The 55,512-nt window shown below is 39.7% G+C and carries 63 protein-coding genes and 2 tRNA genes (1 of these 65 only partly in view); 22 read left to right on the forward strand and 43 right to left on the reverse strand.

The window, feature by feature from the left end; translation table 11 throughout:
- Positions 1-102: 102 nt before the first annotated feature.
- Positions 103-1,734 carry a hypothetical protein gene (locus HZC31_02430; protein ID MBI5002216.1) on the reverse strand — a complete coding sequence of 544 codons (1,632 nt, stop codon included), beginning with the start codon at positions 1,732-1,734 and terminating at the stop codon, positions 103-105.
- Between the two features lie 360 nt (positions 1,735-2,094).
- Between HZC31_02430 and HZC31_02435 the strand changes: the two genes are divergently transcribed.
- Positions 2,095-3,855, forward strand: a complete 1,761-nt coding sequence (locus HZC31_02435; protein MBI5002217.1) for a tRNA uridine(34) 5-carboxymethylaminomethyl modification radical SAM/GNAT enzyme Elp3 — start codon at positions 2,095-2,097, stop codon at positions 3,853-3,855.
- Positions 3,856-3,861: 6 nt separating this feature from the next.
- On the opposite strand, the gene HZC31_02440 is transcribed toward HZC31_02435, so the two are convergent.
- The gene (locus HZC31_02440; GenBank protein MBI5002218.1) at positions 3,862-5,016 is read right to left on the reverse strand and encodes a hypothetical protein; all 1,155 of its coding nucleotides are present in this window, start codon (positions 5,014-5,016) and stop codon (positions 3,862-3,864) included.
- Positions 5,017-5,162: 146 nt separating this feature from the next.
- On the opposite strand from HZC31_02440, the gene HZC31_02445 reads away from it, so the two are divergent.
- Together HZC31_02445 and HZC31_02450 are read left to right on the forward strand one after the other, a co-directional pair.
- Positions 5,163-5,747: a DUF1016 domain-containing protein gene (locus tag HZC31_02445; protein ID MBI5002219.1), complete on the forward strand. Its 585-nt coding sequence runs from the start codon at positions 5,163-5,165 to the stop codon at positions 5,745-5,747.
- 12 nt (positions 5,748-5,759) lie between these two features.
- The gene (locus tag HZC31_02450) at positions 5,760-6,767 is read left to right on the forward strand and encodes an NOL1/NOP2/sun family putative RNA methylase (GenBank protein MBI5002220.1); all 1,008 of its coding nucleotides are present in this window, start codon (positions 5,760-5,762) and stop codon (positions 6,765-6,767) included.
- A gap of 1 nt (position 6,768) precedes the next feature.
- Here HZC31_02450 and HZC31_02455 read toward each other — a convergent pair whose 3' ends face one another.
- The 9 genes from HZC31_02455 to HZC31_02495 all read right to left on the reverse strand — a co-directional run bounded on the left by HZC31_02455 (position 6,769) and on the right by HZC31_02495 (position 13,802).
- Positions 6,769-7,449, reverse strand: a complete 681-nt coding sequence (locus tag HZC31_02455) for a hypothetical protein (GenBank protein ID MBI5002221.1) — start codon at positions 7,447-7,449, stop codon at positions 6,769-6,771.
- 12 nt (positions 7,450-7,461) lie between these two features.
- Positions 7,462-8,205, reverse strand: a complete 744-nt coding sequence (locus tag HZC31_02460; protein ID MBI5002222.1) for a hypothetical protein — start codon at positions 8,203-8,205, stop codon at positions 7,462-7,464.
- A gap of 2 nt (positions 8,206-8,207) precedes the next feature.
- A complete protein-coding gene (locus HZC31_02465; protein MBI5002223.1) occupies positions 8,208-8,774 on the reverse strand; it encodes a M23 family metallopeptidase in 567 nt (188 codons plus the stop codon).
- Positions 8,774-9,904, reverse strand: coding sequence for a hypothetical protein (locus HZC31_02470; GenBank protein MBI5002224.1), 1,131 nt, complete (start codon positions 9,902-9,904; stop codon positions 8,774-8,776). The genes HZC31_02465 and HZC31_02470 overlap by 1 nt, the downstream gene beginning before the upstream one ends.
- A 48-nt stretch (positions 9,905-9,952) precedes the next feature.
- Positions 9,953-10,837 carry a hypothetical protein gene (locus tag HZC31_02475; protein ID MBI5002225.1) on the reverse strand — a complete coding sequence of 295 codons (885 nt, stop codon included), beginning with the start codon at positions 10,835-10,837 and terminating at the stop codon, positions 9,953-9,955.
- A gap of 3 nt (positions 10,838-10,840) precedes the next feature.
- A complete protein-coding gene (locus HZC31_02480; protein ID MBI5002226.1) occupies positions 10,841-11,620 on the reverse strand; it encodes a methyltransferase domain-containing protein in 780 nt (259 codons plus the stop codon).
- 39 nt (positions 11,621-11,659) lie between these two features.
- Positions 11,660-12,244, reverse strand: coding sequence for a hypothetical protein (locus HZC31_02485; protein MBI5002227.1), 585 nt, complete (start codon positions 12,242-12,244; stop codon positions 11,660-11,662).
- A 271-nt stretch (positions 12,245-12,515) separates the two neighbouring features.
- Entirely contained in the window at positions 12,516-13,118 is a 603-nt protein-coding gene (locus HZC31_02490; GenBank protein MBI5002228.1) for a hypothetical protein, read from the reverse strand.
- A gap of 33 nt (positions 13,119-13,151) precedes the next feature.
- The gene (locus tag HZC31_02495) at positions 13,152-13,802 is read right to left on the reverse strand and encodes a hypothetical protein (protein ID MBI5002229.1); all 651 of its coding nucleotides are present in this window, start codon (positions 13,800-13,802) and stop codon (positions 13,152-13,154) included.
- Between the two features lie 329 nt (positions 13,803-14,131).
- On the opposite strand from HZC31_02495, the gene HZC31_02500 reads away from it, so the two are divergent.
- Complete coding sequence (locus HZC31_02500; GenBank protein ID MBI5002230.1) at positions 14,132-14,368, forward strand: antitoxin VapB family protein; 237 nt, start codon at positions 14,132-14,134, stop codon at positions 14,366-14,368.
- Positions 14,365-14,757, forward strand: a complete 393-nt coding sequence (locus HZC31_02505) for a PIN domain-containing protein (GenBank protein MBI5002231.1) — start codon at positions 14,365-14,367, stop codon at positions 14,755-14,757. The genes HZC31_02500 and HZC31_02505 overlap by 4 nt, the downstream gene beginning before the upstream one ends.
- A 56-nt stretch (positions 14,758-14,813) precedes the next feature.
- On the opposite strand, the gene HZC31_02510 is transcribed toward HZC31_02505, so the two are convergent.
- A complete protein-coding gene (locus HZC31_02510) occupies positions 14,814-15,464 on the reverse strand; it encodes a hypothetical protein (GenBank protein ID MBI5002232.1) in 651 nt (216 codons plus the stop codon).
- A 56-nt stretch (positions 15,465-15,520) separates the two neighbouring features.
- Positions 15,521-15,952 carry a hypothetical protein gene (locus HZC31_02515; protein ID MBI5002233.1) on the reverse strand — a complete coding sequence of 144 codons (432 nt, stop codon included), beginning with the start codon at positions 15,950-15,952 and terminating at the stop codon, positions 15,521-15,523.
- A gap of 144 nt (positions 15,953-16,096) precedes the next feature.
- Between HZC31_02515 and HZC31_02520 the strand changes: the two genes are divergently transcribed.
- Entirely contained in the window at positions 16,097-16,831 is a 735-nt protein-coding gene (locus HZC31_02520; GenBank protein MBI5002234.1) for a hypothetical protein, read from the forward strand.
- A gap of 27 nt (positions 16,832-16,858) precedes the next feature.
- Here the strand turns inward: HZC31_02520 and HZC31_02525 are convergent, their stop codons facing one another.
- From HZC31_02525 to HZC31_02550, 6 genes are all read right to left on the reverse strand, one after another.
- On the reverse strand, positions 16,859-17,107 hold the full coding sequence (locus HZC31_02525; GenBank protein ID MBI5002235.1) for a UPF0147 family protein: 249 nt from the start codon (positions 17,105-17,107) through the stop codon (positions 16,859-16,861).
- Between the two features lie 15 nt (positions 17,108-17,122).
- On the reverse strand, positions 17,123-17,455 hold the full coding sequence (locus HZC31_02530) for a prefoldin subunit beta (GenBank protein ID MBI5002236.1): 333 nt from the start codon (positions 17,453-17,455) through the stop codon (positions 17,123-17,125).
- Positions 17,452-17,688, reverse strand: a complete 237-nt coding sequence (locus tag HZC31_02535; protein MBI5002237.1) for a hypothetical protein — start codon at positions 17,686-17,688, stop codon at positions 17,452-17,454. The genes HZC31_02530 and HZC31_02535 overlap by 4 nt, the downstream gene beginning before the upstream one ends.
- Entirely contained in the window at positions 17,685-17,822 is a 138-nt protein-coding gene (locus HZC31_02540) for a DNA-directed RNA polymerase subunit P (protein MBI5002238.1), read from the reverse strand. The genes HZC31_02535 and HZC31_02540 overlap by 4 nt, the downstream gene beginning before the upstream one ends.
- Before the next feature lie 41 nt (positions 17,823-17,863).
- Positions 17,864-18,196 carry a 50S ribosomal protein L37ae gene (locus HZC31_02545; protein ID MBI5002239.1) on the reverse strand — a complete coding sequence of 111 codons (333 nt, stop codon included), beginning with the start codon at positions 18,194-18,196 and terminating at the stop codon, positions 17,864-17,866.
- 127 nt (positions 18,197-18,323) lie between these two features.
- Positions 18,324-18,397 (reverse strand) — tRNA-Pro (locus HZC31_02550).
- A gap of 91 nt (positions 18,398-18,488) precedes the next feature.
- Between HZC31_02550 and HZC31_02555 the strand changes: the two genes are divergently transcribed.
- Entirely contained in the window at positions 18,489-18,731 is a 243-nt protein-coding gene (locus tag HZC31_02555; GenBank protein ID MBI5002240.1) for a hypothetical protein, read from the forward strand.
- Here the strand turns inward: HZC31_02555 and HZC31_02560 are convergent.
- Positions 18,728-19,534 (reverse strand): hypothetical protein, encoded by an 807-nt coding sequence (locus HZC31_02560; protein ID MBI5002241.1) that lies wholly within the window; start codon positions 19,532-19,534, stop codon positions 18,728-18,730. The two genes, HZC31_02555 and HZC31_02560, sit on opposite strands and share 4 nt — an antisense overlap.
- A gap of 347 nt (positions 19,535-19,881) precedes the next feature.
- Between HZC31_02560 and ftsZ the strand changes: the two genes are divergently transcribed.
- Positions 19,882-20,958: a cell division protein FtsZ gene (ftsZ, locus tag HZC31_02565; protein ID MBI5002242.1), complete on the forward strand. Its 1,077-nt coding sequence runs from the start codon at positions 19,882-19,884 to the stop codon at positions 20,956-20,958.
- Between the two features lie 221 nt (positions 20,959-21,179).
- Positions 21,180-21,509 carry a hypothetical protein gene (locus HZC31_02570; GenBank protein ID MBI5002243.1) on the forward strand — a complete coding sequence of 110 codons (330 nt, stop codon included), beginning with the start codon at positions 21,180-21,182 and terminating at the stop codon, positions 21,507-21,509.
- Between the two features lie 4 nt (positions 21,510-21,513).
- Here the strand turns inward: HZC31_02570 and HZC31_02575 are convergent, their stop codons facing one another.
- Positions 21,514-22,569, reverse strand: coding sequence for a hypothetical protein (locus HZC31_02575; GenBank protein ID MBI5002244.1), 1,056 nt, complete (start codon positions 22,567-22,569; stop codon positions 21,514-21,516).
- 81 nt (positions 22,570-22,650) lie between these two features.
- Here HZC31_02575 and truD point away from each other — a divergent pair, with 81 nt between their 5' ends.
- The gene (truD, locus tag HZC31_02580) at positions 22,651-23,688 is read left to right on the forward strand and encodes a tRNA pseudouridine(13) synthase TruD (GenBank protein ID MBI5002245.1); all 1,038 of its coding nucleotides are present in this window, start codon (positions 22,651-22,653) and stop codon (positions 23,686-23,688) included.
- A 2-nt stretch (positions 23,689-23,690) separates the two neighbouring features.
- Here the strand turns inward: truD and HZC31_02585 are convergent, their stop codons facing one another.
- On the reverse strand, positions 23,691-24,935 hold the full coding sequence (locus HZC31_02585; GenBank protein ID MBI5002246.1) for a DEAD/DEAH box helicase: 1,245 nt from the start codon (positions 24,933-24,935) through the stop codon (positions 23,691-23,693).
- Positions 24,936-25,053: 118 nt separating this feature from the next.
- Here HZC31_02585 and HZC31_02590 point away from each other — a divergent pair, with 118 nt between their 5' ends.
- Complete coding sequence (locus HZC31_02590; protein ID MBI5002247.1) at positions 25,054-25,524, forward strand: TIGR00270 family protein; 471 nt, start codon at positions 25,054-25,056, stop codon at positions 25,522-25,524.
- On the opposite strand, the gene HZC31_02595 is transcribed toward HZC31_02590, so the two are convergent.
- Positions 25,525-25,881, reverse strand: coding sequence for a hypothetical protein (locus HZC31_02595; GenBank protein MBI5002248.1), 357 nt, complete (start codon positions 25,879-25,881; stop codon positions 25,525-25,527).
- A gap of 35 nt (positions 25,882-25,916) precedes the next feature.
- Positions 25,917-26,321 (reverse strand): hypothetical protein, encoded by a 405-nt coding sequence (locus HZC31_02600; GenBank protein MBI5002249.1) that lies wholly within the window; start codon positions 26,319-26,321, stop codon positions 25,917-25,919.
- A 314-nt stretch (positions 26,322-26,635) separates the two neighbouring features.
- Between HZC31_02600 and HZC31_02605 the strand changes: the two genes are divergently transcribed.
- Positions 26,636-26,848 carry a hypothetical protein gene (locus HZC31_02605; GenBank protein MBI5002250.1) on the forward strand — a complete coding sequence of 71 codons (213 nt, stop codon included), beginning with the start codon at positions 26,636-26,638 and terminating at the stop codon, positions 26,846-26,848.
- 33 nt (positions 26,849-26,881) lie between these two features.
- On the opposite strand, the gene HZC31_02610 is transcribed toward HZC31_02605, so the two are convergent.
- Positions 26,882-27,385: a hypothetical protein gene (locus HZC31_02610; GenBank protein MBI5002251.1), complete on the reverse strand. Its 504-nt coding sequence runs from the start codon at positions 27,383-27,385 to the stop codon at positions 26,882-26,884.
- A 238-nt stretch (positions 27,386-27,623) separates the two neighbouring features.
- Positions 27,624-28,046 carry a hypothetical protein gene (locus HZC31_02615; GenBank protein ID MBI5002252.1) on the reverse strand — a complete coding sequence of 141 codons (423 nt, stop codon included), beginning with the start codon at positions 28,044-28,046 and terminating at the stop codon, positions 27,624-27,626.
- A gap of 63 nt (positions 28,047-28,109) precedes the next feature.
- On the opposite strand from HZC31_02615, the gene HZC31_02620 reads away from it, so the two are divergent.
- Positions 28,110-29,018 carry a hypothetical protein gene (locus HZC31_02620; protein MBI5002253.1) on the forward strand — a complete coding sequence of 303 codons (909 nt, stop codon included), beginning with the start codon at positions 28,110-28,112 and terminating at the stop codon, positions 29,016-29,018.
- Positions 29,019-29,057: 39 nt separating this feature from the next.
- Here HZC31_02620 and HZC31_02625 read toward each other — a convergent pair whose 3' ends face one another.
- Positions 29,058-29,504, reverse strand: a complete 447-nt coding sequence (locus HZC31_02625) for a hypothetical protein (protein MBI5002254.1) — start codon at positions 29,502-29,504, stop codon at positions 29,058-29,060.
- Between the two features lie 84 nt (positions 29,505-29,588).
- Between HZC31_02625 and HZC31_02630 the strand changes: the two genes are divergently transcribed.
- Entirely contained in the window at positions 29,589-30,497 is a 909-nt protein-coding gene (locus tag HZC31_02630; protein MBI5002255.1) for a DUF1385 domain-containing protein, read from the forward strand.
- Here HZC31_02630 and HZC31_02635 read toward each other — a convergent pair.
- The gene (locus HZC31_02635) at positions 30,494-31,114 is read right to left on the reverse strand and encodes a hypothetical protein (protein ID MBI5002256.1); all 621 of its coding nucleotides are present in this window, start codon (positions 31,112-31,114) and stop codon (positions 30,494-30,496) included. The two genes, HZC31_02630 and HZC31_02635, sit on opposite strands and share 4 nt — an antisense overlap.
- 214 nt (positions 31,115-31,328) lie before the next feature.
- Here HZC31_02635 and HZC31_02640 point away from each other — a divergent pair, with 214 nt between their 5' ends.
- Positions 31,329-32,339, forward strand: a complete 1,011-nt coding sequence (locus HZC31_02640) for a hypothetical protein (protein MBI5002257.1) — start codon at positions 31,329-31,331, stop codon at positions 32,337-32,339.
- On the opposite strand, the gene HZC31_02645 is transcribed toward HZC31_02640, so the two are convergent.
- Positions 32,340-33,725 carry an adenylosuccinate lyase gene (locus HZC31_02645; GenBank protein ID MBI5002258.1) on the reverse strand — a complete coding sequence of 462 codons (1,386 nt, stop codon included), beginning with the start codon at positions 33,723-33,725 and terminating at the stop codon, positions 32,340-32,342.
- 110 nt (positions 33,726-33,835) lie between these two features.
- Positions 33,836-34,768: a hypothetical protein gene (locus tag HZC31_02650; protein ID MBI5002259.1), complete on the reverse strand. Its 933-nt coding sequence runs from the start codon at positions 34,766-34,768 to the stop codon at positions 33,836-33,838.
- 245 nt (positions 34,769-35,013) lie between these two features.
- On the opposite strand from HZC31_02650, the gene HZC31_02655 reads away from it, so the two are divergent.
- Both HZC31_02655 and HZC31_02660 read left to right on the forward strand, forming a co-directional pair.
- Positions 35,014-36,009 (forward strand): hypothetical protein, encoded by a 996-nt coding sequence (locus HZC31_02655; GenBank protein MBI5002260.1) that lies wholly within the window; start codon positions 35,014-35,016, stop codon positions 36,007-36,009.
- Between the two features lie 113 nt (positions 36,010-36,122).
- Positions 36,123-37,043 carry a Fic family protein gene (locus HZC31_02660; GenBank protein ID MBI5002261.1) on the forward strand — a complete coding sequence of 307 codons (921 nt, stop codon included), beginning with the start codon at positions 36,123-36,125 and terminating at the stop codon, positions 37,041-37,043.
- 24 nt (positions 37,044-37,067) lie between these two features.
- Here the strand turns inward: HZC31_02660 and HZC31_02665 are convergent, their stop codons facing one another.
- Positions 37,068-38,315, reverse strand: a complete 1,248-nt coding sequence (locus HZC31_02665; protein MBI5002262.1) for an Nramp family divalent metal transporter — start codon at positions 38,313-38,315, stop codon at positions 37,068-37,070.
- On the reverse strand, positions 38,315-39,667 hold the full coding sequence (locus HZC31_02670; protein ID MBI5002263.1) for a magnesium transporter: 1,353 nt from the start codon (positions 39,665-39,667) through the stop codon (positions 38,315-38,317). The genes HZC31_02665 and HZC31_02670 overlap by 1 nt, the downstream gene beginning before the upstream one ends.
- A 206-nt stretch (positions 39,668-39,873) precedes the next feature.
- Between HZC31_02670 and HZC31_02675 the strand changes: the two genes are divergently transcribed.
- Positions 39,874-40,542 (forward strand): hypothetical protein, encoded by a 669-nt coding sequence (locus HZC31_02675; protein MBI5002264.1) that lies wholly within the window; start codon positions 39,874-39,876, stop codon positions 40,540-40,542.
- A gap of 91 nt (positions 40,543-40,633) precedes the next feature.
- Positions 40,634-41,032: a response regulator gene (locus HZC31_02680; GenBank protein ID MBI5002265.1), complete on the forward strand. Its 399-nt coding sequence runs from the start codon at positions 40,634-40,636 to the stop codon at positions 41,030-41,032.
- 171 nt (positions 41,033-41,203) lie between these two features.
- Here the strand turns inward: HZC31_02680 and HZC31_02685 are convergent, their stop codons facing one another.
- Both HZC31_02685 and HZC31_02690 read right to left on the reverse strand, forming a co-directional pair.
- Positions 41,204-41,953 (reverse strand): ParA family protein, encoded by a 750-nt coding sequence (locus HZC31_02685; GenBank protein ID MBI5002266.1) that lies wholly within the window; start codon positions 41,951-41,953, stop codon positions 41,204-41,206.
- 163 nt (positions 41,954-42,116) lie between these two features.
- Positions 42,117-42,230: transfer RNA gene (locus HZC31_02690), tRNA-Ile, on the reverse strand.
- Between the two features lie 224 nt (positions 42,231-42,454).
- Between HZC31_02690 and HZC31_02695 the strand changes: the two genes are divergently transcribed.
- Positions 42,455-44,158: a glutamate--tRNA ligase gene (locus HZC31_02695; protein MBI5002267.1), complete on the forward strand. Its 1,704-nt coding sequence runs from the start codon at positions 42,455-42,457 to the stop codon at positions 44,156-44,158.
- 4 nt (positions 44,159-44,162) lie between these two features.
- On the opposite strand, the gene HZC31_02700 is transcribed toward HZC31_02695, so the two are convergent.
- The 3 genes from HZC31_02700 to HZC31_02710 form a co-directional block, all read right to left on the reverse strand.
- The gene (locus tag HZC31_02700) at positions 44,163-44,930 is read right to left on the reverse strand and encodes a hypothetical protein (protein ID MBI5002268.1); all 768 of its coding nucleotides are present in this window, start codon (positions 44,928-44,930) and stop codon (positions 44,163-44,165) included.
- 11 nt (positions 44,931-44,941) lie between these two features.
- A complete protein-coding gene (locus tag HZC31_02705) occupies positions 44,942-46,327 on the reverse strand; it encodes a hypothetical protein (GenBank protein ID MBI5002269.1) in 1,386 nt (461 codons plus the stop codon).
- A gap of 259 nt (positions 46,328-46,586) precedes the next feature.
- Positions 46,587-48,344, reverse strand: a complete 1,758-nt coding sequence (locus tag HZC31_02710) for a hypothetical protein (GenBank protein MBI5002270.1) — start codon at positions 48,342-48,344, stop codon at positions 46,587-46,589.
- Between the two features lie 920 nt (positions 48,345-49,264).
- On the opposite strand from HZC31_02710, the gene HZC31_02715 reads away from it, so the two are divergent.
- Complete coding sequence (locus tag HZC31_02715) at positions 49,265-49,837, forward strand: methyltransferase domain-containing protein (protein MBI5002271.1); 573 nt, start codon at positions 49,265-49,267, stop codon at positions 49,835-49,837.
- A gap of 37 nt (positions 49,838-49,874) precedes the next feature.
- Here HZC31_02715 and HZC31_02720 read toward each other — a convergent pair whose 3' ends face one another.
- Positions 49,875-50,870, reverse strand: coding sequence for a hypothetical protein (locus tag HZC31_02720; protein MBI5002272.1), 996 nt, complete (start codon positions 50,868-50,870; stop codon positions 49,875-49,877).
- A 549-nt stretch (positions 50,871-51,419) separates the two neighbouring features.
- On the opposite strand from HZC31_02720, the gene HZC31_02725 reads away from it, so the two are divergent.
- Positions 51,420-52,691, forward strand: coding sequence for a hypothetical protein (locus HZC31_02725; protein ID MBI5002273.1), 1,272 nt, complete (start codon positions 51,420-51,422; stop codon positions 52,689-52,691).
- A gap of 37 nt (positions 52,692-52,728) precedes the next feature.
- Here the strand turns inward: HZC31_02725 and HZC31_02730 are convergent, their stop codons facing one another.
- The 5 genes from HZC31_02730 to HZC31_02750 form a co-directional block, all read right to left on the reverse strand.
- Positions 52,729-53,040: a (2Fe-2S) ferredoxin domain-containing protein gene (locus HZC31_02730; protein MBI5002274.1), complete on the reverse strand. Its 312-nt coding sequence runs from the start codon at positions 53,038-53,040 to the stop codon at positions 52,729-52,731.
- A 49-nt stretch (positions 53,041-53,089) separates the two neighbouring features.
- On the reverse strand, positions 53,090-53,353 hold the full coding sequence (locus HZC31_02735; GenBank protein MBI5002275.1) for a type II toxin-antitoxin system RelE/ParE family toxin: 264 nt from the start codon (positions 53,351-53,353) through the stop codon (positions 53,090-53,092).
- Entirely contained in the window at positions 53,334-53,516 is a 183-nt protein-coding gene (locus tag HZC31_02740; protein MBI5002276.1) for a hypothetical protein, read from the reverse strand. Before HZC31_02740 ends, HZC31_02735 begins: the two co-directional genes overlap by 20 nt.
- A gap of 97 nt (positions 53,517-53,613) precedes the next feature.
- On the reverse strand, positions 53,614-53,958 hold the full coding sequence (locus HZC31_02745) for a (2Fe-2S) ferredoxin domain-containing protein (GenBank protein MBI5002277.1): 345 nt from the start codon (positions 53,956-53,958) through the stop codon (positions 53,614-53,616).
- Positions 53,924-55,512: the 3' portion of a thioredoxin domain-containing protein gene (locus HZC31_02750; GenBank protein ID MBI5002278.1), read on the reverse strand. The gene runs 244 nt beyond the window's last position; the window shows 1,589 of its 1,833 coding nt (coding positions 245-1,833); the start codon falls outside the window, past its right edge; it ends in the stop codon at positions 53,924-53,926. The genes HZC31_02745 and HZC31_02750 overlap by 35 nt, the downstream gene beginning before the upstream one ends.

Consider the following 55,512-nt stretch of genomic DNA (forward strand, 5'->3'; position numbering starts at 1 on the left):
AACGTACACATAGTTGGTTCAACCGATTTAGAGGGTTATTGATTCGTTGGTCTAAAAGACCAGATGCTTACATAGGATTATTGCATCTCGCATGTGGAATAATTACATGGAGGTCAATCTAATGGGATAGGCTCTAAGTCTTTCTCTTTTGATTCCAATGTATCTTGTTCCATCAGCTTCTGTTATTTGTACTCCCTTTGAGCTCTCTACTTCTCTTCCTGTCTTTGTGAATAATCCAGAATACACTCTGACATCAATGGGAATTCTTTCTTCCAACAAAGCGGCATTAATTTCATCAACTCTGGTTAGCATTTGCTGTTCATCTTCAGTTAAATCACTCCTTTCTATCCAGTGATATTCGTGTTCTTTGCGTATTGTATCTGCTGTTTGAACCCCATTCTCTTTTAAATAAGTTGCTATACATCTATTTAATTTTACCGGCGTATATTCCATTAACAGTGCATCTTGGTTTGTATTTACGTCATCTGAGGCGAGAACTGCATTTTCCCCATACATTTTTTTAAACGTCGTTACCCAAAGGTTTTTTTGTATCTTCAAATAATTTTTAATACTCAAATTTTCTTTGAACATCTTAATTGTTCTTAGCATGGATATATCATCGTTAATCTCCCCATAGAGTCCATTCTTCGATGGTCCTCTTTTTGCAAACGCATAACATTCATAATACCATTTCTCTGGATCATCATGTGTTCTTTGCAATATTTTCTCGATAACTTCAGTGTTGGTACAATCTTTTAACAGCTCCTCAAGATCATCTAGTGCTTTATCTCTGTGTACGAACATTCTGTCAGGAGAGATATCATCAAGTCCTAAGTCATAACTAAAAATTCCCTCAATCTCTTCTACTCGAACTCCCTTCACAAATAGTGACGTAGTATCATCTTGCATTTGAATAATTCTTGAATTGTATTTTCTTTTAGGGGAACTACCATAATGTGCTTTATTTCGAAATTGGGTCAAATGCCCCACAGCTTGCTGTGACCCAATTTCATAATCCAGCAAACTCGCCGTATTCCGAGTGGGTAATACCTCGCAGCTTGCTGCGATTGGGATACTAGTGAGCGGCGAGTTCTTGTTATTTTCTAGAGTGTATACTGCAAATCCAAAAGGATCATCCTCTCTTTCTTTTTCATCATAAAGTACCGTATAGTCTTTATTAAGAGCTAATACCTTTTTGTCTATTTGAAATACTTCATCAAGAAGCTGTACGCTGGGATTGGTAAACACTGTACGAGAACCTTCTAAGCGATCTCCATTTTCAGTAACTCTAAAACAAAGTCTGTTGATATTGTGTCCACCAATATGTTCGGACTTTCTAAAGGGTTTCGCTCTCCAATTTTTTGAACGATATTCAACTTCTAACCCCTCTTTCAATGCAGCAGATGCAACTCTTTTTAAACCTTCACCAAACTGACCAACACTGAATGGATCTCCTGCTTTTGGTGAAAATAATACTGATAATAATCCCGCATCATATCCTGAACCATTATCCTCAAAAACTAGTTCTGTTGTTTTTTTTGTTCTGTCTGCTTCTCTCCAGTCAACATACACCCCATCTTGTTCTAATTTCACAGAGGTTGTTGTTCCATTACTATCTGCTGGCAGATGATTAGAAATACTGTCAAGAACAATCCTTTCAATTCCCCACGATAATTGTCTAAAATCTTCTAGTACAAGGGATGTTTCAATCTCATACGTTCGTGTTTCTGCCACGTTAATCACCCTCAAGCATTTTTTGGGTTGCTAACTCTATAAAGTGACTTTTGTTTCGAAAGATACCTTCGCCCATCTTTTTCTCGACAGCCTTAATGGTTTCTTCGTCCATTGATACAGATACTTTAATTTTCATGGTAATAAGTAGTAAGAATTCCTCCTTATTTATAAATGTTTTGTAGATTTATCACTATTAAGTAGTATTATTGTGCTTTATGGTCGCTAAACTTTTATAAATCCACTTCTTTTTGTTGCATCTGTGAAAAATTCATATGAAACAGGAAACACTGTCTCCTGAATCATAATGAAAGATAAAAAAGAAAAAGCCAGTCACTGACTGGCCTTTTGTTGAGTGTGTTAATGCCTATGCAAAAAATAAAAGCAAACCTTCAGGGAGATAATACTTTCTACAAAGACATAATCAGCTCTCTCATAGAAAAAACACACAGCAAAAAACAAATCAATCAGTTGAAAACAAAACTCTGCGGAAAATATCATCTTAAAAAAATCCCAACAGACATTGACATCATGCTAAACGCGTCTGAAAAAGAGCTCAAAACAATAAAAAAATACCTGCTCACCAAACCAATGCGCAGTAGAAGTGGCGTTACCCCAATCGCGGTGATGTCTGCTCCATATAGTTGTCCGCACGGAAAATGTACTTTCTGTCCTGGAGGTCCAGGAAGCGAGTTTGGTGATGTTCCGCAAAGTTATACTGGTCACGAACCGAGTACGATGCGCGCGATCAGAGCAAACTACGACAGTTACATCATTGTTTTCAACAGACTGGAGCAATTTGTCGTCTCGGGCCATATTCCGCACAAAGCAGAAGTCATCATCCAAGGGGGCACGTTGCCAGGAACACCGCGAGAGTATCAAATCAATTTTGTGAAAGATATTTATCAAGCGCTCAACGATTTCGGAGCAATGTTTTTCAAGAAAACAAAAGAAGGAGATATTATCATAAATCTCGAAAAGGTAAAAACATTCTTTGAGCTACCAGGAGATATCGGACGAGAAGGCAGACAAGAAAGAATGAACAAAAAAATCCTAAAAGTAAAAAACGAAAAAGCAACAACACTGGAAAAAGAAGAAAAGAAAAATGAGACAGCGGTTATTCGCTGTGTTGGTCTCACAATTGAAACAAAGCCAGATTGGGGATTTGCGGAACATGGGAATCTCATGCTTGAGCTTGGCGCGACGAGAGTGGAATTAGGCATTCAGAGTGTGTACGAAGATGCGCTGAAAATCACGCATAGGGGTCACACGCGTGCGGATTCGATTCGTTCGATTAAAGAATTAAAAGATCTTGGATTTAAATTAAATTTTCATTACATGTTGGGATTACCAAGCACGACAAAAGAAATGGACATCGTTGGTTTGCGAACATTGTTTGACAGTGTCGCGTACAAGCCAGACATGCTCAAAATCTATCCATGCATGGTCATGAAAGGAACCCCTCTCTATCATGTCTGGAAAGCAGGAAAATATCAGCCAATGACCACAGCAACAGCAGCGGAAATAACAGCGGACTTCATGCGTTATGTTCCGCCGTATTGTCGAATTATGCGCGTGCAGCGGGATATCCCGACAAATGTCACAGAAGCGGGAGTGGATAAAACAAATCTCAGACAGTATATTGAAAAAATTATGCAAGAGAAAAATATCACCACAAAAGAAATCCGCGCGAGGGAAGTAGGCACAGTCTTAGAAAAAAATCCAGACATAAAATTCAACACTCCAGAAATTGTCGTTCAGGAATACGAAGCATCCAATGGAAAAGAATTTTTCGTCTCACTCGAAGACATTAAGAATGACACGTTGTTTGGGTTTGTTCGTTTACGATTTCCAAGTCAATGTATAAGAAAAGAGATCACAGAAACAAGCGCATTGATTAGAGAGCTTCATGTCTATGGAGAAGCGACTGCGCTTGGGAAACAAGGAACAGTGCAGCACAGAGGCATGGGAAAACAATTAATGAAAAAAGCAGAAGAGATTGCTTTGCAACATGGGAAGGATAAGATTGTGGTGATTTCCGCTGTTGGAACGCGGGAATATTACAAAAAGTTAGGTTATGAAAGAGAAGGCGTGTATATGGTGAAAAGAATTTTGAAATACTGAGGGGAGCTATGCGCTTTGGTTTTTGAGGTGTTCTTTCAATTCTGCTGTCACATACGGAACAGTATGTTCTGGCGCATCATACATCACTTGCAACGCTCTTATTATTTTTGGTTCTATTTCACTTCTTCTTTTTAGAATACTGTCGTATGCTTTTTCCGGAAGTTCTGTCAGTTGAAGTATTTCTTCTCGAGTAAAGCCAGCGTCCATTGCTTCATACACTTGTGATCCATGTCTGTACCCTAAACATATCATGTCATGCCTAGTTCCGATTTGTTGCATCAGAAATCTATCTTGTTTTTCTCTTCCATAACATTTCATATTCTGCAACGCAACATATCCAGGAACACCCACAAAATACGCGATATCCGTGCTGTTCATTTCCAGGTCAATCGCTCTGTGTACTGCTTCTTTTTTATACATAGGCACTACTTTTCTCTCTCTTGTTCCATAAAGGGGTTCCAAACCGACATCTCGAAATATGCGTGATATTGTCGTGAAGAATATACCACTCTGCTGAGAGAGCTCTTCTAAAGAAAGTTTTTCTCCTGCGTTTTGCGCTTGTCCATATATCTGAAATAAATTCTCCAATTTTTCAAGGGATATTTTTCGAGATTTGTCTCGATTAGTTTTATCATGTCCATAATAATACGCAGCGGCGAGCGCTTGCGCTTTTTCCTCAGGAGCAGCATGCGCAGCATAATGGACAAGATAGGTATTCTTTAACCAATCAATAATATATGTAAGTCTGTTTCTTTTCTGCTCTTCATGTTGTTTTGCAGTATTTTTCTTTTCTGCTTTTTGATTCTCCTGTTCTGTTCTTCTTGCTTTCCAAGCGTCATAAAATCCATGAGTTCTCATATAATTGCTTATTGTCGATGTTGCAATTTTCTCCCCTGTTATTTCTGTTACTTTTACGGCAATCTCTTTAAGGGTAAGAACAGGATCGTTATGAATAAGCGCATTACACTCTCCAGTTATTCTCCCTTTCCTTCCTCTTTTTCCAAATCCTTTTGGCAATTCCCGGGATGTTACTTTGAAGGCATAGTAAAAAGTATGTAAACTTTTCTGATAATGACCTCCCGCAGTGAGCCTTCTATACAAATCTGAGACTGACGCTGCTCCTGCCTTCAACTCTTCTCTTATGACATCTTCTAAATCCATTATAACTACTAGAGAATAACAAAACAGTTATAAAGTTTGCGTTGAAAGACAGAGCAAAAGAATATAAACAATTGTGTATTTTAGACGATTAAAAGAGCTCTCTAAGAGGCAAACAAAATGACAAAATCAAAAGATAAGGTGAAGAAATGGTAAACTTTCCTGAGTCGAAAGAAGATGATTATTTTACTTTACTGTCACGTTTAAAGAAGAGGATTCAAGAGGCACAGGTTAAAGCTGTTATATCGGTAAATAGGGAATTAGTATTCTTGTATTGGGAGATTGGGAGAAATATTTTAGAGAGACAGACAAAAGAAGGATGGGGCTCAAAAGTAATTGACAGATTATCATGTGATTTGACAAAAAGCTTTCCAGAGATGAAAGGGTTTTCACCCAGAAATTTGAAGTATATGCGTCGATTTGCAGAAGAATATGCAAACAAGGAAATTGTGCAAGAGGTTCTTGCACAATTGACATGGTATCACAATATTACGCTCCTTGAGAAGATAAATAATTCTGTGGAACGACAATGGTATGCTCAAGAAGCAATCAAGCAGGGTTGGTCCAGAAATGTTTTGGTACATCATATTGAATCAAATTTGTATCTCAGACAAGGGAAAGTTACGCATAATTTTAGTACCCCATTACCCGCGCCACAGTCCGATTTAGCGCGGCAAACACTTAAAGATCCGTACATTTTTGATTTTCTTTCTTTGGGAGAAGAGGCTATCTAAAAGATGAACAAAATGACAACAAAGACAACAGGCATCCACGAAGATGAATTGAACGCAAAGCTTGAACCATTCCACAACAAAGACAAAGTGGAGTTCAAACCAAAGTTCATCGAACATTACAGTAAACTCACTGATTTCGAAGTATTCAAAAAATATTCTCTCGCATTTCTCAGAAGATCCATACGAGTCAACACGTTAAAGACAACAGTTGAAGAAATGAAAGCTGCTCTAAACAAAGACTGGCATCTCACCCCAATTCCGTGGTGCAAAGAAGGATTCTGGATAGAGCATAAAGGCATTGGTGAAGAAAAAAGAAGAGACGTGGGAAACCTCATCGAACACGCGTTGGGATATATCTATGTGCAGGAAGCGGCGTCGATGATCCCGCCTGTTGTCCTTAATCCACAGCCAGGAGAAATAATTCTTGATATGTGCGCGGCGCCAGGAAGCAAAACAACACAAATCGCGCAATACATGCAAAACAAAGGTCTATTAATCGCGAATGATTTCACCTATCAACGCTTGCAAGCGTTAGGATTAAATGTCCAGCGTTGTGGAATCACAAATATTGTGCTAACAGAAATGCGTGGTCATACATTCAAGGATTTTCAGTTTGACAGAATTTTAATTGACGCGCCGTGTTCAGGAACAGGAACAATTAGAAAATCACTGAAAACATTGTTGATGTGGAACATGGCGGGAATAAGACAACTCGCAGGTCAGCAACGGCAATTAATAGAAGTCGCGTTCAACAATCTCAAGCCAGAGGGAACAATGGTATACTCAACCTGTTCTAATGAGCCAGATGAAGATGAAGCAGTGGTCAGCTTCTTGCTCGAAAAATATCCAAACGCAGTCTGCGAAGAAATCAAACTCAATATCAAGCATGGTCCACCAATCATGGAGTTTGAAGGAAGAAAATACCATGAAGGCGTTAAACATACGTTACGATTATGGCCGCAGGATAATGATACTGAAGGCTTTTTTATTGCGAAGATTCGGAAGAAAGAGTTTAAATAAGTTACGAAAATGCAACAAGTTTCTCCAAAGTACGTTTATCTTCTTCACAAAAATGGAATGATGCTTGAGAATAATTATCTGCGTTCATGATACACTCCCCTTCCTTTAAATGATCCTGTGCTGGAAGATGATGCCCATATCCAAATATTCCATGACCTATCTCATGCGCGAGAAGTGAAGGATATGTTCTTGGTAAAACAATAGTCTCAGCGTGCATATCGATAAGTCCGCGTGCATGGTAGCGACCACTTGGTCCAACAGTAACTGGACCAAAAAGAGTATTATCTTCTCCTCTATAAGGCTGATAAAAAGGAATAATCCGAACAGTAAACCCTACGGGAGAATGGTGTTCGTCAGTTGCAATGGAATCAAGAGGCATGTATTCTGGAAAATTTTCTTCATCGTAGTACGCAAGACCGCGGAGTTGAAATTGAAGTTTTCCATGCGTCGGTTCTCCATATTGTTTGTTCAAATTGTGAAGAAGCGTATCAATTCTTTGTACTGAAATCACTTCTTCGGGAGATCCTTCTAACGGAAGTGGATATTTTGGAGAACTAATGACTGCAATATCAACAGGAACAGGGAGTTTTCGATGAACAAGATCCATAACGACATGAAACATATCCCCACGAGTGTCGTGCCAATATTGCGCTTGGTATTTTGCTGTTATGAGTTGTCGCATGAAATCACTTCTTTACTGAATCACGTCATCATACGGTTTTGTCGCGGCGATTTTCTTTGAACTAAAATGCCACCATTCTGCGGTATTTTCTCTTGATGAAGAGTATGGAGTAAAAGAGGTACTCATCACTGTTCGGAGAAGCTCTCGCAAATCCAATATACTCTTTGTTGGATGTACAAAGTATCCTCTTTGCGCGAAAGCCATTGTATCCTCTTCTGTTTTTTTGTCTCGCGCATTATAAAATTCAGAATAAAGCGAAAATTCATCAAATTGCGAACCCATCCAAACTTCTTGACCATTCAGTGTTGCAAGGGTCACATCAAGTGTTCTTCCATAATTGTGCCCTGAATATTTCCCTTCTGTTCTGTTAATATAAGCAACCCATTTACCTACATGTTTTCCTTTTCCTGCTTGTTCTTGTTCTCTGCCCCACTGCATCATTGCTTCTGATGCTTGTATAGGTCTGTACGCGTCTTTGACAAGAAGTTGGAGCCCATATTGTTTGAGTGTAGCATTTGCTTGAATGAGATCCTCAACAATTTCTGGATATGTCCATGCTTTTGCTGCTTCGTAGCCAGGCAATACTTTTCCCATAAAATTTCTTGTTGTCGCGTAGACAGGATCAACGAGAACAGAGGCGTTTCTGTTTGCGGAATATCGTTCAATACTTACAAATGGATTTGCTGCTGCGAAAGCAGTGTTCGGTACAAGAAGACGAGCAATAATCATTTCTAGAAAATTTCTTCTGGTTGTCATCGTTATTTTCCCTCATGCAATTCTGGAAACAGAATTCTATCATCTAAAGGTGTTCGATAATCTTTGAAGCGAATAGGCACTGATTCTGCGGGGGTTCTTTTACAGACAACAAGATGAAGATGTGGACCTGTGGAAAGTCCAGTATTCCCGCTCCATCCAATCGGTTGTCCTTGTTCTACTCTTGTCATTTTTCCTGTCTTTTTCCAACGTTCTTTTAATTCATAATCAACGCCTTGGAAGTAAAGGTGCGCGTAAATAGCGAATGTCCCATCATTATGACGGATGGTCACATAATTTGTTTCTTTTGTTGCTTTTCTTCGTAACAGAGGGTCTGCGTCTTCATCCAGAAAATGTGTATAATTAAATCTTCCAGAGTCTCGCCAGTCCGCAAGAAAGCCTGCTCGTGCGGCGCGAAGTTGCGTTCCTTCTTCTAATCCAAAGTCTATTGCGTATGTGCTATCATGGAAAGCTCTTGATTTTTTATGTGTTCCAGGAGCTCGTTTTCTATACCCTCCAAAGAAACCTTGAGTGATTTCTGGAACTGTTGAAAAAGGAAGAATGTAGGTCATTAAACTTGCCACCCATATCTCTGAGCAATTCTATTAAAGAAAGGGTGAACTAAAATGGGAATTCCTGTTTGCTGATATGCTTGTTCGTAGAATGCTCTTGGAACAACTTGTGTTTGAGGAACTTCCACACGTTCACAGCCCACAATCTTTGACCATGCGTATGGCTGTTCTCGTTTTGCTTTATAGATTATTCGTAAGGGATGATTTTTATCTTGAGCAACGTCAACGAGCGTATCAAAAACAGGATGTGCTGCTCCATTGAGAAATGCAGTAATTCCAGAATCTTTTCCAGGAGGAGTGTTTACAAAAATATCCCAATACTCTAAGACCAGTTCTGCCACAACCCCTCGTAGTCTGGAAATTTCAGAAGAACTGGTTAAGGATCTATCAACAGCATATCCTATTGCCTCTTCTCCTTTTCGTTGAAGCGCAACTCTATACACTTTTTGGTGAAGTCGCTTTATTGTTTTTCCAATCTTAACAGGAGCGTATGCGTAATCATCTTCGTCATCAAGAGTTACTCCAATTTCTCTGCAGAATTGTCTTGTCCCTTTAACTCTTAATGCTCTGAAACTCAATCCAGAATATTTTGCAGCTTCTTTTGTATCTCCTGCGTCTGCTGCTTTCATTGCTTTTTCTATAAAATGAGCAGAAGGTGTTTTTTCCACTGCTTTGTTTACGATCTCCTCAAGCTTTCCGTTTTCAATAGCAGGTTCTAAAGTAACTTCAGAAAAATCAATTCGTACAGTATAACTACTACACGCATTTTTGATGTGCGTATCTGTTTCTTCAAAATCTCCTTGCCCTGCAAAAATATCCGCAACCTGTTGTTGTGTCGTTCCGTAAAGAGCAAATGCTTCTCGTAAAACTCGTGTCGCTTCTCCATGTACTGATGGACTTCTTTTGAGAATAGCGGAGTAGACATCAAGAACTCTTCTGAAATCATCTTCTTCAACTGCTACTCTTTTCATTCGTTGATACTCTGCTTCTTCAGAACGAGGGAGAGGAGCATTGTAGCGAGGAGTAGGAAAATTACTCTCCTTTAAAGGAGAGTTCTCATTCAATAAAAATTTATCACTTAAATTACCCCATAACGGAGTAATTATTTTTTGGTCATCAAATTTAGCCATGTTATCATTACCTTGTTTTCATTATTCATTCATAAATATTTTTGTGCTTTATGGGCATGCAATAATCCTCACTTTTCGTTCTATTCCCTGCACAGTATCTATCATTTTATATGAAACTCCTTGAATTTGTATAGTTTTTTCATCTTTTTGTGGTTCTGCCTGACCGTACAACGCGTCAAAGACTTCCCAGGGAAAATGTGCTTTATCAGAAAATAATGTGTCTGTCAATCGAGAAACCAAATCCCAATCACCTGCTCGAACAGAGCGTGAAACAACGATCAACGGAGTTTCAGGATCAGATGTTACCGTTGTTTCATCACCATAATCTCCAACCATAACAGTCCGCAGTGTTTCATATCCAACTGGCGCGATCAATCTTCGCGCGAGATAAAGGTCTTTTCCATGCGACACTGGTGTTTTTGTGTGTGGATTAACGTATCGTGTAGTTTCATCAAATGGTTCTCGCGTTTGTTTATGAACGACAGAAAATAAATGAATTGTTTCTTGACGTCTTTCTTGCTGAAGGCGCTGATATTCTTCACTTTGGTCTTGACCCGTTTCAAGAAGTTCTTCTATTCTTGCGCTTCTCTCTTGGGCTCGATGTCTTCCTGTACTAGTTTCTTCATCACTAAGAAAAGCAATTCTTGCTTGATAATCGTCATCCACCTTTCTAAATGTTCCATCTGGCAGCACATACAGTTCTCCTCTTTTTTCTCCAATGCTTTCTCTTCCAAAATATCCATCAAGGAGGGTATTAACTGAAGCAAGGCATTCTTCTCTGTGATTCAGCGCGGTTGTTGCGATGTACAGTCTTCGTCCTTTCTCTTTCTGGTTCTTTAAAAAATCTGAAACACCAGGATAGAGCCCCAACCATTCTTCTCTCCAATTTCCAAGCGTCTCGTCTTTATCCAAAAAAAGAATGTCAAGCGTCATTTCTTACACCCCAACATACGAAGGAATTGCAGTACCAACCTTTTGAAATCCCTTAACCTCAATTCCCGCTTTTTGTATTCTTCTTTCAGTCTCCACATCAAGAAGTACTACTCCTTCTGTGCTCAGAACTCCTCTCAAATTGTACATCACTTTCTCTATATTTTGATCAGGAAAGTATTTTAAGATGTTTCTACAGGTAATAACATCAAAAGGAAGATCTGCTATTGTAGTAAGAGCGTCAGTATCAAGAACACTGCATTCCTCAAATCGTACTGCGTCTCGTAGTTCTGGAGCGACAGTGTATATTTCTCCGCTTTGGGGAAGATATTTTTCTTGCATCGCTATTGGCAGTATCTCATCTGTAATATTCAGGCTGTAATATGCTCCTTTTCTTGCGATGCGAAGTGCTGCAGGATTGACGTCAATGCCAACGATTGTTGTTTCAGCGAGTCTTCCCCCTTCTGCAAAATACATTGCGATAGAATATGCTTCAGCGCCTGTTGAACAACCTGCGGACAAAACTCGAGGTGCTCTATTTCTCTGGCATAATGCATACACAATTTCTCCTATCATATTTCTATTAAAAAATGTTGTCGAAGGACAAATAGAGGCAAGATTTGTTTCTCGCGATTCAGGATTTTCTGCTATTTGTTCTAATGTTGTACAGATGCTTGTAACACAAGCAGAATCAGAAAGATCAAAGAGAATTGCTGCATCCATGCCTGTAAATCTCGAGACGAGTTCAATGGTTCGAGAACGAGTGTCTTCGTGTTGTTTTGTCATCGCTGTTACCTTGTTCCTTTTATTTCTAAATAGTTTTATTTATTCACTCACATACCCATACCCTTCATAATAACTTTCATCAACTAAACGAATGTCAAAATCTTTTTCTGCGACAACAACATTCCACGAATCACAGCCGTATTTCTTTCCCCAGGAAATTTCTTTAGCAGGATCATAGTCATAATCATCGCAGGTAATAGTAACAAGGTGACATTCCCATTCTGTTTCGCAGGTATATTCAAAATCATAACATGCTTCAAAGCCATAGTCTGAACAATATTCCTCAATACGATCTTCTTCAGATTCCGCGAATGTCTGATCATCATCGCTAGATGCAATATCACGCGCTTCGTCATATTCCGCTTCAAAAGTCTTTAACTCATTATATTCCTCAAAGATCGCCTGCTTTTCTTCGTCAGTTAAACCATAATCTGTGCTTTCGTATTGTGCGCCTTCATAGCCTTTCACCACATGCTCAATTTCATACGAAGTATAAGTTCCTTCAGAAGGATACGTATATGCAATTTCTTGAGAAGTCTCAGTACCATCCATAAACAAGAGTACAGTAAGTGCAAAGAATGCGAGTACTCCAATGCCGAAAATAAATTGTAGTGTTTTTTTCATTTTTTCCTTCTTCTCTCTTTTTTTCAATAGACAAACACATTCCACAAATCGCCTTGCAAGTCCTTGAACACAATTCATCCTTTTATTATTTTATTAAATAAAAATAATACTGAATATGATCAAGCGACTCTAGTACGCGGTAAATGGAACTATACGACAATAAAAAGAAAGGAGCCAGCATTCCAAAGGAATGCCCCCAACCTTTCCAAAACACCTAAGAAACCCGCTTATATTTAAAGGTTTCGCTATTTTATCACTATTGAGTGGTTAATTAATGAAGAGAAAAGACTTTCCCCATCAATCTGCCTGTGCCATCTCTGTATGTCTCAACATGGAAGAGCTCGCTATGAGCTGCAACTCCATCACTTTGCATAAGAAGCATATATGTTCCTTGCCTTGTGTGCTGTCTCATAAATCGCGCGACTGCAAGCTCATTATCTCCTCCATTAAAGACCGTGTCAATTATGGAAGGGCGTAATCGAAGTTGAACATACGTTCTCATGTCAAGGAAATCTCCATACGCAAGAATAGGATATGGTGATTCGTTCACAACAGGTAAAAGTCCTTCTTCTCGAAGTTTTCCAATTCGTTTTTCAGCAAGTGCATGAATGCGTCTGTCTCCTTCTACGGAGTACGTTCGCATATTATATGCTGCGCCGAGTGCTGCGACACGGCCATCGCCGCCTCCTGCGTCAAGAAACACATCCCCATACTGTAAAAATCCTTCTTCTGATAAGACATGGAAAAGATCCTTCAAATAATCAATTCTCGTTGGTCGATAGCAGCCAATCGAAGTTGCTCTGTGCCGTCTTTCTTCATCGGAAAATCTATTATAAAATCGAACAATGTCATCGATACGTCGTTGATCTATCATAGAAGAAAGAATCGTATTTGAAAATATAAAGGTTTATAGCGATGCAAACGGGTTATACCGCGGATCGAGGAACTGCGGAAACGAACTCTTTCTCAATGCTTCTTCATGCATCTGTATAAGTGCGGGTAAAGGACATGCTTCTCTGAACGCGGTAAGATAGATTTCAGCTCGTCGAGCGCGCTCAGGATTCGTGTATGGTTCGCAGGGTGTTGGATCAATAATTCGTCCGATACATCCTCCTAAAGCAAAGAACAATTCATTGCAAATCCCTCTGTCTCTTTGTCGTTCATCCTCAATCTTTTGTCCAAAATATTTCTCCAAATATGCGTCATCCACGAGGATAAATTCATCAGGTACTGCAAGAACAGGTTCTTCTCCCTCAAAAGCAAAATAAGGTCCATCCATTTTTCTTTTAATGGAATCATAAGGCCATTGTTCTTGTAATCTTCTGAGAACAACGCCGTGCGCGTGCGTCTTGCCAATCAATCGAATCACTGCGTCTCCTGCTGCTGTTGGTTCCGATGTAGGATAAAAAGAAGTTGCGGTCTCTCTTTGTTCAGTCGACAGATATGGAATTCCTGCAAGAGTAAGATATGCAAGAAATGGGTTTTCTTGTTTCAAAGTTTCTGTTCGAGAATAAGATCCCCCTGCAACACGTTCCAAAATATACGCATCAAGGGTCATTAAAAATGATTTTCTGTATCTCCTTCTTTTTATAGTTTTTTATTTTAATCTAAATCACTACTTTCAAGAGTTCCATAGGAAATGAAGGGGTTCCTACAGTAGTATACACATCAGTATACTTAAACATTGTAATCACCACGACCAAAGAGTTCCATAGGAAATGAAGGGGTTGCCATAGCAGTATACAAAAGGCTATACTCAGCTTTACCGAGAATAAGTGACAGTGATTGTGTGTTACTATAAAGGAGTTCCACAGGAAACAGGGGGGTTGTTACGGAGTTGGGGTAAAAGAGAAAGTATTAAATACATGTACATACATTTACTTTGCTATGGCAACAAAATGTATTACTATAACTGTTGAAGCGTATGGGAGACTTGCATCACAGAAGCAGGAAAGAGAAAGTTTTAGTGATGTGATTAATAGGATAACTCCAAGAAAAAGTTCTTTATTGGATTTGGTAGGTTTACTTTCATCAAAAGAAGCTGAGGATATGAAGAAGCATATAGCTGAGGGACGTAAAAGAACAGAAGAAAGAATGAATAAAATTGCGGAGTTGATGAGATGATATTCGATACAACATTCCTTATTGATGTTATGCAAAAAGATGAAAAAGCCTTATCTCTATTGCATCTATTTGGAGAGAAGAGCGAATATGGTCTTGTATCTGCGGTTTCTATTTTTGAATTACATAGTGGGCTTGCACATTCTGGAAAATCTCTCTCCGAACAAAATAAAGTGAAAGAAGTTTTGGATAAACAGCGCATTATTCCAATAGATGCTCTTCTTGCAGAGAATGCAGGAGATATTCATGGAACGCTTATAACGCGAGGTCAGATGATTGGTTCTATGGATTGTCTTATTGCGGCAACAGCACTTCGTTTTGGAGAAACTGTTTTGACAAGAAATGTGAAAGATTTTCAAAGAATTTCTGGATTAAAAGTAGAGACGTACTAAGGCTTCGCTGCCTTCCACGCTTTCTCAAAATAATCTCTGTAATGTTGTCGCTTAAATTATAATTTAACCCCAATCGTGCTTGGTCCTCTTCTCCACAGTTGCGGACCATCAATCACAGTAAAACCTACTGCTTTCAAATTATCACGAACAACTCGCGCGCAGCTGTACGTTGCGAGTCTGCCATTCTGCACGAGTCGTTTGTAGATTTCTGCAAAAAATGGCGCTGTCCAGAGTTGCGGACATTTTTTCGGAGAAAAAGGATCTAAAAAAACAACATCAAACTCTTGATGTATTGTCTTGATAGTCTCTGTTGCGTCGCCCAAAATAATTTTGATCTTCACATTTCCTTTCTCATAAGTGTAGTGATTCTTCACTGCTTCCTGCATCATAAAAAAGTTTGTAAACGGCGCTTCAATTTCAGTAATTGCCTGTAAAATGTCAGGATCTATTTCCAAACCAACTGCCTCAATCGCGCAATCTGGATTTTCCTCGAGCGCGGCGTCAATTGCTGCGACAGTGTTGTAGCTTAATCCAAAACAGACATCGAGAATTCGTACTTTTCCTTTTTTCGCGAGTTCTTTGATTTTACATGGCTCGACGAATTTCTTCACTGCTTCTTCTTTTGCGCCAGATCGTGAGTGATAGGATTCATCAAACTGCTCGTTGTGAAAAGTAATTGAGCCGTCTGGGGTGATAATCTTCTTCATAATAGAAAAAAACAAGAAGTACTTTATAAGAATTTAGTACAAAAAAGAGAGAGCGCCTAGTCATCATCAGCAACATCATCTTCAGCGCTGCCTTTTTTCTTTTTCTTCTCTTTCATTTTCTTAGTTACGTCAATGTTTGCTTTGCATTTGCTGCATGGAAATCTAAACGTCAGTGCGCCTTCAATATTTTTTCGCTTGAACAAACCAGTATATTCTCCTTTTGCAGAACAAGCAGGACAAGTATAAATTGCGCATGCGGTTAATCCTTCCTCATACGCGGTCTTCTCAACGGTATATTTGCATGCTGGGCAGACGTATTCTTTTGCGCGGATTTTAACGTGACCATCTTCAGCGGGTTTTCCCATTAATGCTTTTTTGCATTTTGGGCACGGTTGTTTTGAAACCCAGACAATAGCTTTGCCGACGCCAATTGTTCTATTCGTAAAATAAAGAAGATTGTCCATTGATTCAGGAAGTTCTAATGCCATAAAATATCACCAAGAATTTTGAGTTTGAGGAGATTTATAAAATTTTGGTTCAGCACCCTGTTTCCCTACTCCTACAGAAAATAGATGCATAAAATATATAAATTATATAAAATTAATAGTTCTGCTTGAATTAAAGGTTTGAAAATGGTAAAAAGTTGTATAGGGGTAAAGAAAGCGGAATACATTGGTAATGGTTTGCCAGAATCAGTAAATGATTTAGTTGGGGTAATTACTCAGTTGAATCATAATCAAGTGGCTGTTCGGCAGCGGATGGTAAGAGATGTAACCAAAATGGATTTTTATTTCTCTTTAAATCCTGTAACAGTTCCAGTTAATTGTGTAAAATTTGGAAAAGTACAGCTTGGTTCTCGCGGTTGCACTTATGAAGGCTTATTTCCAATTCCTGCAGTAGAAAATCATTTTTATCGCGTTAGAATCTATTTTGATAATCAAGGAAGAAGAGAGTCATCTGCAGTTTTCACAGATTTTGAAGAGGACTTAGATGCGCTCGTTAAATACGATACGCGAATTACTGACGATCTTAAAAAAAGCCTTAACGGAACCTTTCATGCTCTTTCTGTAAAATATCATGGACAGCAGACCAAATATATGGGGCCAGTAGATAAACTTGGTCTGTACGCAAGCGGAATTCAAATTGGTCATTTGTATGTTGGAGAACAGCGTTCTGTAGGAAGTTATGTGGGAATTACATGGCAACCACGATGCCTGATGACCGACGCAAGCAAGCCTGCAGATGTCCAGGGTAATGATCGTTTCAGAGTTACAGCGGAAGCAGAGAAATTTAGGTTGCATCAAGCGGGATTTGGAGAATATCTCGTTCCTGAGAGAAAAGGACTTGCATATAGGGGGTTGGTTTGAATCCTATTCAATAATTCTTTCTTAGAATTACATCATCTCAAGCGCGCTAACGACATTCCAGATTTGTGTTCGTGTGTACGCCTGTAAATTAGTATCTTCAACAACTTCATCAAGTTCGCTTAATGCTTTATCTTTTCGTAAGAGAAAATCTTCTTTTTCTTGTTTGAGCACTTCAACTATTTTTGTTAATTTTTCTTTGACATTTCGAGGAACAGTATTGTCTACTGCAATCTCCTCTAAAGCTTCTACAATGCTCACTATTCGTTGATCTTCCATGGTCGTCACTTCTATTTATTTTGCTGCCTGCATTGCTTTCATGATTTCTTCGCGCAGTGCTTTTGCCTGATCTTTCAATAAGGTTTCTTGTTTTTCAAAACTTTTTACTCTGATTCCAATACGATCTTTTTTTTCTGTCAATTCTTTTTCAAGATCTGATTTTTCAGAAGCAACCATGATGTTGCCAATAATTCTGTACGCTTTATCTGTTTTTTTTAATTCTTCAAGTGCGGATTCGACTTCAAGAAGTTGCATCTGAAATTGTTGTCGCTGTTTGAGAAGATGTTGCATATTTTGTTCAATTGCCTGAAGCTGCTGGATTTTTTCTTGTGTTTGTGTGTTTGTCATGGTGTTTCCTCTGCGGCTTTTTCAAAAACGCTGAGCAATTTAGTGATCGTGTTTAATGTTGCGCGCAACGCGGTTGCGTCTGTCGCGGTGATCGCGAATTGCATGTTTTCTTTTGTCGTGTGAATAGCCACAGTGCTTCGTGGTGTTTGCATGCTTGCGAGTTCTGCGTCAAAGCAGTGCCGTAATGCAGAAACACGAGGAGATGTGACGATGATTTCAGCAGTGAGTTTCATCGTGCTTTTACTTTTGTCACAGTAGCGCGTGCTTTATAGAGCATTTTAGAGCCACAGTATGGGCACCGCACTTTTTTTCGTAAAAATTCTACGCCAACAACTTTGTTGCAATCAAAACATTTGTATTCAACCATTTTGAACCTCAGCTCTTAAAATATTTGTAAAAATAAAAAAATTAAGCAGATTGTTGTTCATCTGCTTGGACTTCTTCTTGTTCTTCCTCGAGGAATTCTTCTCCTTCTTCAGGAGTTTCAAGAGTAAGTTCTTGTTTTGTTTCCGCTTCAACACTCGCTTTCTTTGGAAGAGTGTATGCCTTTCCTGTGAAAACAGCGGCGCATTTTGGGCATTGCCAAATTCCGACTGCCATTCGCTTGACTGCGTTTTTGTGGCAGAATGGGCATTGATAGTTTGTTTTCTGCATTGCTTCAACAGTTTCTACTTTCTGTCGAAGTCGTCGTCCGTATCGTGGACCATATCGTTTTGAAGCTCCTTGTCTTTTTGTTTTCATGTATAACACCTTAATTTTGATTTTTCTTTGAAAAATGGTGGGGCTACCCAGATTCGACCGAACGCAGTGAGCGTCGCACCAAAAATCCGCGAGGATTTTTGTGTGTGTTCAAATCTGGTTAATAAAATGGGGCTACCCAGATTTGAACTGGGGTCTTCCGGCCCCAAACCGGAAAGGATAGCCAAACTACCCCATAGCCCCGTCTGAGCGTGAGTCTATTTTGTTTGACAAGTGAAGTTATTTTTAAATGTTTGCAAAAAATATAAAAAAGAACCTTATTTATGGGATTTAAATGAAGAAAGAACAAAAAATGGTTATTTCTGAAACCATCTTAACAATGCTTGCGTCAGAAGATGTTCTAAAAAAAGATTGGGATAAGAAAGCTGATGAAAAGTGGAATAACAAAGGTAAGAATGATAAAATGAAGGAAGAAATACAAGAAAGATATGCGAAGAAAGTATGCATTCTTGAAAAACAAGAAGGAAAGCAATTCAAAAACATCATGGAGCTTAGAAAAATAATTAAAAATCACTAACCCCCAAGCAATCGTCTAATTTCCAGACTAAGATACTTTCCCCTTTGTTCGAGTATCGCTTGTTTCCAGTAGTCGGGGATGAGGCTTGGTTTATAGAGCAGCATGACTGTATAACCAGCGTCGCTCTGATATTCACTAACGACTGCTTTTCCAATGGTCGCGCTTATTGATCCCATGCCGCGATCAAGCGGTTGGTGTGAAGAATCGGACGTATACTTTCCCCTCTCTTGTGTAAAATCAATTAAAGAACCAGTAGGATGTCTTAATTTTCGTCCTGCTCGTTCTAAGCGACCAAGAATTTGCTCGTACGATAAAGGAGCGGTTATTCTTCCTCTTCCAGGATCTGTTATTTCCATGAGCGCGCCCTCTGTTCCTCCGCGAAATCGCGCGATGACTGGACCACGCGCTCCATATTTCGCGCCATGTTCAAGCGCGTTGTATACCATTTCATGATGCGTGTGATCTTCTGAAAATCCAAGAAGTACCAAATTTTGTTCCTGTTCCCATGTAAAAAATTCCTGAAGAATTCCAATCCCTCCTAAGCAGGAAACTGCTCTCCCTGCTTTTGTTGTTTCCTCAGCGGCAAAACCGTATGTCAGTTGCGCAAGACGCCATTCTCTTAGTTTTTGCGTTATCGTACACTCTTCAGAAATAGTCCATGAAGCGTCCATGACTCCCTCAACAACTCGTTTTTCAAGACCAGGACGAGGTTTAAATTTACCCCATTCAGGAACTTCATACGGCAATAAATCTCCAATCTCAGCCAACGCTTGTTCTCTGGTTAGTGTTAAATCAATGCTCATAACGAAGGGAAATCAGACAAAATTTATAAAGTTATCTCTTGTTAGTGGTTAATTAGGGTAAATCTTCCGCATTTTCTTTTTCCATCCCCAAGCAGTAACAAAAACCTTCTAAAGTAGTATACAAATCTCTACACTAATCGCTAAAAGAGTAATATTTAAATAGAAGTATTCCTAGAAAACAGAGCAGTTATGATTATTATAGTGAATTGCTTTAATAATTGGATGTTATCCAATTGAAAAGCAATTCACTTATTATGGGAAAACTGATGGAAATTAAGTTTGGAAGTTCCGAAAATTAATGTTTTCCCATATAAGAGCATCATAATCAAAAAAAGAGGTGAACAGTGATGGAATTTCTTGTAAAAGACGCGTTAGGACAGCAGTCCGACATGACGAAAGGTTTTGCTGGAGCGGCAGTTGGTCATGCGATGATTAAAGTCATTGGTTGTGGAGGAGCAGGCAACAATATGGTAAGCTGGCTCTACAAAAAAGGAATCAAAGGAGCAGAAATTTTTGCGTGCAACACAGACACGCAGCATTTGGAAATTACTCATGCTGATAAAAAATTCTTGATGGGAAAAGAAGTAACGCGCGGTCTTGGCTGCGGTGGCTTTCCGCAGAAAGGAGCGGAATCTGCGCAGGAATCTATTCAGGAAATTAAAGACGCGGTCAAAGGAGCGGACATGGTGTTTGTGTGCGCGGGAATGGGCGGAGGAACAGGAACAGGTTCAGCGCCAGTCATTGCGCGGGCGGCAAAAGATGTTGGCTCCATCGTCATCGGCACAGTAACAATGCCATTCAAAATCGAGCGAGCGCGAGTGGATAAAGCGGAATTCGGATTGCAGCAGCTTCGCGAAGTTTCTGACACAGTTATTGTGATTGACAACAATCGACTTGTTCAGATTGCGGGAAACTTGCCAGTACAACAAGCGTTTGCGGTCGCGAACGAATTAATCGCGACAATGATTAAAGGAATTGTTGAAACAATTTCAGTTCCATCATTAGTCAATCTTGACTTTGCGGACGTCAAAGCAATTATGACCAATGGCGGCGTCGCGGCGATTGGCGTTGGTTCTTCTGATACAAACAGTAGAGTGGAAGAAGCGGTCAAAGGCGCATTAAGCAATCCATTGCTTGAAATCAGCTACGAAGGAGCGACAGGCGCGTTAATTCACGTGCATGGTGGTCCAGACATGACGCTTGAAGAAGTCGAGCGCATTGGTGAGCTCGTCACAGAAAGCATGGATGAAGACGCGAACTGTATCTGGGGAGCACGAGTCACAGAAGAAATGAAAGGCAAGATTACAGTCATGACTATTATGACTGGCGTCAAGTCTCCATGGATTCTTGGAAAACAAGATGCGAGATCAAAAGTCAAAGAACAGAAATTAAAAAGCGATGAACTCGGCATCCGATTCATTTAGTTTTTTTAATTTTTTATTTTTTCATATTCACAAAGTTCACAAGTATCATTCATTTCATATTTGAAAAATATAAATAATTTAAACTAAAATTTAAATAAAATAAAACACGCACCAAGAAAAGACCTATTACACAATTTAACCTTTTATTGAAAAGTAAATTATTTAACAAATAAAAATCAGCGATGAAGCCAATAAAGTGATAAAATCAAAACGGTGATCTCATGGCAGTAACCTATCCGTGCAAACGATGTAAGGCGCAAGTTGCGTTCAAGGATGTCCATTATTCGAATAATGGAAAAGACATGTTGTGTACGATGTGTTATGAAGTGACTATCAAAAAGCAGACAGTCAAAGAAAGGCCAGTCGAAGTGCAGAAAACTATTTCTGGGAAGAATATGAAAGAAAAATATCTCTGTGTCAAGTGCAGATATAATTTCACCTATCAACCATCAGAAGCAGCGCTGCGCTGTCCACTTTGCGGAAACGCAGAAGTGCTCAAGGATGATTATAACGCGGATAAACTGTTGAAAGAAGCGGTTGATGTACGGTAGTTGATTATCCATATCTATCCGCAAACTGTTCGTTATTTACTTTCTTCCAGTGTTTATGAAATAATGGGTTGTGTTGTTTTTTTTGTTCTTCAACTAATCCTTGAAGACGCTTCATTTCTTCTGTATCTTTTATTTCTACATGGTCCGGTTTCTTCACATGCTTCTGCAAGGCGTACAACCAACTTACTGCGTCATCATACCTCTTCATTGATTCTAAATATGCTGCAAGTTCTTCTACCCTTGCCTTGAATTCTTCATAAAATGGATCAGGAGAAACATCAGAAAATCCATACTTCGCTCGCGTTTCTTTAATAAGCTCATCTAACACAGCAATAACTCTTTCTTCCATAAACCTGTGTTTATCGCCTTTATCTTTTGCTTCTAGTGCTTTTAACTCAGTATAAGAGGAACTAGGTAAACCAGTAAGCCTTTTCATCCTTGAAGCATAAGAAAGCAAAGTATCAAATGAAACAGTCTCAACAGATATTTGTTTTATTTCCAATAACTCTTCTTCTCTTTCAAGAATATACTCCATTATGTGCGCTCTTCCTCCTAACTCTCCTGCTCTTCTTTCTGTTGCTCTGATTTGATCCAAAAAAGAAAAATATGCATCAAGGTTAAAAAAACTGTCTGGAAGAACTGCAACCTGAGTAATAAGTGCATCCTCAAGAGTATGAAGCGCTTCATTATTTGAGTCTATCTTAATAATTGTTTTTTCGGTAATAAGTAAAGTATCCTGAACCTGTTCCATGGCTTCTCCAAAGGCAATCTCGCTTTGATAGAGCATTCGTTTATACGCTTCTAATGCAGCGGTCGTATTTCCTCTTTGGTACTCTTCCTGCGCAACTCGGCGATGTATTTCAGAAAGCGCAAGGAATGACCCTCCTTTTGGATCATCATAGACGTGAACTGCTTCTCGAAGTTCATCAACAATAAGAAATCGATATCCAAGAATGCGAGGCATAAGGTCATACACCAAAGCGTCAGCACGCGCAATCGGTTGTCCCGTTCCTCTTGAGATAACTTCAGTTGGAAGCTTCACTGTATAAAGCGGTCCCATAACAGAGGAATAGCAAATATATTTAAAAAATGATCGTTCTGTTTGCTTAGTATTTTATACCTCTTCTGTTTTCCATCAATAATGCGCCTCAAAACCACTCCTCAAGACTTCATTGTTGAAGAAATAAACACGTTAAACTTCGACAAAGAAGGAAAATACAGTTATTACAAACTAAAGAAAACCAATCTTGAAACACAATCAGCGATCCAGAAAATCAGTGATATCTGGAAGCTCAACGAAAAGTACATTAACACAGCAGGCACAAAAGACAAAATCGGGATCACAACGCAGTTCATCTCAATTTCTCAAGGTCCTGAAAAAGATATCGAAACAGAAAATCTTGAACTCACCTATCTCGGCAAAGGAAGAGAGCGACTGAATCTTGGTTCTTTGGAAGGAAATAAATTCATTATTACTGTTAGAGAAATAACAGAAGAAGAAAAAAAGAAGTTTGAAGAAAATACTGAAGGAGATAAATCAAAATTGCAATTCATGAACTATTACGACGACCAGCGTTTTGGAATAAAGAAAGACAATCATGTCATCGGAAAACTCTTCATAAAAAAGCAATTTAAGGAAGCAGCAAGACTATTTATTACGCGAGAGCATTATCCTTACACAAAAGCAAAAAAGTATCTGGAAACACATCTAAATGATTATATCGGCACATTACGCATCCTCCCAAGGAAACTCTTGTTGATGTTCGTCCATGCCTATCAAAGTTGGTTGTGGAATGAAACAGCAAAGATATTCCTAGAAAAGAAACTCAAGAACGTCAAAACAATCGAATACAGTGCAGGAACATTGTATTTTCCAACGCAAAAAGAAAATTCCTCCTTGAAAAACATTGAGATCCCCATCATCGGATTCGACATAGAAGAAAACAATGAAGAAGTCGAAGAGATTCTCAGAGATTTGATGAAGAAAGAAAATATCACAGAAAGAGATTTCCTCATCAAACAAATGCCTGAAATAACTGCAGCAGGTGGAAGAAGAAATCTTCTCACGGATTGCAAAGAGTTAATTATAACGGAAGTAGACAAAGAAACAGTTGAACTTTCTTTTACATTAGGAAAAGGAAGTTACGCGACGATGATTGTGAAGCAATTATTCTCGTAAAGTTAACGTCCTCTGCCCCTAAATCCACCAGAACTTCCTCTGTTTCCAAAGCCGCCGCGTGAACCGCCTCCACGTCCTCCTCCACCGCCGCGAAATCCGCCACGATGTTGTGGTCTGCCGCTGCTCATTTCAAAAGGAATCCGTTCGAATGCAGGAATTTCCATTCGTTGCATGAGAAGTGATCTGTCTTGAAGAACATTTCTGAAATTATCATGGTCTTGCGCTGCAAGAAGGGAAATAACTTTTCCTTCGCATCCCGCACGTGCGGTTCGCCCAATTCTGTGAACGTAATCTTCAGATGTTTTTGGAATGTCATAATTAATGACATTGGAAACATTTTTGATGTCAAGCCCACGCGCGGCAACATCTGTTGCGATTAATGCGTCGAGTTTGTGTGCGTGAAATGCGTCCATAACATGTTTTCTCATGTTTTGCGATAAACCACCATGAAGGGCTTCAGCTTTAACGCCATGCTTTGACAAGTTAGAATTCAAAACATCAACCATTCGTCGTGTTGCGCAAAAAATAATTGCGAGTCCCTCTTTATTCTCTTTCAGGACATGAACAAGAAGAGAAAATTTATCGCGCGCGTTAATATCGTAATAGTGTTGGGTTAATTTGCTTTTATCAACGTAGGACTGCAACTTGATTTTCACGGGGTTGCGCATGTATTGATGAACAATCTCACTCACGCCATGCCCCATTGTCGCGGAAAAGAGCAAATTCTGTCGATCTTTTGGTGTCTGAGAGATAATTCTTTTGACATCGTCAATAAACCCCATCTCAAACATCTTGTCTGCTTCGTCGAGAACAAGCACTTTGACTTTAGATAAATTAATCGTTCTCCGTTCCATGTGATCCAGCATTCGTCCAGGAGTGCTGACAACAACATCTGCGTGTTGAAGCATCTGAATTTGCGGACTGATAGAAACGCCACCATAGGTTTCCACAATGCGAAGCGGTTTGTATTTCGCGAATTTGAAGATTTCTTTTGCGACTTGGTTGCAAAGTTCGCGTGTTGGAACAAGAACGAGGAGTTGAATTCCTTGTCCTTTAGTGACTTTCTCAAGAGAGGGAAAGCCAAATGCTGCTGTCTTTCCCGACCCGGTGTGGGAAAGTCCGATGACATCATGTCCTTGTTGGATTAAGGGAATAACTTTTTCCTGAATTTCAGTGAATTCTGAGAACCCGAGATCCATAACCGCTTTTTCAAGCTCTGGTTGTAATTTAATTTGTTTTATATCCATGACAGTAACTTTCGAGAGGATGCTTTTAAATGTTCGCTTTTTTCGTCACTGCGGACTGTCGAGCAAATGGGCGCCTAATTCAAAAAACATAAAAAGCAGCGCTTTTCTTGCATTAGTTATGGGCAAACCTGGAACAAGCTGTGAGATGTGTGGAAAGCAAGATTTTCTTATGAAAGCGCTTGTTGAAGGAGTAGAGATGAGCGTTTGCAAAGGATGCGCGTCATTTGGAAGAATCCTTCAAGCGCCAAGAATGCCAAGCAAAACACAAGGTCATTCATTTTCAAGACCAAAAGAGCCACAAATTGTTGAGTCTATTGTAGAAGAGTATGCGCAAAAAATCAAGCAGGCGCGAGAGAAACGAAATCTCAATCAGGAAGAGTTCGCGAAGATGGTCAATGAGCATGCGTCATTGTTGAAACATATTGAAGCGGGAAAGCAGCGACCGACGTTTGATCTCGCGAAAAAGTTAGAAAAAATGCTGAACATCGTTCTCATAGAAAAATCAACAACAGAAGACGAGCCAAAAGAAGAAAAGCGAAGTCCAAAAGGGCCATTAACAATTGGCGATATATTGAGTATGAAAAAATAATCAGTATTTCTTTTCTTTGAATTCATACCAAACAGCAGAACCAACAAGGACTGTTAATATCCAGAGGGTATAAAAAAATAATTTGTATTGGACAAGATTTGGGCTTTGGCGGATCGCGGTGACGAACCCAACAATGTCTGATCCTTCTGTATTTATTTCATGGACAGCTTCAGCATCGCTCAGATACAGTGCGAAACCAGTAATTTGGTTCAAATTCATTGCGGTTCCTTGATATGTGACAATAGTTCCAAAGAAAATTAAACATACTAACGCAAGAGAATAGGTCAGTTGTCTCGAGTACTGTTTTGCTTTTTCTCGTTTGCTGGTATGAACATGCACCAGATGATCCAATGACATCAATCCACCTCTTAAGGAAGTTTAGAAGAAAACTTCTATTTAAGTGTTTGGGATTTGCGTCGCTGTGCTTCTTCTTTCTCAATTTTTTTCGCTTCTTTCCAGAGTCGGACTGCTTCTTCTTTTGTAAGCGGTTTGTGTTCTTCATCTAAGACATAAGGACATCGTCGCTTCATTTTTTCGTTTGCTGTTTGGAAAACATCTCGTAATGTAAAGAGTCCTTGTTCTTCAGCAAGTTTGCAGGCATGTGCACAGTTCATGATGATGTCGCCAAGTTCTTCTTTTATGTGTTCCGTGTCATTTGCTTTTGTAGCATCGAGGAGTTCTTTCGCTTCAAGAGCGATGTGCTCAGAAAATCCAGAAATATTTGCGTCACGAACCCAAGGATCTCGTGCAAGGCGTTTTTCTACGATGGCGATAAATTCTTCAAAGGTTTGTTTCATAAGAAGCTGAGTGAAGTTGCAGTATTAATAGTTATGGAAAAATGGGTTAAATCCTTAATTTTTCCGATTCAATCAATAAAAAAGTATGGGGATTCTCAAGGACAGTAAGGCGATTCTTTTTTGTTGTAAGGCAACTAACACGCACTTTACTTATATTACTATTTGCCCAGCAAAACTCAAAATGTCAGGGGGACCCATTGCCGCGGCAATGGGGTTTTATTGAAGTATAAAATAAATTAAAATGTAGGAACAAACAATGCATGAAGAAATAATTTGACTAAATCTTTATATGCCATCAATGAATTCCTGTATAAATGACCCAAACTATTGACGACAAATTAAAAGAACAGGGATACAGAATCATCGCAACGCTTCATAGAACAGAACTGATTGATCGTGCAAAATATGAAATATTTGGTCTTTCTGAAATGGAGTATTACATTGTTCCTGTAGATATCGCGCTTAACGAAGTTTCCGCAGATAACATAAGTAAAGGATTACATTATATTTATGTTAAAGAAGGATAAGAATAAAACATAACAAAAAATAAAAAACAACAACTAAACAGTTGCTTTCAATCCTTTAATCTGTTCTCTCAAAAATTCAATAGTTCGTGTGTTGTCCTGTTGGGTCAATAGAGATCCACATTCGGGGCATTTGAATTCATGCATAGTTCCTTGTTCAAAGTCAAGGCGTACGCACGTGTTAGAACACAAAAAGAAGCATCCTGCGTTCTTTTCTTCTCGTTCAAGGCGATCCTGCAGTTTGTGTAATTTTCCAACTTGCAATCTTCGAGAACAATCTTTCAATGATTTTTGATTATATGTCCAATAACTGATGTAATATCCTTTTTTAGAATCCTTTTTACGTTTATATTCCACCAGATTTGCGTTGTGAAGGCGGTATAATATGTTTCGCACAATATGAATTTCAGTCTTTGTTTTTTCAGAGATAATAAACTCTGAAATGTTTTTCTTTCCTTTAAGGAAGTCTACAATTGGGAGTGCGTCTGCGCCTACTCCTTCTTCGATAATCTCATTTGCTTTTTTTGCTGTAACTCTCATTGTATTGACCCCCAATATAACGAATGTGAATGAAATATCTATCCTGTTCCCCCGAACAAAAATAAGACAACTATCTTTTTTCGGGTAGGTTATATATAAACTTTGTGGTTTTATTATAGTGAACGCGCCAAATTATCGTAATAAAAATAGTGCGTTCACTATTCCACAGACGCAAATAAGTTACGATAATTTATTGCGTCTGCTATATCTCTATTGTTTCTTTGCTCGTAGGCCGTGGCTAAACGCAGTTCGCTTGCGCAGCCGCGTTACAGTCAATTTTGCGATATCGAATAGGTGGAGCTTCAGCAAGAGGTATAAATGCAGCGGAGATATAAACAGTCATGTCCTGTTGAAGATAATGCATTCCCTTAACTTGCAGAGGATAAAAAGCGCTTGGAAACGCGCGAGTGAGTGTCTTATCAATAAAACTTCTCCATGATGCGTTATCCGCGTCATCCGATGCTTCAATTTCGTTTTGGAAAAAGGATAAAACAGAAAACTTTACCTCTTCTGTACCTATCTCACACAGCAATTTGTCAAGACTTCTTTGCGCTAAACTTTTGGAGAAGGAGCTGGTTCTTGGAACACATGTCGGATCATACAAGAAAATGCCATCTACAGCAGAAGACATTCCTCCTTCCCTATCATATTTTCCAGGCATTTCACTACTAAATAGTAGCTTATTTATATATTTTCCCCTCCATTTCACCCGGATTGTGTCATAATGGTTATAAAGAAAATTATCCACGCAAAGAGGATGCTTTTTTCCCCTCCTCTTGAAGATATTCTTGAAGAAATAGCGTTGCAAAAGCAGCAGTTTAGTGGCGCAATTGTTGCTCCGATACATCCGCAGTACAGAACAATGGTGGGAATTGGCGTGGGTTTTCGGACATTGAATGTTGATGAAGACGTCCGCAAATACCTTGCGACGGAGATGGGAGACGACGTCAACGCGGATGTGCCTTTAGCAGGAGATGTAACTTTTCCATATCTTACTCTTGTGGTTCAGGTTCCTATCGGTGAAAAATCACCTTTTCTGAGGCATCACGCATTTGTGGAGTTGGAAGGACAGTGGATGTCTTCTGCTCTCATTGAAGATCAAACAGGGAGTGAAAAAGTTCCAGTCAGTTATAAAGATGCGGAAATTGGCGACGCGACAACAGGATGGAAGTTTTATTTTGGGGAGTATTATTCGTTTGGAACGCGGCTGGTTTATATTCCGACAGAACTAAGAACAGGTTCATTTGTCATAAAACCGCGGGTAACAGGCGCTGTTGGCTTTTCTTATCTTCATAATAACGTGGATTTATCAATGGATATCAGTGAAGCGAAGCTTATAGAATTTGTGGGTGAAGAGACGCTTGAAGATGAATACGGTGTTTATGCGACAAGTCAAACATTTTTGGAACTTCAGGGGATTGGAACGTGCGTTGCGCCTGCGGTAGGAGTAATGATAAGTCGTGGTAGGTTTACTGCGTCAATGAATTTTGGATATCGCGCGGAAACAATTCCTATCGCTATAACAGAAAGAACAATCTATGGCGATGGAGAAGAAGTGACAAAAGAGAAACATAAAGTAGAGATGAATACAAGTGGCATGGAAGGGAATGCAACCCTCTCCTATTCATTTTAGAAAATACTTCTTAAACTAGAGAATCAAGAAAATCAGTAATTAACATTCTGGAACGTTTTCAATTTCGAGAGATTTATCAGCTGGGCAAATAGTTTCTTCGTTATCTTCAAGGGTGACAGGAACTATTTTCAGTTTCTGGAGTTGCCCGAGATAAATATATTTGTAATCAATACTGACTTTCTTCGCTTCTGATTGAGGAAATGACTGATCAACGTCAATGTTGTCCACGTTCAATGCGCCAGTGAGGGTGAGTTTCAAGTATTCAATATCTTCATGCCCACTGTTTTCAAGCGTAAAATCAAGTTTGTTGGTGTTGGTGTTGTAGCAGATTTGCGGATTTTCGTTGAGTTCAGCGATTTTTATGGAAACACCGCCGCATTCTCCAAGAGACGACATGTACGTCAGTAAAACAGCGCCAAGAGAAACAGCGAACGCGATAAGAAGAACAGTTGCGATGAGTGGAGAAACTGCTTTTTTATTGAACATATGGTGTTTTTGGTTTTGGTTGTATTTATACTTAACGATTGACATACACAAAACTTTATATAACCGCAAACAACTGTTTCTGCAATGAGCGAACAATCTCTTGCAATCGGCGGTCAGGCAGTGATCGAAGGCGTTCTCATGCGCAATAAAGAGCAGATTGCGATCGCGGTGCGAAATGAAAAAGGAAAAATAATTCTCAAAACAGAAACAATTGAATCCGTGACAAAAAAATATCCCTTTCTCGGCTGGCCGTTCCTGCGAGGAATCATCGCGTTTTTTCAAATGCTTATTATTGGTATAAAAGCGTTAACCTATTCCACAAACATTGCGATGGGAGAAAAAGAAGAACAGCTCAACGCGTGGGAAATCGCGGGGCTCATTGGAACATCGCTCATCTTCAGCATTGCGATCTTTGTTCTTGCGCCATACATCATGACGCATTTTGCCGGGTTTGACGAACGAACCTCACCTGTTTTTTTCAATCTCATTGATGGCGCGATTAAAATGCTCCTTTTCGTGATCTATGTCGCGGTTATTGGATACATGGAAGATATAAGACGAGTTTTTCAATATCATGGAGCGGAGCATAAAGCAGTCAACTGTTATGAAGCAGGAAAAGAATTAACAATCAGGAATGTGAAAAAGTTTTCTACTATTCATCCACGCTGTGGAACAAGCTTCATTATGTTTGTGATGATTGTGGGAATTTTTATTTTATCGCTTATTGCGCCGCTGACCACTGCGGTGATTCCCGCGTTTAGTGGCTTTCCATTTTTTGCGCAGAAAACAATCCTCTTTTTGTTGCGAATAGTCTTTTTGCTTCCAATCGCTTCAGTGAGTTATGAAGTGCTGAAGTTGGCAGGAAAATATAGAACAAATAAACTCTTGCAGCTCGTCAATAGCCCGGGAATGTTGATCCAGAAATTGACTACAAAAGAACCAGACGAAAAAATGATAGAAGTCGCGATCAAAAGTTTGAAGGCGGTTGTTTAATTCTCCACAAACACAAACTTCTTCTGCTCAAAATCAGCGACTAATTTCTTTGGCGCTTTTCCTAAATAATTCACGCGAGCGACAATTTCTTGTCCGAGATAACAGCCTTTGGTAAATGAAACAAAAGAAGGGGAAACATTCAAAATCATGTCGTTGGTGTAATCAACTCCGTGCAAAGGAATGTTATTTTCCAGTCGAAAGAGAAGAGAATCCTCATCAGAAATAGTGCTCTCGATTTTCTTTTCTGTCAAAACAAGTTGTCCTTTTGTTTGAGAAATACAATATTCATTATTCCTTATGTCATTTTTCGCTGTTTGATATGCGGTATCCAAATCAAAGTACACAGAATATTTTGTCGCGTGTATTTTTGTGCCAGAGAGTTGAAGATATGGTTTAAGATGCGTGTAGAGCTGTTGCAAACAAGACGATGAAACAACAAGAAGTAAGGAATCTTCACTAATCCTCGCTTGGTCAACAGTCGCGATAATCTTACCAAACTTGTCAAGAAACGCATTCTTTGAAGCGTCAAGGGTGTTTGACGTAATGCCGTTGAGCAGTTTGTCTGGATTATTTGTCACAAGCAAAACACTTTTGTCCATGAATTTGTAGATCCGCATAAGGGAAGAAAGAGTAAATCCGTTTATATATTTCACTAACAAAATACCCCTCGGGAAAAATATACACTTACAAAAAAAACACGTACCAAGAAAAGACCTAAATCACAATTCATCCCTTTATTAAAAAATAAATAACACAGAGATAAATTGTGATTAAGCAGCGAAGCGATTAGAATAAACCTTTATAAGACGAGAAGCATTAGTTTCAGGTAGAATGACGCAAATAGAGCAGATATATGTCGAACAAAAACCAGAAGACATTCTTTTTCAGCTTGAAACAAATCTGCGTGATGCGAGAGAAATAAGACCCGCGCAAGAAGCAGCGAAACAATGGAAAGAGCGAGTAACAAATAGAGGTTTCTCCTCACTTATAGCAATAATAAACAGAGAAATGAGTCATCTCCTCTCAGAAGAATTGACAAGTGATGATTTCAGAGATGCAGAAGTATATCCTGGCGAAGAAAAAATGATGGAGCATGAGCTCAAGCATGGGCTTCCTGCGCTTTCCTTTGGAGTAGCCATTCCTTCTAATGCATGGCCATCAATCCAGCGAAAGTTTAGAATGCGAGAGACAAGTGAAGGGATTAGTTTAAGCGACTATGGCTTCTCTGCGCAATCATTAGGATTAGATGTAACTGGACTTACGATGCATAGAGCAAGTGAAGAAAAAGAGTACGAAGAATTTCAGCAATTATATGAAGATCACGCAGCGTATTCAAAATCATTTGGAGACCTTGCGCTTCTAGCACTTGAAAAAATACGCTCTCCTTGGGAGTTAAGTATGGCGCTTCTTTGTCGAACAAAGAGGGATCTTTGTGCAGGAAGATATGAAGAAGGAAGAGAAAAGAAAGCAGAGGCATTGATAAGAAGCCTCGATGCGTATGGGAAAGCATACGAGGATGAAGTGAGACGCCACGTTGATGATGTTCGAAGGGTAATGGCATACCAAGCGATTTATGCAGAAGTAGTTTCTGAAATAGTTCCAGACATATATCTTGCAATTGAAGCAACCTATACGCTTGAAGAACAAATAGGCGCGGGGATTGTAACGCCGCTGTTATTTGCACTTGGAACAACAGAAGTAAGTAGCAAGAGAACACATTTTCGTTCTCCATTAAAAGGCATTATCAAAGCGAGAGAATATATTGATTCAGGGGAAATAAGAGTAGAAGATATTACACAAGTTCTCGGAAGAAAAGGATACAAACAGATAGCAGTTGCCTGATTATAATCCCAACTCTTTTCTCCAAAGCGCGCAAACTTCTTCAGTCTTCTCAACAGATTTTCCAATATATTGGGAAGGATTTTCTAAAATATTCTTCTGTTCAGCAGTAAATTTCTCTAAATACGGAAACAATTCAACATCAGCATACACTAACTCCAACACCGACTTGTTCTCAGCAAGCGCTTGCTTAGAAATCTGTCGTAATTTTTCATGCGCGTTATCATAACCATAAAGCGCAAGCAAAACATACAATGGTTCAGCGATGACCGCGTCTTTGCTCATCGCGAAATTTTTCTGCATTGCCTCAGTATCAACGACAAGCCGTTGCATTGTTTTCGCGAGTCTGTATGTCGCGAGATAAAATCCTGCGATAATTTCAACAGTAAATCTACTGCTCGCGGAATTCGTTAAATCCCGTTGATGTTCGCTGATTTGATTTAAATACAGCGTAATCATGCGAGGCATCATAGTTTTATACAAACTCTTCACATGCTCAAAATGCATGGGATTTTTTTTGTGCGGCATTGTGGAGCTTCCTACTTGTTCACTGCTAAAATGTTCACCTACTTCCCCGATTTCTGTGCGCTGAAGTTGTCGCATGTCATCCGCAAGATTTGCGAGCACACCAAAACACGAAATAAGACTGTGAATATAATCCGCCATAAATTCTGGAATCACTATCTGCGTGCTGTGAGTCGCGGGTCGCAACCCTAATTTTTCCAGCACTTTTTTCTCAAAAGCGATAGGATCTTTGACGACAAGCGATTGCGCGTTATAGGCGCCGACCGCGCCGCTGAGCTGTCCGCGCAAGTGAACTGCTTTTTCCGTAATCTCATGAATGCGTTCACCAACACGTGCGACATATTCAGACATCGCGAAACCAAATGTAATTGGAACAGCGTGTTGTCCGTGCGTTCTGCCTATCTGCAGTGTTGTTTTTTCTCGTTCAGCGATGTGAAGCAGCGTCTTCTCCAATTCGAGAAGTTGCGGAAGTAAAACCTTTTGCGTAAATTCTTGATAGCGTAATGCTTCTGCGGTGCAGATAATATCGTGGCTTGTTGCGGTGAGATGGATGAATCGTTTTGCTTCAGGAGAAATGTGCTTGCCGAAGCAATTCACGAGCGCGCGAACAAGATGTTTGATGCGTTTTTCTTCAGCGTAGACATCTTCTGCGGTAATGAGTGGCGCGGCGTATTTTATTTCCTGAAAAATTTCCTGAGAGCAGAGTCCTTCTTCCGCGAAGCCAGCGACAAGCGCGACTTCAACCATGAGCATATATTCGATGAGCGCGTTTTCAGAAAGATACGGCTGCAGTTTTTGAAAATGCGCGGGAGTAGTTCCGTAATAACGATAATCTATTGGGGAGATGGAATCAAACTCTTGCATACTAAAGTGAGAATTCTGGGAATTAAAAAGGTATTGGTTTGGAATGGCTTTGGTTGGAAAAACAATCAGGGTTTAATCTCACAAAACAGGTTGTAAGCAATTTAACTAAATCATAATATTATCTTCTCCATCTCCTTCAAGACATCCCCTTTTTCCAGAGCAATCTTTCTTCCAATTAATTTTTCCCCTAACGCAACATATTCCTTCGCAGCAGCAAAACGAATCTCGTCTGGCATTGGCGGCGCAGGACCGTTTCCTTCAAAACCAACAGCGTGCATCCAGTCATTAATGACTGTTTGCGTAAATTCTTTTTGTGGAGCATTTTCTGCAAATAAACGATCATAGGTGTCAGCGTACCAATACGTTGTTGTTTCTGGAATGTGAAATCCTGTCAAAAGAACAAGCTGATTCTCCACAATCCCAAATTGATATTTCGCAGACGCAAGAATCAATCCTGATTTCGCGGCATGCGCAGTTCCCTGTGCAAAGAGTTTCATGCAGATTTCCTCTGCTTCTTCAAAAAGCGCTTCATCAACAAGTCCTTCTGCGAAAATAGTTTCTCTTGTCGTCGCGTTTTTATTGACAATCGGAATAATAATTGGCTGTTCCAGTTTCTGGTTTTCTTTCAGTCCCGCGGGAAGAATATTTCCAAAATAATTTTTCACGCCATTTTTGTACTGCTCCCACATGTTTGGCTTCCTTCTGTTTTCATTGTTTATGTAGCCATGCACGCGAAAGGAAACAGGAAATGCTGCGCTATTTTTTATGTGAAGAACACGGGGATGCGGGTGCGTGATGAAATCAGTCTGGCAAATGTCCGCAGCACGTTCTGCGAAAAACGCGGTTGCTTCAGCAATAACATATCCTTTGAGAGGAACAGTGCCAATCAAACGCGAAAATGCGCTCACGCGATCTGTCGCGATGCAAACAGAAGTACCATTTTTCTTGTAAATATCCCATTGTTCTGTCTGTTCGCGTTGTCCAACAGAGAATGCGGTCTTTTCAATAATCTGGCAAGTTTTCAATGTTTTTTCGTCTATCATTATCTTTTTCCTATGATCTTGTTTGTTATATTTTAAAATCTAGAATCAAAATCAAGAGTTTTGCGCAAAGAATGGTTTTTGCCTGTTGATTTTCTTTTCAAGAACAACTCTTTAGTATTTGATTGCTAAGAATAAAGAGGATAATGGGCAGGTTGTTTATATAGTTTGCGAATGAAATGAACGAACTATGTCCTCACCCCTATTTCTGCGAAATATTTAAAAGAATTCGTCGCTTTCTTCCTAAAATGACGACACTGGATATGGAAGCGTTGACCGCGTATGTGCAGAACCCAACGCCTTTTGTGGGGCTTCGATTGCTGAAAGTTATTGGTATACACGCGCATTGCGAGACGCCATCTCCAAACCTTCAGATCACGGCGAATGATAGGAATGTGATTATTCGAACAGGCAAGTATAAGGTGTCTCTTTTTGATAATTTAGGGAATTATCAGACATCTGTCAGGCTTCGATCAGATACAGATTTGGAAGGTCTTGCCGCTGACGATTATAGTGTTTTTCTTTATACAGGCAATGAGCTCCACAAATATAGCATTTTTGATGGCCACAGAACAGACATGATGCGGGTGTATAGCAATCCTATTCGTTTTATAACGCGAACAAAGGATATTGTTCATTGTGTTGTGGAGGATTCACAAACTGATATTCTTTGTTCGTATCGCACTAACGACATCTATTTGCATGACTTTCGCACGGTTCGCATTGGAACAACTCCTGATCAAACAGCAATTTCCATTGGAAGAAACGCGGTATGGTCAGTAAGCGCCGATCAAAAAATGCTTCGAAAACATGCGCACACGAACACAGGCAGCGCGCCTGACGAGACCCTTCGTGTAAACAATCCAGTAAGTTCGCTGTACGCGTCTGACGATAAACTCTTCTTTCAGTTTGTGGGAGTGAAAAGATCAGGAGAATATCGATTTGTTGACCTTGCCGCTCCAAATAAAAGATATGCTGTCTCTCTTCCTGAAGCGCCGCTGGCGTGTCTTGATATTGAAGGTTTTATGTATTTTGTTGGCAGCGCGCGGCATATGGCGTTCGCGTATGTTCCTGAAACAGTAAATCCAATGGAGGTCACGCCTGTTGTCACGCAGCGCTTTGGTACAAACACCTATGGAAGAGTTGTCTCTGCGTTTGACACAGTGTATCGTCTTATTCCGGAAAACCAAACACTTGAGCTGTATGAAATTGTGCGGCATCCACAGCCAAGATTCAAAGAATGAAATGTTTTCTACAGTTATTAGAACAGAATGTGTTCAGAACAATATCGGATAGCTTAAAATCCAACCTATCCGATACTATTAAATAACACCTCATTCTTATCCAAAGCATGCTCATCAATGAAGAACTTTACAGGAGAATAAAGCAAAAGAAAAAACAGCTGGACAATCTCCGTCCATTTCCAAAAACAGCGTTAGAACGACTCAAAGACCGTTTGCGATTGCTGTTTACGTACAATTCTAATGCAATAGAAGGAAATACACTGACATTAAGCGAAACAAAGCTTGTTGTGCAGGAAGGAATAACTATTGGTGGAAAATCATTGCGGGAACATAATGAAGCGATCAATCATCAAAAAGCAATTGAGTTTATAGAACAAGCAGTCACTGAAAAAAAACAGATTACAGAAGAACTTCTTTGTGAACTTCATGGAATCATCCTTGGTAATATCGAGGAAGAAGAAAAAGGAATGTACAGAAAAAGAAAAGTATGGATTGAAGGAGCGTCGTTTGTTCCCGCAAAGCCAGATCTAGTTCCAAAGCTGATGAAAGACTTTTTTGTCTGGCTCAACACAAATCCTGAAAAGTTAAATGAGATAGAACTGGCAGCTATTGCGCATGAAAAGTTTGTATTTATTCATCCTTTTATTGATGGGAATGGAAGGGTTGGACGCTTGCTGACCTCGCTTATGCTTATGCAGAAAGGATTTCCTCCTTTGATTGTCCTCAAAACAGAACGACAGAAATATATTCGTGTGTTAGAGGCAGCGCACAATGAAAAATACGAATCTCTCGTCAACTTTATGGGAAGATGTTTAGAACGGTCTTTGGTTATGTATCTTGAAGCATTAGAAACAAAAATAAAAGAGAATAAGGAGTATATTTCATTGCAAGAAGCGACAAAATATTGCGATTATAGTCAAGAATATTTGAGTTTATTAGCGAGAAGAGGACTTCTTGAAGCAGTAAAATTTCAACGAGATTGGATGACAACCAGAGAAGCGATTAAAGAATATAATTCGCGAAACAAGAAATAATAATAATTTCATAAAATCATTAGTTCAAAACAATTGATACATTGTCATTCCCACCATTACCATAGTCACAAAAATCAACAAGAAAGCGGCGATCCAGCAGATCACGTTATATGCCGGTTTATTGACGTATTCTCCCATGACTCTCTCATTATTAACAAGATGTAAAATAACAAGGAGTAAGACAGGAAGCAGCACTCCATTAATGACTTGTGACAGCAACATTAATGGAACAAGCGGAATGCTTGGAATAAGAACAACAAGCGCGGAAGGCAACACAAGCAATCCAATGACGGTGTAAAATTCTCGCGCTTCATGAAATTTTTTGTTCACGCCAGATTCCCAGCCAAACGCTTCGCAGACATAATACGCAGTAGACAGCGGCAAAATAAACGCGCCAAAAAACGCGGCGGCAAACAAGCCAAGACCGAAAAGAACTTCTGCGAAATGTCCTGCAATAGGTTCAAGCGCGGCAGCGGCTTCCGCGGCGTTTTCAATCGTGATTCCTTGTGGATATAAAATTGCGGCAGCGGCGAGAAGAATGAAAAACGAAATAGTCGTCGCGAGAATCGCTGCAATAATCAATTCCCAACGAGCATACCTGTATTCAGAAAGTTTTAACCCTTTCTCAACAATCGAAGACTGCAGATAAAACTGCATCCATGGTGTAATGGAAGTACCAAGGAGTCCAACAAGAATCACGAGATATTGGGTGTCGAGAGAAAAGGTAGGAGTGACAAGCGCGTGACCAACCGCGTTCCAGTCAGGATGCGCGAGAATTCCAGAAATAATGTAGGTCACATAAAACAAACACATAAACAAAAAAACTTTCTCCAGCAGTTTGTAATTCACTCGAATAGTCAAAATCAAAATCAAAAACCCCGCGAAAATAACAGTGAGATATCTGTTTAGTCCAAATAATTCTGATGCTGCGGCTATTCCCGCGAATTCTGAAATAGTAGTCGCGAAGTTCGCGAAAAAAAGGCCAACCATAAACACGACAGTCATCTTAAGTCCAAAATTTTCGCGGATCAGATCAGCAAGTCCTTTGCCTGTCACAACACCCATGCGTGCGCACATTTCCTGAACAATAATAAGGAGTAAAATAAGTGGAATCATAGTCCAAAAAAGCGTGTAGCCAAACCGTGCGCCAGCGACAGAGAACGTCGTAATTCCTCCTGCGTCATTGCCCGCGATTGCGCTGATAAGACCAGGACCAATAATAGAAAAAAAGAAGAGCAGATGATGAAACGGAAGATTGAAGAATTTTCGCATTAGGATCCCCGAGATTTCTCAGAAGTTGCGTTCCCATTCACAGAATCATTATTATTAGTTGGTTTATGCTTTTTCTTCGCGCGTTTTGCGACGAATTTTCTTCTGATCCAGGATTGTGGAATAATTTCAGACAGCACTTCGTCCGCGGTGATCATTCCTTTGAGTTTTCCATGTTCATCAACAACAGGAACAACGAAGAAGTTATATTTCTCAAGAACAGTCGCGATATCTTCTTTGGACGTTTGCAAGTGAACAACAAACGGGCGCTTCTTCATGAAATCTTTAATCTTTTGACGAGCGGAAGCGTTAAGCAAAGAACGCAGAGAAAGCGTTCCCACAAGCTGGTGTTCTTTGTCAGTCACAAAAAGAATGTGCGTTTTGTCTGCGGATGGCTGTAATTTTCGAATGGTCGAGAGCGCGGAAGTAGCGGTTTGGTCATCTTGTAAAGTAAAAACGTCCGTGCGCATCAGCGCGCCTGCGGTATTTTCCTGATATTGAAGAAGCTCGCTGATTTCTTTTGCTTTTTCTGGTTTCATATGCTGTAAAATAAGTTTCACTTTTTCGTCAGACGCAAGAGCAAGTAAATCAGCGGCGCGATACGGCGCGATGCTTTCAAGGAGTTCCACAATTTTCGGAAGTTTAAGTCCGCGAAAAAAAGATTCCTGCACTTCTGGCTGCGCTTCAACAAGTGTTTTTGCGGCAGTTTGTCTGTCCAGTTTATTGAAGACCAGCATTTGTTCTTTGGGAGAAAGTTCTTCCATGAGATCCGCGATGTCTCCAGGATGTAGTTCCGCGATTTTATTCTTTGATTCCTTCAAAAGAAGATGTTTGCTGGTTTCCAAAGGTTCAACAGATTTCCATGGAATAATTTTTTCCGCGGTAAAGCGATAAACAAGTTTTCCAATCCCTTGTTGCGTAATGCCAAGACGCCTGAAGAAACTCGTTGTGCCGACGCAAACGCCAGTAATGCAGAGGGTCTCTCCAACTTTATTGAGCAGAATATCATTGACGCGAACAACTTTTACACCGCCCACATCAATAATTTGTTTATCGAGAAGCTCACTAGTCAGCAAATCATTTTCGTGAATAAAAGAAGGTTCAAGCTCTTTGAGAGAAACATTGAGGAGAAGAGAAACTGAAACAGCGTTGCTTTTTTCAGAAGCGCTTTGTTTAATTCCTTCAACATAGGTCCAGGAAAGTCTGCGTTTGTATTTGTCTTTGCCCAAATAAACAATATGAATAATGGGAGCGGATTCAGCGCCATCTTTGAAAACAAAATCAGTGAGATGGCCTGCGATCTTGCCTTCTATATCAATAACAGGTTTGCCTAAAAGCTCTGTGTAAAAGACCATGGAACACCCCTATACCAAAAAAAATGCTCTCATTCATGATGAGAAGCATATAAAAAGCTTGTCAAACGTAATCCTTTAAGAATTTTGCTACTGACAAAGTATAACTCTGTAAACGTACTCCCCTCGGATTTTCAATAGATTTATATATCTCTTTTTGATAAAAGAGGAGTAACGAAAGAACTCCGTGTTCTTTGAGGTGGATCCTAATGGCAAAAAAAGCACAGGCAAAAGCAGTGAAAAAGCCAGTCAAGAAAGCAGCTGTAAAAGTTGCGAAGACAAAACCTGCTGTTGAAGAAATGAATAGTGCGTCTAATGTCCCTGTACAAAATGTGCAGGCGGAATCAGTTGCTGTAACTGCTCCAAGCAGTGCAGAAGTTCAGGCAGAGCCTGTACAGGAAGTCAGCGTCAAAGCTGAGGAAAAGAAGGAGGAGAGTAAAATGGCAGATAGTGATAAGGGAATAGGTAAAGCCTATAATCCAGCGGAATTTTCACAACCAGCAGCAGAATCAGCGAGCGGAGGAAGTTCAAAAATATTCCTTTACGCGGGCATTGGTGTTGGAGTATTGGCAGTTATTGTCGTAGGATTATTTTTCCTTGGCGGCTTTGGAAGCACAGGAGAAAACAACGCGACAGGAGCGACAGTGATTACAGCGCGTTGCAGTGATACAGATGGTGGCTATAATCGCTTTACAAAAGGAGTTGCGGAAGGAACGTATTATCTTGACTACAGCGAAGGCACCTATATGGATGAATGTTCATCTAGTGAAGAGAATAAGTTAACAGAATACTATTGTAAAGGAGATCTTGTGGTGTATGCGACAGAACCATGCGCAGAAGGAATGGCCTGTCAGGATGGCGTGTGTGTGACGCAATAAGGTAATTTTCTTTATTTTTTTTCTTTTTCTCGTGACGTTCTATATAATCTCTATAAACAGGATTATATAAATGTGCTATATTTCTCTTTCAATGAATGAACTCAGCGAAAAGAAGAGAGTATTGATCGTTGATGATGATGTGGCGATTGTTTCTTTGATAAAAGACACGCTGGCGAATAGTTTGTATGAGCTTGTGGGCGCGCATTCAGGATTTGAAGCGTTGCAAACATTACATACGCAGCGAGTGGATATGGTTATCGCGGACATTATGTTGACAGAGCACATGAATGGCTATGAATTGTGCAAACAGATTAAGGGGAAGAAAGAAACAGCGCATATCCCTGTGTTGATGCTTTCTGCGAAGAAAGAGATGGATGATAAATTGCATGCGGTTTATGCAGGCGCGGATGATTACATGAGCAAGCCATTTTCTACAGAAGAACTCGCGAAAAGAGTGCGGTTGAATTTACATTTAGTGAAGACAGAGTAAGGGTTCTTTCTTAATCACAGTAAATACTTTATAAGAAACACGCACCAATTTCTCGTCTATTCGCTCAGCACCCCAAAATGTCAGGGGGACCCATTGCCGCAGCAATGGGGTTATTGTGAGTTAATTAAAAAAAATAGAACTAAACTAAAGACAAGAAAATAAAAAAGTAACTCAAGCGTATTCTTCCGCTTCCATGACCAATTGCGCGAGTTTCTTGTAATCCATTGCGCCAGGAGATCGTTTTGCGTATTCGAAGATATCCTTCCCCTGACTTGGCGCTTCGCGAAGTTTGGAGTTCATTCTGATTGGATTTGCGACAAGTTCTTCATATCCGCGTTTAATCTCTTTGAGCGTTGAAACGCATGCTTTGCTTCGTCGGTCATATAACGTTGGAATAACGAGCGTAATTTTGATGTCGTGATCAAAAAGTTCATTGATCTCAGAGACCGTTTGTGACATCTTTTTGAGCGCGTCAAGCGCAAGGAAGTCTGTGGAAACAGGAACAAACGCTTCGTTTGCGTACAGAAGCGCGTTGACGTTCAATAAACTTAACGATGGCGGACAATCAATAAGAATGTAATCATAATTAAAAATTGGTTCCAACTTTCGCGCGAGAATTGTTTCTCTGCTTGTCTGACCACTCATAATAAGTTCCGCTTTCGCGAGCGAACTATCGCTGGTGATAATGTCAAGACCAGGAGCAACGTTGACGATGCAATCATAAGGATCTGCGTCATTAATCATAAGATCGTAGGTTGTTTTTTCGTTTTGCACGCAAAGACTTGTTCCTACATTTCCCTGCGGATCAAGATCAATGACAAGAACTCGTTTTTCGTTTGCCGCGAGCGCGGTCGCGAGATTGATGGTTGTTGTTGTTTTCGCAACACCGCCTTTTTGATTAATAATACAAATTTTCCTCATCAAACATCACCCTCTTTTTGAAATGTTCTATATCCTGTATCACTGTCATCCGTATGGATGTGAGATGTATGGAATTTGCAACACGGGCAAAGTATATAAAGTTTTTTGTTTGACGACGGGGAATTTTCTCCAAAAAATTTATATTGTTCAAGAGAATAATAAACGGTGAGGCGGGGACTTGAACCCCGATACGCCCGCTAAGACGAAATGGCTCTCTGAAGCCCATCTTATCGATGGGTTTCATCAGGCCATCGCAATACCTTTATGCGACCTCACCAATATTCTTGACAATTTTTAAGACTGGACTAGTTAAATAATTCTTCGTCGAGTTTTCCGAAAATCTTACGGATATTCCGGAGAATTTTCGGATAAAGCGAATATGTTTCGGCATTTTATTTTTTTCTGCTATTTTTTTCGGATAATCCGAAAGGATAATATATGATGAAATACTTTTTAAACAACCTCAATTAACAAAAATAGAGTAAACTAGGTGTAGTATCCATGGAAAAAGAAGTAAAACAAATCGCGAAAAAGTACGCGTTGCAAAACGCGGTGAAATTCAACGGCACAGCGACAATGGGCAATGTCATTGGCAAAGTGCTCGCTGAAAAGCCAGAATACAAAAAAGAAATTCAGCTCGTCCAAACGATTATCGCGGCAGTGATCAAAGAAGTAAACGCGCTCACGCAAGATGAACAAAAAATACAATTCGCGCTCTTTGCGGAAGAACTGGAAAAACCAAAAGAAGAAAAGCACGGATTGAAAGAACTTCCAACGCATCCTTCTGGAGAAAAAGTAACATTCCGTTTTGCTCCATCCCCGTCAGGCCCACTCCATATCGGTCACGCGTATATTATCTCCTTAAATTCTCTGTACGCGAAAAAATACAAGGGAAAAATGATTCTGCGAATTGAAGACACCAATCCAGACAATATTTATCCTGACGCGTACAATCTCATTCCAGAAGACGCGAATTGGCTCACCAAAAATAATGTCGCGGAAGTGCTTGTCCAATCAGATCGAATGGAATTATATTATTCCTACGCTGTACGTTTACTAGAAGAAAACTTTGCGTATGTTTGTCTTTGTGACGCGGAAGAATTTAGAAAAATGAACCAGCAAATGCAGGCGTGCCCGTGCAGAGATAATACTGCTGAAGAAAATCTCAAGCGCTGGAATTCTATGATCACCACATACAAGCAAGGAGAAGCGGTTGTGAGATTCAAAACAGACATCCAACATAAAAATCCAGCGATGCGCGATTTCCCTATTCTCAGAATAAATGAATCGCCGCATCCAAGACAAGGAGAAAAATACAAAATCTGGCCATTAATGAATTTCGCGGTGGCGATTGATGATATGGACACAGGAGTCACGCACACCTTGCGAGGAAAAGATCACGCGGATAACGCGAAGCGGCAGGAATTTATTCATGCGGCGTTGAAAGTAGACACGCCTGTTTCTATTTCTGTAGGAAGAATTAATTTTACAGGAACAGAAGTGGAAGTGTCCTGCTCTAAAACAAGAGCGATGATTGAGGGTGGTCAGTTTGAAGGATGGCAGGATATTAGAATTCCATTTATTGGCGCGTTAAAGCGCAGAGGATATCAGCCAGAAGCGTTCCAGAAATTCGCGACAGAAATAGGGATTTCCCTCGCAGATAAAACAGTGGACATGGCAGAATTTTTCAAATCTTTGAACGCGTTCAACAAAGAAGTGATTGACGCCGCGGCAAACAGATATTTCTTTATCAAAGATCCAGTTGAAGTACAAATAAAAAATAGTCCAAAAAAACATATTGCGTTGGATTTGCATCCTGAAACAAGAAAAGGAGGCAGAACATTCGAAGCAAACGAAACCTTTTATCTCGCGAAAGAAGACGTCGAGCAAATAGGAGAAAATGAGCTCACTCGATTAATGGATTGCGTGAATTTCACGAAAAAAGAAAAGGACTACATTTTTGTGAGTGAAGATTATGAATCCTACAAAGCGCATGGCAAGCGCATCATTCATTGGCTACCAAAGCAAGATGAGCACGTGGTGGTCGAAGTCCGCATGCCAGACAATACGCTTGTCAAAGGTCTTGGAGAAAAAGCGATTGCGGAGTTAGAAGTTGGCGCGATTGTGCAATTTGAGCGATTTGGCTTTTGCAGAGTAGATGAAGTAGAAGGAAATACCTACAAGTTCTGGTATGGGCATAGGTAAGTTTTTACAAACATCCCCTATATTTTGCGACAGTGCGACGCGCAACAGATAGCTGGTAGAGTTCGTGAAGCGTTTCTGCGAGTTCTCTATCAGAAACAAGCCATTTTTTCCCATCAAATAAAGTGGGATCTCTTTGCAATTGTTGCAAAGCATACGTCCCTTGAAGAGCGAGAAGTTTTGCTCCAGGAATAAGCTCAGTAACAAAGCGATTTTTTTCGTATATATGGACAGTAAGAGTTCTGGTAAGACGGGATATGGCTGACTCGTCGCATCCAATGGAGTTTGCGACATCTTGCTGCGTGCGATGCTGCATGTTAAGAGGATTTTCTGTTTGAAGATATCTGTATTGAATCGGGCAGAGATATGCAATAATTTCTTTTTGTTTTTCCACAACCCAAGCTCTGTTTTTTTGAAGCGTAGTGTAAAACTCTCCATTTGCCCGCAGCGCTGCAAATCGCTCACTAAGACGTTGTTCCCAAAAGGGATTATACTCTACTTCCCATGTATATCGGCCATTCCAAGTATCAGTAAGGTGAATAGAAGCATAAAACTGCGGTATTTCAAGAAGGTCTTGTCGTGAAATGCTCCTTGTTACTTTGTCCAGAGCTCTATTTACTGCGTAAAAAAACGTCGTCTTTGTCTCTTTTTCAGGAAGATTTTCTCTAAGAAACAGTTCTAATTCTAACGGAGAGAGTTCCATCATTACAGCTGCCAGAGGGTCGACACCAGAACGCACTTTGAATTCAAGTCTTAGATGTAAATCATCACTCATAATCATGCACTTCATTCATTTCTAAATATTGATGTTTCTGGCAGACAAACATTGCCCGTCATCTCATCATATTCTCGTTGGGATTCCAAGGTGAGCCATTCTAGCAGGGAGAATATTTCTTCGTCGCCATGCAAAAAAGTCGAACCTTTTTTGCAGGCTGTGGGGATTGTGTCTTGTTCATGTGTATCGTGTTCATTAATGTCGTCTTCATCAACGCAAATTTGCAATGCGTTATACTGCCAATAGACCTCGCTTTTTTTTGCTCTGCATGCTCTGTCCATTTTTGGCAGAAACTCTCCAGAAGGATAATTATGCAATATATCTATGCACTGTTCTAACGCGTCTTCCATCTCTCTATGCCCTGCGATGTATCCTTGGTTTTCCCAAAACGCTCTTTGAATTCTTGCAATTTTTGTTGGAGATGCCTTCTGTTGCGCGCCATACATCTCTTCCCATCCAAGTTGATATTCTAATTCAGAAACAACCTTGTATGGTTTTGACGCAATAATCTGCGGAAGAATCTCTTCTGTGTATCCTGCTATGATCTCTTCATCGCTCATGTGTCTTGGAATAGGATCCCACAAAAAAAGCAGAGGTGTGGTAACATAATCCCAGCCGCGGACATTTTCTTTTTTTGTCATGACTTCTGTTCCAAGCTGTTTATTTCCCTCCACTGTTATTGCTGCGTTGGCAATAACGTCACGATAATATTTTTCCATGATCGCGTCGATTTTTACGGAGTCCGCGTCTTCTACTATTGTTCCTTCACGAATAATAATGAATACCTTTCCTTTAGATCTATGCTCTGGCGTTCCAATAATCATTCTCACTACTTCTGGAACAGCGGTTTGCATCTCCCATTGATAAGGCCAAATAGTACCTAATGAAATCTCAGGATACGTAAGGGTTTGCCTTCCTATTCCGCAGGTGTGCCTGACAAATAACCCTTCTTTAGGAGGGTAGTCAATTTTTTTTGGAATACCATCTTTATCATGTCCAAACAATAAGTTATGCGGATGCGCGATGATGCGGGCTCCTGGCGCGCTCCATTGATCCCATGATCCATGTCCCGCGATGACAACATCGCTTATAGATGTATCTTCCAATACTTCTACGACATCGCCATTTTTAACAGGATCATAAACAATTGCGTGTTTTCCAAACGCGGTTTCGACGCGATGAACGTACAAATCAGTTGCGCCAGGGAAATAGCGCAAATAATCAAACCAGTGTACTGGTTTTGTGATCATAATCGCAAGTTTGTCTGTATTGGGATTAGGAAGTTTAGATGCTTCATGGGAGAAATAACCACATAAACTTGCGTATGTTGCAAGCCCTGCTGTTGCCAGAGCCGCGGTTACTTTGTTTATTGCTTTGAAATATTTTGGTGAACGCATAGTCACTACCCCCTACGTTTCCGTAGATGGTAGTTTTTAGAACTCAAATCTGTTCATGGTTGTTATCTCCAACCCAAGTCTCTTCACGGTTGTTAACATTGAGCTCGAAGAGATCAATGTTGCCACAAAGCTTTGCTTTGTAAGCATCTCCAACCCACGTTCCCATGAAGAAGGAATTAATGGAAAGTAATGCTCCATAATTTATAAATATTATCACTATTTAGAAGTTAAAATATTGAAGTTTTTTCACATTGATAACCTATTCAACCTTCGTAATCAGAAGCTGCTGCGCAACGCGCTCATAGGTTGCATCTTTATTCACGACAGTATTAGTCATAGGATCTTTGTTATAAGGATAATTATCTTCAACAGTTATCGTGACGGAAAAAGGAGACATGGTATCAATGGTAAAATCCGTAGAGGCGAACGATTCCGTACTTGCGATGAGTTTTCTTCCTGGAGCGCATGTCGAGACGTAGTTTGCGAAGTTATCAGCTCCCGCTCCTCCTGACGCGGTAGAACAGCTGAAAAGAAAGATAACAGCGTCAGAGGGAAGATACGTTAATGCTTGACAAAAGGAAGCGTCAGACTTATCAAGGTAATATGATTCATCTGTTCCATAACCTAATTGAGAGCCATCAGGATTTCCATGCGCGGCAAGAGTGAAAAGATGCGTATCTTTAAATGCGTCAGGAACTCTATCAAAAAGGGTATCATCTTCAAGAAAGCCGACAGTGACATCATAGGTATTTCTCGCTTCTGCGAGCTTCTTTTTAATGTCAGTATTTTGAAATGCTCCATTCCAGTCATTTTGAGAGAAAAGAAGAAGCATATTTGGTTTTGATGACCTTGGTTCGTTAAAGAGAGTATCTGCGTTATACCCTAATGCCGCATAGCGAACAACTTGATAGGGTTTTAACAATGGTTTATTATCCGCGTCAATAAGATCCGCGAGACTTTTTACGTCAGCGGGATTTCCTTGCATTTGAGCAAACGGAGCAACATAACTTCCATTTGAAAATATTTGCTCTCCTGCGGAATTTCTAATTCCAAGAAGCTCTCGCAAATAGGCATCATCTTGTCCAGCGCGTGCATATAAGACTGCGTCAGATCCTCTTGTAAAAAGAGGATCTCCTTTTCTGTTCTTGAGTTTTGCAAGAGCAATGAGTTGATCTTTTGTGACCACATTATACGCGGCGCGAGAATAATCTTCGTCAGTTTTGAACAAAGGTCTGCCATCTGGTGTTTTTATTTCACTGAACGAAATAAATGTGTCAAGTGTTGTTGATTGTTGGAGAACTCCTCCAAGAACAGGAAGAAGGTCTCGCGCGGTGGTAAAGACCTCTTTTCCTGATTCATTTTTGATTGCGTGTAATTTTCTTATTGCGTCTGTTGAGATATTTTTATCTTTTCGCATGAGTGCAGCAGATGCGTAATCCTGTGGTGTAGTAAAGAGAGGAATTCCATCTTCATTAACTATTGTAGCCAATTCCTGAGCAAAAGGGATGTCTCCACCTGACGCTTTGTAAAGGACAACATCTTCCCATGTTTTAAAGATAGAATCCGTTTGGCTTGTATTATCTTCAGTGATCTTCAAGAGGGCAATAACATCCTCTATTCTGCCATCATTTACTCTGTATAATGCGAAGCCAGGCTTGTCACAAACACGATGAAGTGAATTGCTGAGAGAAGTAAGAACAAGCGCGGCGGCTTGCGCTTCTTCAAGAGTCCCTCCTTTTTCTTGAAATTGCGCAACTTCCTGCGCAGTGCAAAAAAGCTGCGCTCCATCAACAGACTGTAAAGCCATAAAATCCTGCGTTGGCAGTGTGTACCATATGGAAACAGCGTCAGGGTCTTCTGGAAGCTCAACAAGAGAAGGAGGAGTATTGTGGTGAGGAGGAGTTTCAATGCTCTGCGCATGGGGTGTGTAAATAGATACTGCATTCGTTTCTTCAGGAGTAGGACTAGAAGAAAGGAGAGTCATCAGTGCGTAGAGGGGCAGTTTTGTTCCTTTCATGGAGTAGAGAGATGCTTTTTGATGGATAATAGTAGGTATTTTTTCTTTTTAAACGTTGTGACATAAAGATTAGATATATTGGTAGAGAAGTAGAAAAACTATAAAAAAGAGTATCATCTGTAAGCCAATGATTCCATAGAATTCAACGGGATCTTTTTTCCGTTCGGCATAGAGTCCAAGTCTGAAAAATGAAGCCTTACCCGTATACAAGTCTAAAAATAATACGAGAAGCCATAAAAAAGTAAAAAAGTAGATTATGTTAACCATCTGTTAGAAGTAAATACCATAATTTATATAATTATTGCAAAGTTTTTTATTGAAGTAAAACTTAAAATGAGTATGATTAAAAAATATTTGTTAATGTTTCATAAAAAAGTGTTATCTTACTTAGTAGTTTCTCAATCATCTTCTTTGGCAAAAGATCTTAAGAAAAGAAAAAATTTCACTATCACTAAAGAATATTTGAATAATTTTTCTCAGTATTATATTGCTTTAGTTATATTTTTTTTTTATAGGGTTTATTTTCCTACTCAGTTTTTCTTTTTCAACGTTTGATAATCCTATATATGGTTATTCCGCATCCTCAGCTCCGTGGGGTGCTAAAATAGCTAAGTTGCTTCCAGCATTGATACTGTGGTCTCTAGCTTATCTTATAAAAAAGTATGAAAATATTTTGCTTTTAATTTTCTCATCGATTGTTACTATCTCTTTGATTATTAGTTTTTTTGTAGAAATGGTTCTAAAATCATTTCATGTTTATCCAGATGTCATTTTTGGTTTGATATTTTATGGTTTTCTCGTATATCTCATTATAAACGGATGTTTTGCACTAAAAAGAGTCAAAGAGTATGAGAAGAAGAGTCGATATATTTTCAGACGAGTTTGGAAACCTATTTAAATCAGAAAAAAAGAGAAATTTTATGAGCCTCACGTTTCTCAAACAATCGTTGACAGAACCAAAAAAGATTGGCGCGATTACAGAATCTTCTGAAGAGCTTGCAGAAAAGATAATCTCCATTGCAGAATTAGAAAACGTAGATACGATTGTCGAATTAGGGCCAGGAACAGGTATTTTTACAGAGAAAATAGCGGAAAGCATAAGCCCAAGCACGTTATTCTTCGCGCTCGAAGTAAATGAAGCCTTTGTTGAAAAAACAAAAGAGCGATGCCCAAATACAATCATTTACAACGCAGGAGCAGAAGAGATTTGTACGTACCTTTCATTGCATAACAAAAACAGCTGTGATTGCATCATCTCAAGCCTTCCATTTGCGAGCTTTGACGAAGAAACACAAGATGCCATATTCAAAGCCATAGACAATGCGCTTGCGCCAAACGGACAATTCATTACCTTTTCGTATTTCTACACTGCGTTGCTTGAAGAAGGAAAGCATTTCAGAAAACTCCTGCGCAGAAACTTCTCAACTGTCGAAAAATCAGACATAGTCTGGCTGAATGTTCCTCCCGCGTTTGTGTATTCGTGCAGGAAGTAAGGAAGAATAGAAAACAGGCAAAAAAAGAGAAGCAAACTCAAAACAACATTCTTTTTCTCGACGGCAATTGTTCTTGCGGCTGCGCTCCGCTAAATGGAGGCAATGGCGCGCCAAACTGAGGAATAGGTTGCATTTGTTCTGAAGCGCCCTGTTCGCCAGGTTGTTGTTCAGGTCCTGGATATTGGAATCGTCCTAAATCAGCAGGAAGTTGCGGAGCCTGTTGTATATCAGACATTTGTGGTCGAACTTGCATCGGTTGTGGTCCTTGTCGTTGCATGTATGGATTAAAATCTTTAATCTGCGCTTTTGGGGTTTGCTGTTCTTTGACAAGATCCGCGATCGCGAGCATTCCTTCTGCGATCTTTTCGTTTTGTTCCATAATGGAATCAAGTTTTGCGAACAATGGACCTTCTTCTTTGCTCATTTTATCGTTAAAGAGCACAAGAAGCTGTTTGACCACTGCGCTCAACTTGTTCATGGATTCGATCATCAACTGTGTCTCTAAAGTTAACTTAGGAATGTGCGCGTAATGTGCTTTTGTTTCCAGAACCTCGTGTTTTGTCTGGCTAAGTTGTTGTTCAACATCCTGAACAGCTTGCGTATGGACACCAAGTTGTTTTTGCATTGCAGTGTGCCGCTTCATAAGCGCTTTTTCGCGTTTTCTGACATCAGAAGCAAGCGATTTGACGTGTTTCTTTAAATCCTTGACATGTTTCAGAGAACCATCTTTTAGAGCAGATTTTGCTGGTTTGACTTTCATATGTTTAATGACAGTGGTTTTTTTAACAACTGTTTTAGTTTTTCCAGTTTTTTTCTTTTTCGCAGATTTTTTCCCAGAACTTTTTTCTACAGTAATAGTTTTAACAGTAACAGAACCCTTATTCCTGGATTTTGGTGGTTGAGCGGCCTTTTTTTTCTTTTGTTGTTTTGGCTGTATTTTTACCTGGGTAATCTCAACGTTCTGATGAGGCTGATTTTTATTGATGATATCAAGAATATTTTTGTCTACAACAGGATTGCCCATATCTACCATATAACACCCCTAGGCATTTTTTTAGTGACGAGGGTATAAATACTTTTCGGAAAATAGTGCATGAACAAAGTATGAATGCCATTTAGGGAAGCGTTTAATAGAAAAATGAACTATAGTAAATAACATTAATTTTCGGATATATAACTAGAGAGTGTAATGTTATTTCCTAATAAGTGAATCACTTTTTGCTAGGAACTAAGTTCCGATTATTAAAGTGATTCACTATAAAAGAGACGCTCGACAAATGCTCGCGTCTTAACGCACAAGGTCTCACAGCAACGTTCGACCTTGTGCGTTTTGTTCAGTAAGCAAAAACAACACGGCCAGACGGAGCAAAATTTGCAAGAACCAAACCGTTTGTCAAATAGGTTTGAAGCAAATTTTGTGGAGTAGGACAAGCTTTTTGGCTTTTCTCTCTTCAAGAAGCCAAAAAGTTGACCGTCTGTGCCTGTGTTGTTGTTTTTGCCTTGGTAAGATAAAAACAGACAGAATTTAGATCATTCCCTTAAGCGTTATGTTTATATATTCCTAAAGAGAGAAAACAAGACAATGGTAGATGCACGACTATTTTCGTATGTCCAAGAGCAACTCAGAGCAGGATATGACGCGAATACAATCAGAAATTATCTCCTGCAAAATCGCTATCCGCAGAATGAAGTAGACGCGGTTTTTCAGGCAATACAGCAAGGACAAAGGCCAACGTCTCCTCAACCAATACGAGCACAGCAACAACCGCAGCAAGAAGGACAAATAGCAACGCTCACCAATTATTTCAAGCAATATACGCGGCAAGGCTATTCCGCAGAACAGGTGCAAACATTTCTCCTTCAAAATGGCTATCCGCAAAATGTTGTCGCGGCTGCAAAAGAAAAGGCAACAAAAAAACCATTCCAACTGCCACAAATTGCGCTTCCTTCAAAGAAAACATTCCTCATCCTTCTTCTCCTCCTCCTCATCGCAGGAGCACTCGCTGCAACAGCGTGGTTTTTTATGAACTTAGAAACAGAAGAAGAGCAAGAAATTGATTTTGACGTGAGTATCGCAGTAGACGTCGTGGCGCCAGGAGAAACATTATACATCAATAATGATTTCATCAATTTCCCTGAAAAGCGGCCATATAGCATCACCATTTATTACACAATCAATGATAAACAAACATTAACAAGGGTTGATAGTTGGCAAATTTCAATAGACAGTACAGATTCCATTCTTGAGGCAAAAAGTGTCAAGCGCACAATTCCTCGAACAACAGAGCCAGGAGAGTATGAGCTAAACGTCAAACTCAGTTATGGCACGACAACAAAGCAGTTGTATGAGTATTTCACCGTGAGCACAAGCGAAGAAGAGATTGCGCAAGCAGAAGAAGTCGCTGCAGAGGAAGAAGTAAAACAAGAAGAAACAGTGATTGAAGAGAGTGAAGTTGATACAGAAGAAACAACAGGAGAAGCAATAACTGAAGAAGAACCAGAAGAAGTTGTTGAAACAGTTTCAGAAACAGGAATTCCAAGTAGTAATGATTATGTCAATCTCGCGACCGCGAAAGAAGTTGCGAAAACAGACGCGGCGGCAGCGGCTGAATATTGTGCGGCAATTAGCACATTAAGTCAGCAGGATGATTGTTATTGGAATGTCGCGAAAAATAGTGGAGATAAATCCTACTGCGAAGACGTTGTCGCGGATCACACGAGAGATGCGTGTTGGGTAGGATTTGCCTTCGACAAAGCGGATTATACTGTGTGCGATAATATTTCTAATCCGTTCATTAAGCAAAGTTGTGAGCAGTTGGAAAAGGTAGCGGAGTTGCAGGCGATGCAGGGATAAGCAGAACAAGAGCATAACATGAGATTGACAAAATTGCTCAAAAAAACACTTGCTTCATTTGTAATCGTCCTGGAACTTCTTTCGGATTCTTTAAAAAACTAATAACTGCGTGAACATCATCTTCAGTATTCACTTGTCTGAACCAATACGTTTTTCCAAGGACAATTGCTTTCACGACATTTGCCATACGACAAGGGCCAAGGCAGTATGGAACTTCAAACTGGACACTCTCATCAAGTCCTTCTTGAGCGAGCAGAGAACGAAACAACTCATGCTTTACAACAGGATTTCTTTTTTCTGGATGACCACAACAGCAGCCATTACAGACATACAATTTTTTACTTTCCATACTCTCCTAGAGAAAGAAACAGTTAATAAATCTTCTTGTGTCGCTTATTTTATCCTTGGTACTTGTGGTCGAGTACTATCTTCTCCAGGTATAACTCTTGTTTTTGAATATCGTACGAATATATGATGCGGAGTTTACCAACCCATAAACGACAGCTTCCTTTAAGGTCATAATGGAGATGCTTGTATCGAAAAGGATTCTCTGCTACTTCTTCAATTTTGTCTTTAATTCTTTTTTGAAGTTGATTATCTACTTTCTTAAAATCTTTAGAAAATTCTTTTGTTGGAAGTATCTTATAGAGCATTCCAATCATCAAAGTCTCTTTTCTCTATTTGTTGTTTTGCTTTTTTATATGAATCCATAAAACTCTTGTCCATCATTAACTCAAGAGATTCTACAATAGTATCAAACTCATCTTTTACTTTTACAAGATCCATAATGGCTTCTTTGTTTATTGTCACTGTTGAACTTACCATAAAGAAGAAAATGGAAGAGGTTCTTAATAAATATTGTGCCCCTAATGAAGTATTAAAAACACATTAGAAAAAAGAGATAAATTTTAGGAATGGATGCTCACTTTCCATCTAATTCCCTCAGAATGATTTCTTTAATCTCTTGAGGAGATTGTATCTTAATAAATCTTCCTGAAGGATAAACGCAAACAACGCCAGCTTCAGGATTACAAAATCCAAGACAAGTACAAGACGTGCAAAGCACTTTTCCAGTCCAGCCTTGTTGCCTGATCCAAAGTTTTATTTCTTTGACATCTTCTTTTCGAATGCGAGGTCCACAACTTGGCATTGGATTCTCCTGAGAAGAGCGATCATTGACGCAGACAAAAACATGAACAAGGGGTTTTGGAAAAGAGATAATTTCCATAGTCTCACTTCCTGCAGAAAGCAAGTAGTGCTTTCTCATCTTTAAATCGTTGACACATTCCTTTATAACAATCTTCAAACGCGTTACCTTTGAGCACGAATGCGTTGACTGGAAGTAATCTCAGATCAAGAGAAGAAGGAACATGAAGTATATGGAAATATCCCTCGCTATAGAATGCAAACAAGTTATGAAAATCACGACTAAACGCGGATCCATACCCTACAGAAGAATGTTCCATCCCTAAAATAATTCGCGAACGAAATAGAGTAAATTCCGCGACAGCAACACTAGAGGGAGTAGGATGATCATAAGTTTGCGCAGGAATCGTAATAAAATCAGCGTTCCTACTTTCAATCCATTGTTTTTTGTCAGAATCATAAAAAGACTCCAACCTCAGAAAAAGTTCATGGATTATTTTCTTAACCTCTTCATCATGTTTTATCTCATAAAAATAGGTTGCGAATAAAAGAAGTGCTGCGTAATCTTCAAGAAACTCTTGGCTTTGAACGCTGTTTCCTAAAGAACTATGCGCAAGTTTTTTAGAAGAATCTTTATGTTCGTAATGTTTTTTCAAAAGGGTATCAAAGAGCATCTCCGCTTTTTTGTATCCTTCAGAAGAACAACCGCAGCGTTCTGCCATGACAAACGCAATGCCAAGAAGCGAATTCCAACTTGTTATAATCTTTTTATCAACAAACGGTTGTTTACGTTTTTTTCGACGCAGTAAAAGTTTTTTTTCAAGAGTAGGGACTGTCTCTAGTTTTTTCTTTAATAAATGAATGTTTCCTTCAAAATTTTCATCCAAGATATACAAAGAAGCAAAAGCAGTATACTCTGCTGGCGACAAAAACTTTTCCAACTCCTCTTTTGTCCAAAGATAAGTAGTTCCTTCTTCATGATCTGTGTCTGCGTCATGACCAGAATAATACAATCCATCTTCTTCAAATGTCTCTTCAAGACAAGAAATAATTTTTTCTGCGACTTCTTTGTACGCGTCCTTCTTCAAGATTTTGTAAGCAACGCTAAAAACCCAAAGAAGCAGTGCTTGGTCATACAGCATTTTTTCAAAATGCGGAATTGTCCATTGTTGATCAACACAATATCGATAAAATCCTCCCTGGAGGTGATCGTGAAGACCGCGCGTCGCAAGAGTATCAAGAATTTTCTCAATAACATTTTTCACTGCGTCCTCTTTTGTCTCTTCATAATACGCAAGCAGAAAAAGCAGGGTGTTGTGTGGCGGAAATTGTGGACCGTGGTGAAAGCTTGCAGTGTGGCTATCAAAAGAACGAAGCATGGTTTCAATAACCTCCACTTGAGCAACAGAAGTGATCGTGCTCTCAGAAAAATATTCAGGAACAAATTGTTCAAGAGAAGTAGGGTTTTTTTCGTACAAGGAAACTGCGTGTTCTAGAATTTGAAAGAAACCAGGCATCCCATATTTTGGGGTGACAGGAACATACGTCATTGCGAGCATAGGTATTTGGTCTGGAGTGAGAATCACATTGAGTGGCCAGCCACCATGTCCTTGCTGCTCAATCAAAAACGCCATCATGTATTGGTCAATATCTAGGCGTTGTTCTCGGTCAACTT

It is taken from the genome of Candidatus Woesearchaeota archaeon (genome assembly GCA_016214075.1).
Lineage (GTDB): Archaea > Nanobdellota > Nanobdellia > Woesearchaeales > DSVV01 > JACRPI01.

Excerpts from the sequence above, each read along its gene's own strand:
- HZC31_02475 (MBI5002225.1), bottom strand. The coding sequence starts at position 10,837 with ATGACGCTTGACATTCTTTTTTTGGATAAAGACGAGACGCTTGGAAAT.
- HZC31_02590 (MBI5002247.1), top strand. The coding sequence starts at position 25,054 with ATGGGCAAACCTGGAACAAGCTGTGAGATGTGTGGAAAGCAAGATTTT.
- HZC31_02735 (MBI5002275.1), bottom strand. The coding sequence starts at position 53,353 with ATGATTGGAATGCTCTATAAGATACTTCCAACAAAAGAATTTTCTAAA.
- HZC31_02515 (MBI5002233.1), bottom strand. The coding sequence starts at position 15,952 with ATGGCATTAGAACTTCCTGAATCAATGGACAATCTTCTTTATTTTACG.
- HZC31_02630 (MBI5002255.1), top strand. The coding sequence starts at position 29,589 with ATGAGCGAACAATCTCTTGCAATCGGCGGTCAGGCAGTGATCGAAGGC.
- HZC31_02740 (MBI5002276.1), bottom strand. The coding sequence starts at position 53,516 with ATGGTAAGTTCAACAGTGACAATAAACAAAGAAGCCATTATGGATCTT.
- HZC31_02595 (MBI5002248.1), bottom strand. The coding sequence starts at position 25,881 with ATGTCATTGGATCATCTGGTGCATGTTCATACCAGCAAACGAGAAAAA.
- HZC31_02440 (MBI5002218.1), bottom strand. The coding sequence starts at position 5,016 with ATGGATTTAGAAGATGTCATAAGAGAAGAGTTGAAGGCAGGAGCAGCG.
- HZC31_02460 (MBI5002222.1), bottom strand. The coding sequence starts at position 8,205 with ATGACAACCAGAAGAAATTTTCTAGAAATGATTATTGCTCGTCTTCTT.
- HZC31_02620 (MBI5002253.1), top strand. The coding sequence starts at position 28,110 with ATGGTTATAAAGAAAATTATCCACGCAAAGAGGATGCTTTTTTCCCCT.
- HZC31_02530 (MBI5002236.1), bottom strand. The coding sequence starts at position 17,455 with ATGACAAACACACAAACACAAGAAAAAATCCAGCAGCTTCAGGCAATT.
- HZC31_02525 (MBI5002235.1), bottom strand. The coding sequence starts at position 17,107 with ATGGAAGATCAACGAATAGTGAGCATTGTAGAAGCTTTAGAGGAGATT.
- truD (MBI5002245.1), top strand. The coding sequence starts at position 22,651 with ATGCGCCTCAAAACCACTCCTCAAGACTTCATTGTTGAAGAAATAAAC.
- HZC31_02605 (MBI5002250.1), top strand. The coding sequence starts at position 26,636 with ATGACCCAAACTATTGACGACAAATTAAAAGAACAGGGATACAGAATC.
- HZC31_02680 (MBI5002265.1), top strand. The coding sequence starts at position 40,634 with ATGAATGAACTCAGCGAAAAGAAGAGAGTATTGATCGTTGATGATGAT.
- HZC31_02675 (MBI5002264.1), top strand. The coding sequence starts at position 39,874 with ATGGCAAAAAAAGCACAGGCAAAAGCAGTGAAAAAGCCAGTCAAGAAA.
- HZC31_02730 (MBI5002274.1), bottom strand. The coding sequence starts at position 53,040 with ATGGAAAGTAAAAAATTGTATGTCTGTAATGGCTGCTGTTGTGGTCAT.
- HZC31_02545 (MBI5002239.1), bottom strand. The coding sequence starts at position 18,196 with ATGAAAACAAAAAGACAAGGAGCTTCAAAACGATATGGTCCACGATAC.
- HZC31_02695 (MBI5002267.1), top strand. The coding sequence starts at position 42,455 with ATGGAAAAAGAAGTAAAACAAATCGCGAAAAAGTACGCGTTGCAAAAC.
- HZC31_02495 (MBI5002229.1), bottom strand. The coding sequence starts at position 13,802 with ATGACCCTTGATGCGTATATTTTGGAACGTGTTGCAGGGGGATCTTAT.
- HZC31_02640 (MBI5002257.1), top strand. The coding sequence starts at position 31,329 with ATGACGCAAATAGAGCAGATATATGTCGAACAAAAACCAGAAGACATT.
- HZC31_02445 (MBI5002219.1), top strand. The coding sequence starts at position 5,163 with ATGGTAAACTTTCCTGAGTCGAAAGAAGATGATTATTTTACTTTACTG.
- HZC31_02510 (MBI5002232.1), bottom strand. The coding sequence starts at position 15,464 with ATGAAGAAGATTATCACCCCAGACGGCTCAATTACTTTTCACAACGAG.
- HZC31_02720 (MBI5002272.1), bottom strand. The coding sequence starts at position 50,870 with ATGGTAGATATGGGCAATCCTGTTGTAGACAAAAATATTCTTGATATC.
- HZC31_02490 (MBI5002228.1), bottom strand. The coding sequence starts at position 13,118 with ATGATAGATCAACGACGTATCGATGACATTGTTCGATTTTATAATAGA.
- HZC31_02435 (MBI5002217.1), top strand. The coding sequence starts at position 2,095 with ATGCCTATGCAAAAAATAAAAGCAAACCTTCAGGGAGATAATACTTTC.
- HZC31_02540 (MBI5002238.1), bottom strand. The coding sequence starts at position 17,822 with ATGGTTGAATACAAATGTTTTGATTGCAACAAAGTTGTTGGCGTAGAA.
- HZC31_02560 (MBI5002241.1), bottom strand. The coding sequence starts at position 19,534 with ATGAGCATTGATTTAACACTAACCAGAGAACAAGCGTTGGCTGAGATT.
- HZC31_02700 (MBI5002268.1), bottom strand. The coding sequence starts at position 44,930 with ATGAGTGATGATTTACATCTAAGACTTGAATTCAAAGTGCGTTCTGGT.
- HZC31_02705 (MBI5002269.1), bottom strand. The coding sequence starts at position 46,327 with ATGCGTTCACCAAAATATTTCAAAGCAATAAACAAAGTAACCGCGGCT.
- HZC31_02480 (MBI5002226.1), bottom strand. The coding sequence starts at position 11,620 with ATGACAAAACAACACGAAGACACTCGTTCTCGAACCATTGAACTCGTC.
- HZC31_02635 (MBI5002256.1), bottom strand. The coding sequence starts at position 31,114 with ATGCGGATCTACAAATTCATGGACAAAAGTGTTTTGCTTGTGACAAAT.
- HZC31_02485 (MBI5002227.1), bottom strand. The coding sequence starts at position 12,244 with ATGAAAAAAACACTACAATTTATTTTCGGCATTGGAGTACTCGCATTC.
- HZC31_02470 (MBI5002224.1), bottom strand. The coding sequence starts at position 9,904 with ATGGCTAAATTTGATGACCAAAAAATAATTACTCCGTTATGGGGTAAT.
- HZC31_02600 (MBI5002249.1), bottom strand. The coding sequence starts at position 26,321 with ATGAAACAAACCTTTGAAGAATTTATCGCCATCGTAGAAAAACGCCTT.
- HZC31_02645 (MBI5002258.1), bottom strand. The coding sequence starts at position 33,725 with ATGCAAGAGTTTGATTCCATCTCCCCAATAGATTATCGTTATTACGGA.
- HZC31_02670 (MBI5002263.1), bottom strand. The coding sequence starts at position 39,667 with ATGGTCTTTTACACAGAGCTTTTAGGCAAACCTGTTATTGATATAGAA.
- HZC31_02505 (MBI5002231.1), top strand. The coding sequence starts at position 14,365 with ATGATATTCGATACAACATTCCTTATTGATGTTATGCAAAAAGATGAA.
- HZC31_02615 (MBI5002252.1), bottom strand. The coding sequence starts at position 28,046 with ATGCCTGGAAAATATGATAGGGAAGGAGGAATGTCTTCTGCTGTAGAT.
- HZC31_02610 (MBI5002251.1), bottom strand. The coding sequence starts at position 27,385 with ATGAGAGTTACAGCAAAAAAAGCAAATGAGATTATCGAAGAAGGAGTA.
- HZC31_02455 (MBI5002221.1), bottom strand. The coding sequence starts at position 7,449 with ATGCGACAACTCATAACAGCAAAATACCAAGCGCAATATTGGCACGAC.
- HZC31_02500 (MBI5002230.1), top strand. The coding sequence starts at position 14,132 with ATGGCAACAAAATGTATTACTATAACTGTTGAAGCGTATGGGAGACTT.
- HZC31_02725 (MBI5002273.1), top strand. The coding sequence starts at position 51,420 with ATGGTAGATGCACGACTATTTTCGTATGTCCAAGAGCAACTCAGAGCA.
- HZC31_02555 (MBI5002240.1), top strand. The coding sequence starts at position 18,489 with ATGAAGAAAGAACAAAAAATGGTTATTTCTGAAACCATCTTAACAATG.
- HZC31_02575 (MBI5002244.1), bottom strand. The coding sequence starts at position 22,569 with ATGGGACCGCTTTATACAGTGAAGCTTCCAACTGAAGTTATCTCAAGA.
- HZC31_02585 (MBI5002246.1), bottom strand. The coding sequence starts at position 24,935 with ATGGATATAAAACAAATTAAATTACAACCAGAGCTTGAAAAAGCGGTT.
- HZC31_02520 (MBI5002234.1), top strand. The coding sequence starts at position 16,097 with ATGGTAAAAAGTTGTATAGGGGTAAAGAAAGCGGAATACATTGGTAAT.
- HZC31_02465 (MBI5002223.1), bottom strand. The coding sequence starts at position 8,774 with ATGACCTACATTCTTCCTTTTTCAACAGTTCCAGAAATCACTCAAGGT.
- HZC31_02665 (MBI5002262.1), bottom strand. The coding sequence starts at position 38,315 with ATGCGAAAATTCTTCAATCTTCCGTTTCATCATCTGCTCTTCTTTTTT.
- HZC31_02715 (MBI5002271.1), top strand. The coding sequence starts at position 49,265 with ATGAGCCTCACGTTTCTCAAACAATCGTTGACAGAACCAAAAAAGATT.
- ftsZ (MBI5002242.1), top strand. The coding sequence starts at position 19,882 with ATGGAATTTCTTGTAAAAGACGCGTTAGGACAGCAGTCCGACATGACG.
- HZC31_02655 (MBI5002260.1), top strand. The coding sequence starts at position 35,014 with ATGACGACACTGGATATGGAAGCGTTGACCGCGTATGTGCAGAACCCA.
- HZC31_02570 (MBI5002243.1), top strand. The coding sequence starts at position 21,180 with ATGGCAGTAACCTATCCGTGCAAACGATGTAAGGCGCAAGTTGCGTTC.
- HZC31_02650 (MBI5002259.1), bottom strand. The coding sequence starts at position 34,768 with ATGATAGACGAAAAAACATTGAAAACTTGCCAGATTATTGAAAAGACC.
- HZC31_02450 (MBI5002220.1), top strand. The coding sequence starts at position 5,760 with ATGACAACAAAGACAACAGGCATCCACGAAGATGAATTGAACGCAAAG.
- HZC31_02710 (MBI5002270.1), bottom strand. The coding sequence starts at position 48,344 with ATGAAAGGAACAAAACTGCCCCTCTACGCACTGATGACTCTCCTTTCT.
- HZC31_02535 (MBI5002237.1), bottom strand. The coding sequence starts at position 17,688 with ATGAAACTCACTGCTGAAATCATCGTCACATCTCCTCGTGTTTCTGCA.
- HZC31_02685 (MBI5002266.1), bottom strand. The coding sequence starts at position 41,953 with ATGAGGAAAATTTGTATTATTAATCAAAAAGGCGGTGTTGCGAAAACA.
- HZC31_02745 (MBI5002277.1), bottom strand. The coding sequence starts at position 53,958 with ATGAGAAAGCACTACTTGCTTTCTGCAGGAAGTGAGACTATGGAAATT.
- HZC31_02625 (MBI5002254.1), bottom strand. The coding sequence starts at position 29,504 with ATGTTCAATAAAAAAGCAGTTTCTCCACTCATCGCAACTGTTCTTCTT.